The organism is Mycolicibacterium sphagni, from assembly GCF_002250655.1.
GTDB classification, from domain to species: domain Bacteria; phylum Actinomycetota; class Actinomycetes; order Mycobacteriales; family Mycobacteriaceae; genus Mycobacterium; species Mycobacterium sphagni.
Map to the genome: position 1 here is coordinate 55,771 of NZ_NOZR01000022.1, position 57,671 is coordinate 113,441.

Here is a 57,671-nt window from a genome sequence, read left to right on the forward strand (position 1 = left end):
TCGAATCCCGCTTTGACCGTCCAACACCCGCTTCCAGGTGCCTTCGGCGTCGGATGCCAGGGCGGTCGTCATCGCAACTCCGGTGACGACCACGTTGGGGAAGCCATTCCCCGTTGACAATTGTGTCAACCCTGCCATTGCTTCCTGCCAGTCCTTTCCCCCCGGAACGGTCAGTAGCGCCCGAACGCAAGCGCTACGTTGTGTCCTCCGAACCCGAATGAGTTGTTGATCGCGTACTGGTAGTCGCCATAGCGCGGTTCGCCCGCGACGACGTCCAGATCGATCTCGGGGTCGGGTGTCTCGTAATTCAGTGTGGGCGGGATGACGCCGTCACGCAGGGTGAGCACCGTGAGGATCGACTCCAGCGCACCGACCGCACCGATCGAGTGGCCGAGCGCACCCTTGGGGGCATACACCGCGGCCTCCCCGACACCGGCGACCCGAAGCGCGTTGGCTTCGGCGGTGTCACCGATGGGCGTGGCTGTTGCGTGGGCGTTGACGTGGCTGATGTCCTTGGCGGACAGGCCCGCCGTCTCCATCGCACGCTTCATGGCCGCTCCGGCCCGGAGGCCGTCCGGCGCCGGCGCCACCATGTGGAAACCGTCCGACGAGATGCCCGCGCCAAGCAACCGGGCCAGCGGCTTGGCGCCGCGGGCCTTGGCGTGCTCCTCGAGCTCGATAACCATCATGGCGCCGGCTTCGCCGAACACGAATCCGTCCCGGTTCTTGTCGAACGGGCGGGACGCGCCTTCGGGATCGTCGTTGTTGGTCGACATGGCGCGCATCATCGAGAACGCCGCGATTGGCAGCGCCTCGATGACACCTTCCACACCACCACAAACGGCGAAATCGGCGTCACCCATGACGATCTGACGCCACGCGTGAGCGATGGCCTCCGACCCTGACGAGCATGCGGACACCGGGGTGATGACCCCGGCGCGGGCGCCCAGCTCAAGGCCGACGACCGCGGCGGCACCGTTGGGCATGACCATCTGAACGGCAAGTGGGGATACCTTGCGGGGCCCACCCTCGTTCATGGCGTCGTACATTTCGACGATTTTCTCGCCACCGCCGATACCGGTGCCGATCACGACCGAGAACCTGTCCGGATCCACGTCGGGCGTGCCCGCAGCTTCCCAGATTCGCTTGCTCAGGTACTTGCCCATCCGTTGGACATACGACATGCGTCGCAGGTCCAACCTGGTCATCTCGTCATCGATGGGCTCCTTGAGGTGTCCACCGATTTTCGCGGCCAGGTCCCACTTGTGAACGAATTCGTCATCGAGTGCGCGGATACCGCTTTCGCCCGCGAGCAGACCCTTCCACGTGCTCTCGATATCCGACGCGATGGAAGTCGTCGCCGTAACGGCCGTGACTACGACGCTGGGGAAATTGCCGTTAGCCGTGGAAGGCCTGCTCATTCGCCCGCGAACTTCTCACGAAGGGCGGCAGCAGCCTCCGGGTTCTCTTCTTCCAGCTTCTGGATGTAGGAGACGACGTCACCGACGGTGCGCAGGCCGGCGAGATCCTCGTCGGGGATCTTCACGCCGTACTTGTCCTCGGTCTGCACGGCGATTTCCACCATCGACAGCGAGTCGATGTCCAGGTCGTCGACGAACGACTTGTCCGGGGTCACCTCGGAAGGCTCGATACCGGTGACTTCTTCGATGATCTCGGCGAGGCCGGCAATGATTTCATCCTGTGAGGCGGGCACTGTGGCTCCTTCATAATTGGTTGTGATACTTCGTACGTAATTGGTTGTGTTACTTCGTACGTGGTTGGTTGTGTTACTTCGTACGTAATTGGTTGTGTTACTTCGTAACGTGCGTTTTATGCGGTTGTACCGGGCGGACGCCGGCTCGGTCAGAGCTCGGTGAGTCCGTCCAGATCTGCGGGTGTTTTGACGGCATGCGTCGCGACCCCCCGAAGTTCCCGTTTCGCGATGCCGGCCAGAGTGCCCGCGGGCGGGAACTCCACGATCGCCGAGCCCTCTGCGTTTTCAAAGAGCTGCCGCATGCTTTCGGTGCACAGATCCCAGCGCACCGGGCGGGTCAATTGCGCGACGAGCTTCTCCATCGCGTCTTGAGCTGAAGCTACCGGTTGGCCGTCGGCGTTGCTCAGCAGTGTGGTGGTCGGCTCAGCGATGGCGACCTCGGCGGCTGCGGCCGCGTAGCCGTCGAGAGCGGAGGCCATGTAGTGCGTGTGGAAGGCGCCTGCGGTGGCCAGCTGGCGCACCCGGGCCTTGGCCGGCGGGTCCTCGGCCAGCTTCTCCAGGGCCGCGACCGCTCCGGCGGCCACGATCTGGCCTGCGGCGTTGCGGTTGGCGGGGATCAAGTCAAGAGCATCGAGGCGGGCCAGTACCTCGGCCTCGTCGCCGCCCAGGATCGCTGACATGCCGGTCGGCTCGATGGCGCAGGCCTTGGCCATCTCGGCGCCGCGGACGGCGGCCAGCTTCACCGCGTCGTCGGGGGAGATGACACCGGCGATCGCGTAGGCCGCGATCTCACCGACGGAGTGGCCTGCGACGACGGTCTTCCTGCCGGCCCAGATGCTCCCCGAGTCGCTGCGCTCCTGCCCGCCGGAAAGGCCGCGCTTCACCAGCTCGGCGTTGGCGAGCAGGGTGGCCGCCACGACGAGGGGCTGGGTGACCGCGGTGTCGGTGATCTCGTCAGCGGTCGCGGTGGTGCCCAACCGGGCCAGGTCCAAGCCGGCGATGTCGGACCAGATGGAGATCTGGTCGGCAGCGCCGGGCAGCTCGAGCCAATCGGTGAGCATGCCTGGAGTCTGGGATCCCTGGCCGGGAGCCAGCACAGCGATCACGGGTTCATGAGGCACTCTTTAAGAGAACATTGTGAAACCGGATTTGCACGGTGTAAGAGATTATGAACCTGGTCTTATGTTTTTGTGGGGTCTCCACAAAAGTGCATGTGATGCGACTCCGCTGATATCTCGCCGCGATCTACCTGCGGGCTCAATTGTTCCCCGTGGTACCGACCAGTGGGGGTGTGAGCTGAGCAACAGAACTATTTGCCGTGGTGTGAGTAGTTGCTGGATAACCCAGACGGCCCACGGTAGATGCCACTCGCAGGACGTAGGCATCACGCGGCAGCATGGGATCACGCCCGGTGAAGTCGGCGATCCGGCGCAGGCGGTAGCGGACCGTATTTGGATGAACGAACAGTTTTCTGGCACAGGCTTCGATCGCGCCGCCGCTGTCGAGGAAGGCGTCCAAGGTCTCGGTGAGCGCCGGCCCGGCATCGGCAAGCGGTCGCATGATCTCGGTGTGCAGCGCGGTGACCGCCGAGGGGTCGCCCAGAAGTGCTCGCTCGGGCAACAACTCTCGAGCCAGAACGGGTCGCGGTGCGCCGGTCCAGCCGGCGACGGCGTTCATCCCCGATATCGCCTCACTGGCGCTGTGGTGGGCCGCGCTGAGCATGGGCGCGGTCGGTCCGATCACCACGGGGCTGTCGGCGAAAGCATTGATCAGGTCGTTGAAGAACCGGTCGGTGGGCCCGAGCGGACCGGAGATGATGCCGATGAGCCAGGTGCCGTGGACATCGGCCAAGGCGCCGCGGCCGTGCCGCGCGGCGATCTCGCGGACGTCCTCGCTGGCCAATTCCGCCCGTCCCGGGGGCGGTGTGCCCACCACGACCGTCGCCGGGGCGGTGGTGTCCCAGTTGAGCGCGGCGGCCCGGGACAGGAGCTCCTGCCCGGTGTCGCCGCGGACGACGGCGTCGACGACGCTGGCCTCCATCCGGCTGTCCCAGGCGCCGCGGGCCTCGGCGGCGTCGGCGTAGGACGAAGCCGCGGCGAAGGCCAGGTCGCGGCTGTAGCGCAGGATGCCGACGGACAGGGCGACGCGCTGCTCCTCGTTGCGGCCCAGGGCGGGCACGGCGGCCTCGAAGTACTCCATGCTCACGCGCACCATGTCGACGGTCTGGGCCAGCGCGATGCGGCGGGTGAGCTCCTGCGGGACCAGCGCGAACGCCTCGGCGGTGTAGCCGACGTTGCTCAGCGGGTCACGCACCCACTCGGCGAAGTTGACCACTGCGGTCTGCAGCACCAGCTGGACGCTGGCGCGTTGGGAGGCTTCCAGTTCGCCGAAGAACGGGAGGTGCTCGGTCATGGCCTGCACCGCCTGGGTGGCCAGCCGGCCGGAATGCTGCTTCAGCCGGCGCAGCGTCGACTCCGGGACGGTCTCGAGCAGCACCAGGGGGGAGCGCACCTCAAGCGACTCGTTGTCAGTCACCCCTAAAAGCTACGCCGATTTTCTGGTTGTTCCCACCAAACGTGCTGACCTATGCGCTGCCAGTGTCAACGTAGGAGACCTTGGCGGCCATCACGTCGTCGATCTGGTACTCCCGGGCCGCGGCGATCGCCACCGACGGGTCGATCTCCCCGTCGCGGGCCAGCGCCTCCAGCACGGCCACCACCACCGACTCGGCGTCGGTGTTGTAGTAGCGGCGTGCCGCGGGTCGGGTGTCGGAGAAGCCGAACCCGTCGGTGCCGAGCGTGACGTAGGTGTTGGGCACCCACGGCCGGATCTGCTCGGGCACCGCGCGCATCCAGTCCGACACCGCGATGGCCGGGCCTGCGGTGTCGGCGAGGGCCTGCGTCACGTAGGGCACCCTGGCCGGGTGGTCGGGGTGACGCAGCAGTTCCTTCTCCACGGACACCCCGTCGCGGTTGAGCTCACCCCAGCTGGTCACCGACCAGACGTCGGCGGCGACGTCCCAGCGTTCGGCCAGCAGGTCCGCGGCCCGCAGCGCTTCGGGCATCGACACCCCGGAGGCCAGGATCTGCGCGACGCTGGAGCGCTTCTGGCCGGCCGCGCGGTAGCGGTAGATGCCTCGCAGTAGCCCTTCTGGGTCGAAGTTCTCGGGCTCGGCCGGCTGGGCGTAGGGCTCGTTGTAGATCGTCATATAGAAGTAGATGTTCTCGGGGTCCTCCCCGTACATCCGCGCCAGACCACTTTCGATGATGTAGGCGATCTCGTAGGCGAACGCCGGGTCGTAGGCCACCACAGCGGGATTCGTCGACGCCAGCAGTAGTGAGTGGCCGTCGGCGTGTTGCAACCCCTCCCCGGTCAGCGTGGTGCGGCCCGCCGTCGCGCCGAGGACGAAACCACGCGCCATCTGGTCGGCCGCGGCCCAGAGCCCGTCGCCGGTGCGCTGGAACCCGAACATCGAATAGAAGATGTAGATCGGGATCATCGGCTCGTTGTGGGTGGAATACGAGGTGCCGACAGCGGTGAACGACGCCGTCGAGCCCGCTTCGTTGATGCCCTCGTGCAGGATCTGGCCGATTTCACTTTCCTTGTAGGCCAGCATCAGTTCGGCGTCGACGGCGGTGTAGAGCTGGCCGTTGCGGTTGTAGATCTTCAGGCTCGGGAACCACGAGTCCATGCCGAACGTGCGTGCCTCGTCGGGGATGATCGGGACGATCCGGTGTCCGATCTCCTTGTCTCGCAACAGTTCCTTGAACGTGCGCACCGTGGCCATGGTGGTCGCGACCTGCTGCTGGCCGGACCCCTTCTTGAGTGCCTTGTACACATCGCGCGGCGGAAGGGTCAGCACCTTGGACTTGGTGCGCCGCTCGGGCAGGAAGCCGCCGAGCGCCCGGCGCCGGTCGATCAGGTAGCGGATCTCGGGTGCCTCCGGGCCGGGGTGGTAGTACGGCGGCAGGTAGGGGTTCTCCTCGAGCTGGGCGTCGCTGACCGGGATCCGAATGGCGTCACGGAAATCCTGGAGATCTTGCAGCGCAAGCTTTTTCATCTGGTGGGTGGCGTTGCGGCCCTGGAAGTGGGCGCCCAGCGAGTAGCCCTTGATGGTCTTGGCCAGGATCACCGTCGGCTGGCCTTTGTGCTCCATCGCGGCCCGGTAGGCCGCATACACCTTGCGGTAGTCGTGGCCGCCTCGCTTGAGGTTCCAGATCTCGCTGTCGGTCATGGGCTCGACGAGCGCCTTGGTGCGTGGGTCGCGGCCGAAGAAATGGTCGCGCACGTAAGCGCCGTCGTTGGCCTTGTAGGTCTGGTAGTCCCCGTCGGGCGTGGTGTTCATCAGGTTCACCAGCGCGCCGTCCTTGTCGGCGTGCAGCAGGGCGTCCCATTCGCGGCCCCAGACCACCTTGATGACGTTCCAGCCGGCACCGCGGAAGAAGGACTCCAGCTCCTGGATGATCTTGCCGTTGCCGCGCACCGGCCCGTCGAGGCGTTGCAGGTTGCAGTTGACGACGAACGTCAGGTTGTCCAGGCCCTCGTTGGCCCCCACCTGGATCAGGCCGCGGCTTTCCGGCTCGTCCATCTCGCCGTCGCCGAGGAACGCCCACACGTGCTGATCGGAGGTGTCCTTGATGCCGCGGTCGTGCAGGTAGTGGTTGAACCGTGCCTGATAGATCGCGTTCATCGGGCCCAGGCCCATCGACACCGTGGGGAATTCCCAGAAGTCGGGCATCAGTCGCGGGTGCGGGTAGGAGGGCAGGCCCCCGCCGGGGTGGCTGTGCTCCTGGCGGAAGCCGTCGAGCTGATCGGCGGTGAGCCGGCCCTCGAGGAAGGCGCGAGCATAGATGCCGGGGGAGGCGTGACCCTGGATGAAGATCTGGTCGCCGCCGCCGGGGTGGGCCTTGCCGCGGAAGAAGTGGTTGAAGCCGACCTCGTAGAGTGCGGCCGAGGACGCGTAGGTGGAGATGTGGCCGCCCACGCCGACGCCAGGGCGCTGGGCGCGGTGCACCATGATCGCGGCGTTCCACCGGATCCAGGCACGATAGCGGCGCTCGACGTCCTCATCGCCGGGGAACCAGGGCTCCAGCTCGGTGGGAATGGTGTTGACGTAGTCGGTGGACGTCAGTGCGGGGATAGCGACGCGCTGTTCACCGGCACGCTCCAGCAGTCGCAGCATCAGGTAGCGCGCCCGGGCCGGGCCGGATCGGGCCAAAAGGTCGTCGAACGACTCAAGCCACTCCGAGGTCTCCTCGGCGTCGATGTCGGGCAGATACGACGCGACACCCTCGCGGATCACCCGTACTCGATCGGATTCATTTGGGCTGCTTGAGTTTTGGGCCAGATCGTGGCGCGCGAACTCGGTGGTCAACTTCAGCTCCTTAGTAGCTGGTGCAGGTTTTGCACCCTCTGCCCCCTATCGTGCCGCACTTGGGCCCGTACCGACGAGTAGTCAAAGTCGGGGGGTCGGTGAATTTCTCGCAGTGCGCCGAGCAGGGGCGTTAGCCGGTAACCTGCGGCTGTGCTGATCAGAAGTGCCCGCGGGCTGCGGATCGGCGGTCTGCTGGTCGGCAGCGCCGCCGCGGTGCTGGCCGCCGTGGTCGGCTGCACCAGCGTCACCGAGGGCCACGGGGGGGTCAACGCTGAGGACGCGCCGGCGTATCGGACGTCGATGTCGGTGTCGGTCTCGGAGTCGGCCGCCTCCTCCAGCGCCCGCGAGTCCGAACACCAGGCGTCGTTGACCACACAGGCCGTGCACGACACCTGCGAGACGCTGTCCACGTCGAGCGCCGACGCGATCGACGCGGTGAATGCCTACGTCAGTGCTTTCAATTCGGGCGCGACCGACGTCTCGGGTACCGAGGACCCAGCGGTGAATGCCCTCAACAAGAGCGCCGACGCCGTCGCAGGCAGCGTCACCGATGCGATCCCGGACCAGCTGAAGACCGCCTTCCAGGACTGGGTCGACGGCGCCCACCGCACAGCACAGGCGATCACCGCGCACGCGGCGCCCGGAGACTTCAACCAGACCATCCAAGACCTCAACGACACCAGGTCGAATGCGCTGAGCTTGTGCGACGCGACGTATTGATTCCGACCGCAGGGCGAGTAATCGCCGGTGTCGTGCGACGATAGGCCTAGACAGCCGACCCTGATTTGAAGGAGGTTCCGACGGTGGTCCCGGAGGGTGGCCCCTCGAGCTACGGACAAAAGCTGGGCATCCAAAAAGATCATGTCGTGCAGGAGCTGGGCTGGGATGAGGACAGTGACGACGACATCCGTGCCGACGTCGAGGACGCCAGCGGCGGGGAACTGCTCGACGAGGATGCCGACGAAGTCGTCGATGTGGTGCTGCTGTGGTGGCGCGACGGTGACGGTGACCTGGTAGATCGGCTGATGGACGCGATCGCGCCGCTGGCCGACGACGGCATCATCTGGGTACTCACGCCCAAGACCGGAAAGCCTGGCCATGTACTTCCCGCCGAGATCGCCGAATCGGCGCCGACCGCGGGTTTGATGCAGACTTCCTCGGCGAATCTGGGTGACTGGAGCGCCAGCCGGTTGGTGCAGCCGAAATCGAAGGCGGCCGGGAGGCACTCGTGAGCGTTGGGGTCGGATCGCCCGCCCCTGACTTCACGCTGAAAGACCAGAACGGTCAGCCCGTCACGCTCAGTGACTTCCGCGGTCGCAAGAACGTGTTGCTGGTGTTTTTCCCACTGGCGTTCACCGGCATCTGCCAGGGCGAACTCGACGAGATTCGCGATCACCCGGCGGTCTACTCCAATGACGGCACCGCGACGCTGACGATCTCGGTCGGCCCGCCCCCGACACACAAGGTGTGGGCGACCCAGAGCAATTTCGCATTCCCGGTGCTTTCCGATTTCTGGCCGCACGGTGCGGTCGCGCAGGCGTACGGGGTGTTCAACGACGCCGCCGGCATTGCCAACCGCGGCACCTTCGTGATCGACCGGGACGGGATCGTCCGCTTCGCGGAGTGCAAGGAGCCTGGCGAGGCGCGCGATCAGGCGGTCTGGACTCAGGCGCTGGCCGCGCTGGCGGTCTGAGCAGGATTTCCCTGCACCGGCGCCCGCCGTGTAACCTGCCCGGGCACGGGCGCGTAGCTCAGTGGTAGAGCTCTGGTTTTACACACCAGCGGTCGGCGGTTCGATACCGTCCGCGCCCACCAAGAAGGTCATCGCCGCGGCGAGTGACTACACCGCGATGAGCGGGCGAGTGATCGTGTCCTCGTCGACTGGCTGGTACGGACCTGGCTTGGGAGCAGGCCTGCCGCCAGGAAAGGCCAGCCGCACGATGGTGCGCTGAACCGAGCCGAGCTGCCGGCCGAACCTGCCGCTGTTGTAGGGCAGTCCGTAGCGTTCGCAGAGGTCTTTGACCTTGGGTGCGATCTGGGCGTAGCGGCTCGACGGCATGTCCGGGAAGAGGTGGTGTTCGACCTGGTAACCAAGATTCCCGGACAGCACGTGAAACAGCGGCGAGCCTTCGATGTTGGCGGCACCGAGCAGTTGTCGCAGGTAGAAGTGGCCGCTGGTCTCGTCTTCGACCTCGTCCTTGCTGAAGGTGTAGGTCTGGTCGGGAAAGTGGCCGCAGAAGATGATCGAGTACGACCACACGTTGCGGATGATGTTGGCGGTGAAATTCGCTTTCAGGGTCGACTTGAAACCCCTACGGCCGGACAGCGCAGGAAAGGCGATGTAGTCCTTGACGATCTGGCGCCACGCCTTGTGCCCCATACCGCGGAGTTCGCGGCGGACCTGTTCCTTGCTCTTGTCGCCGGCCCTGATGGCCTTGTAGTCCAGGTCGTGGGCGGCGACGCCCCACTCGAAGAACGCGGCGAGAATCAGGTTGTATATCGGCTGGAAAAGATAGACAGGATGCCACTTTTGATGCGGGTCGATCCGCATGATCTCGTAGCCGAGATCCTTGTCCTTGCCGCGAATATTGGTGAAGGTGTGGTGGACGTAGTTGTGCGAGTGCTTCCACGCCTCTGGGGTCGACGCGCTGTCCCAGTCCCACGACGCGGAGTTGATGTTGGGGTCTTGCATCCAGTCCCACTGGCCGTGCATCACGTTGTGTCCGATCTCCATGTTCTCCAAGATCTTCGCGATGGAGAGCACGGCAGTGCCCAGCAGCCAGGCGGGCCGATAACGGGAGCCGAGCAGGATCCCGCGCGAGAGCAGTGCCAGTTGGCGGTGCAACGCGATGATGGTGCGGATGTAGTGCGCGTCGCGGTCGCCGAGGCTGTTGAAGACCTCGTCGTGGATTGCGTCGAACTCCTTGCCGATCGCCTCGATCTGTTCCTCGCTGAGGTGTGCGATCGGGCTGTCAATCATCGATTCGGGCATTCGAGGCTCCTAGAGGTCGAGGGTGATGTCGCCGTCGGGGGAATTCACGCAGGTTCGAATCTCGGTACCCGCGCGGGTGACGTCCCCGGTCCGCAGGTCGCGTACCGAGCCGTTAGTGAGCATGCCCGTACAGGTGTGGCAGATCCCCATCCGGCAGCCGTAGGGCAGAACGGCGCCCGCGTTCTCGCCTGCGACGAGAATTGCTGTTGCGCCGTCACATTCGGCGCTGATGTCACTGCCGGCGAAGGTGATGGTGCCGCCCTGGCCGATCGCCCCGGTCAGCAGCATGTGCTCGAAAGACTCCATGTGAAGCCGTTCCGGCACGCCTGCGGCATTGAAGTGCTCTTGGAGCGCGTCCAGCATCCCGCCAGGACCGCACGCGTAGGTTTCGCGCTCTCGCCAGTCCGGACACACCTCGTCGAGGGATGCGGGCAGCAAGCGGCCCTCTTCGCTGGTCGCTCGCTGGATGACCCGGTAGCCGTCGTGCCGCTCGGCGAGTGCGGCCAGGTCGGCGGCGAAGATCGCCTCGGAATGTGTTCGCGCAGAGTGAATGTGCAGCGCGTCCGGAAAGTCGCCACGGCGGCTGAGCGAACGCAGCATCGCCATGACCGGCGTGACACCGCTACCGGCGGTGAGAAACAGCAGCTTCGCCGGCGCGGCCGGCAGCGTGAACTCGCCTTCGACGCTGCCGAGCGTCACGATCGACCCGGCGGCCTGCGAGCTGCTGAGAAACCTCGAGACGACCCCGTTTTCGGTGCGTTTGACGGTGATCGTGATCTGTCCGTCCGGGCGCGCGGCATCGCTGCTCAACGAGTAGGCGCGCCACTGCCGCTTACCCTCGACATCGAAGCCGATCCGCACGTACTGCCCAGCCTTGTGGCCCACCCACCGGAACCCCGGGGTGATGAACACCGTCACGGCATCCTCGGTCTCCCGGTGGACGCGTTCGATGCGGCCGCGCCGTTCCACGACCGACCACAGGGGGGTGATGAGCTCGAGATAGTCATCGATCTTGAGCGGCCACGTGAAGTACCCGAGTCCGCGGACGGCAAGTCGGGCCAGTCTTGGCAACACAACTTCGGATCCGCGCTCCGGCATGGTGGAGCCTTTCGTGATCGGGTGTCTGTTAGCGAGCGTCCCTGAGCAAGAAAGTGCGCTGCGTCACACTTCTACCCGACGAGATGGAAGGCCAAACACGCGACACGGGTATGCGTGGGATGAGCCGAACGACCGCGGCCTCGACATTTGGGAAAGCGCTGATCGCACCCATCACTGTGGTGCATCGTGGAGTGATGGTTAATCGGCGATGGAATGGGTCCGACGAGGCCAAGAGCGGCTACGTCAACGAGCTGTTCTCGGCACTCGCTCCGCGTTATGACGCAATGACCGATGTGTGGACGTTCGGGCTCCATCGGTTGTGGAAGCGCCAAGCCATGGAGCTGTGCCCGCCGAAACCTGGCGAACGAGTGTTGGACGTCGCGAGCGGGACGGGAGATCTGGCGTTCGCGGAGGCCGCGGCGGTCGGCCCGGGAGGTCAGGTCGTCGGCGTGGATGCGTGCGCCGCGATGTTGGATGTCGCCCGACGGCGAGGGCGAGGTCCGGTGGAGTTCCAGGAGGGCGATGCCACGGATCTTCAGTTCCCGGATGAAACATTCGACGTTGTCACGATCGGCTACGGGCTGCGCAACGTCGCCGACCGGCCGAAGGCGCTGCGTGAATTCCATCGCGTCCTGCGGCCGGGTGGCCGGCTGATGGTGCTCGATTTCAGCACGCCGACCTCCAAGCCGCTGAAGGGACTCCACGACTTTTTCTACTTCGGCGCGATGCCGAAGGTCGGCCGCGTCGTCGCGTGGCATCGCGACGCACACCACTACACCGCCGACTCGATCCGAACCTGGCTGTCACGAGACGAGCTGCGCGCGATGATGCGCGAAGCGGGCTTCGCCGACGCCCGCTATGTCTCGCTGACCACCGGGTTTTCCACCGTCCATCTGGGCTCGCGCGCCGATTAATTCGGTTGCGGCAGTTCGCCAATCAGCTCGTCGAGGAAATTCCCGGCTTCGTGGCCGGCTCGGTCGACGTCTTGGTCAATGATGGCCTCGATCAGTTCTGTGTGGTCGACATGTCTGTGTGAAACCGCAACACTGTCGGCCACTGCCTCGGTTAGCCCGCGGTACAGCTCGATGAGCACCTCGTTGTGCGATGCCCGCACCACCGCGAAGTGCAACCGCGCATCTTCGCGGGAGAACTCGGCCCGGTCTGCTTTGACATGCTGGGCGTTGCGGCGCGCGAGCAGGTCATGAAGCTCAGTGAGGTCGTCGTCGGTGCGGGCGACGGCCGCAAGGCGCGCCGCTTCGACCTCCAGGCAGCGGCGGACCTGAAGCACCTCACGGAGCCGCGAGCCACACATCCGGTTGAGCGCCCCCGAGATCTCGCTGGTGGCCCGGACGTACGTCCCGTCGCCACGCCGGACCTCGAGGATCCCGCTGTGTGCCAGCGCGCGCACCGCTTCCCGCACGGTATTGCGGCCGACCCCCAGCGCCGTAGCCAAGCCGGGCTCGGTCGGGATACGCGAGCCCACCGGCCATTCGCCCGAGGCAATCGTCTGTCGTAGCTGGTCGATGGCGTGGTCGACCAGCCCGGTGTGGCGCGCGGCGGCTAGCGGCATCCAAACATCCTTTTCATCCGATCATAGGATGTATGGCAGGATAGCGCGGTGAGCCGCTACGAGCACGACCTGACCCTGGAATTGGACGGCGCCGTCGAGTTGCCCGTCGGTGGGCGGGTCGCTGCCGGCGCGGTGCTGATCGTCGCGGTGGTGCTCACCGCACTCAACCTGCGGCCCGCGGTCACCAGCGTCGGGCCGGTGCTCGGCGACATGCAGCGCGCGCTGGGCGCCTCTGCCATCTGGGCCGGCGTGCTGACCACCCTGCCCGGATTGTGCTTTGCGGGTGCGGGTTTGGCGGCGGCCAAGCTGTCGCGCCGGTTCGGCTTGGGTCGATCCATCACCTTCGCACTGATCACGTTGATCGTCGGGCTGCTGGTGCGTGTGCTCGACGGCCCCTATGTGGTCATCGGTGGAACCTTGGTGGCGACCGCGGGTATTGCCGTCATCAACGTCCTGATCCCAGTGGTGATCAAGCAGTCGTTCCCTGCCCAACTCGGTGTGATGACCGGCATTTACACGGCGGCGCTGCAGGGCGGTGGCGCCTTGGGGTCGGCTGTCACCCCACCGCTGGAGAATGTCTTCGGCGGTTGGCGGCCGGCGTTGGTCAGCTGGACGGTCCTGGCAGCGGTGGCGCTACTGGCCTGGCTCTTCGCCGCCCGCGGGGTCGACGGCCGCGCCAACGACTCAACGGGATCAGTCGAACACCGGTCACTGTTGCGAAATCCGTTGGCGTGGATCATCACACTGTTCTTCGGGACGCAGTCGATGCTGGCCTACATCATGATGGGCTGGCTGCCCGAAGTATTCATCGACCACGGGGTGAGCAAGACCTCCGCCGGCCTGCTCGTCGGACTGCTGTCGGTGATCGCCGTGCCCGTCAGCCTCGTCCTCGCACCGATGGCGGCGCGTTCGACTCACCAGAGTGGCTGGATCGCCGCCCTCGGCGTGACGGGATTCGCCGGCGTGGTGGGTCTGCTGGTCGCTCCGGATGCCAGCCCGCTACTGTGGAGTGTGCTCGTCGGCTTCGGCATGAGCGTGTTTTCGTTGGCCGTCACCGTCATCGCCTTGCGGGCGCGCACCGCCGAGGACACCGTCCAGCTGTCCGCCATGGCGCAGGGATTCGGTTACCTTCTGGCCGGCATCGGTCCGTTTTTGTTCGGAACGCTGCACGATGTGACCGGCGGCTGGACAGCGCCGTTCATCATGGTGCTGGCGGTTTACGTCGTGCAAATCGCGCTCGGTGTGTTCGCCGGCCGGAATCGCTACGTCTGAGCGCTGGCGACCGTACGCTACAGCGATGCCCGGATCGCGGAACGCTGTGTGTTCGTATGCCCGGTGGGTAGCCAGAGCCAAGCCAGGTGACTACGTGATCGCCCTGGGTGCGGCGTCCGCGTCGCTGCCACTGGTCGGGCGTCACCTTGAGGTACTCGGTGGCTTCGCGGCGCTCGGTATCGGAGGGCGGCGTTACGTCTCGAGCATCGGCGCCCGGATGGCGCGGGGGTTGGTACGAAATGCCAAGGAAGCGTTCACACCTGACGTCTTGACCGAGGCGTTGGGCGGTGTGGTTGCCGCCGAGCAGCTCGCCCAGCCGTGGCCGACACACCGGGATCGCGCGCCATTTCTGAAGGCCGCCGGTCAGCGGCGGTATGTGTACCGCTCGTCGGTGCGTTATGGCGACCGCCCCGGTCAGCTGCTCGACGTCTGGCGAAGTCCGGAGACAATCCAGGAACCGGCGCCGGTGCTCGTCTTCGTCCCCGGCGGCGCCTGGGTATTCGGCCGCCGAGAGCTCCAGGGCCACGCGCTGATGGCGCACTTGGCGCGGCGAGGCTGGGTGTGCCTGTCAGTTCAGTACGGGTCCAGCCCTCGCCATCGCTGGCCGCGCCAGATAACCGATGTCAAAGCTGCGATCGCCTGGGCACGGGCCAATGCCGCGAAGTTCGGGGGCGATCCGAATTTCGTTGCCGTCGCCGGGTGTTCGGCAGGTGGTCACCTGGCCACCCTGGCCGGACTGACGAACGGCGACCCGCAGTGGCAAACCGATCTTCCTGCGGACGCCGATACGTCGGTCGATGCTGTGGTCAGCGTGTACGGCCTTTACGACTGGCACGACCGCAGCACGCCCGAGCGCGACCGCTTCCTGGAGTTCCTCGAACGTGTGGTGGTGCAGCGTTCGCAGGCTCGTCGTCCAGAGGTCTTTCGTGCGGCGTCGCCGATGGAGCGAGTGCACTCGTCAGCGCCACCCTTCTTGGCGATCCACGGGAGTGATGACGGCTTGATCCCCGTCGACGAGGCTCGCAGTTTCGTGGAACGCCTGCGGTCGGTGTCCGAGTCACCCGTGTGCTACATCGAATTGCCAGGCGTGGGACACGGTTTCGACCTCGTCGACGGCACGCGCACGGCGCCGGTGGTGGCCGCGATCGGCCGCTTCCTTCACCACGTTCACCAGGACCAACTCCATGGCAGGACCACGTCGGCGGTCTGAACAGACGTGTTGTCTTCCGAGTGGACCCGGTCGATCGGTATCGACGCGCCGATCGTCAACGCCCCGATGGGTGGTGTTGCCGTGGGAGCCCTGGCCGCGGCGGTGTCGCGGGCTGGCGGTCTCGGCATGATCGGCATGGGAAGCTCGGCTACTGCCGAGCGGCTCCGAGCGGAGCTCCCACACGTTTCAAACCTGCCTTATCCCTTTGGCATTGGTCTCGTGGACTGGGTGGCCGCGTGCACACGACTCCGGCGTGATCGCCGCGACATAGGTGAGTGATCTGGCGAGCGCCGAACGAGCTGTCGCCGCAGGCATCGACGTGGTGGTCGCCGCGGGGCCGAGGGCGGCGGTCATGGGGAGCCGCTCATCGGCACGCTACCGCTGTTGACCGCGCTGCTCTGGCGGCCGACGGCACCCATACCGTCACGACTCGGGTGTTCGACATCGCGCAGGGCTATCCGTGGCCAGCCCAGCTACCAGAACGCTTGCTGCGCAACAGTTTCAGCGATCGCTGGGACGGCGAGGAAGACGCGCTGAGCGTCGATCCCGGCGCGGCTGCGGAATTGGCCCAGGCCATCGCCGTCGAGGACTATACCTACGCGCCGATCAACGCGGGCCAGGGTGTCGGGGAGCTCACGGAGGTTCGGTCAGTTGGTGAGGTGATCAGTCAGCTGAGTTCGGATGCCGATGAGTACCGCGTCGGCCACCTTTCGGGTCACCGGGAACTGGTATCGTCCAAGCCGTGTCAATGGGTTCGGCGGTGGTCCTGACTCTGTTCCTGCGTCCGGTTCGAGTCAGCCGCACGACAGTCGGTACCGCAGCGTGAGCTCCCATCTCAGCTATCTCGAGGCGTTCGTCGTCGGCGCATTCCAAGGGGTCACCGAACTCTTCCCGGTATCCAGCCTCGGTCATTCGATCCTGGTGCCGGCGCTGATCGGCGGCAGTTGGGCACGCGACCTCGACGTATCGGCTCCAGAATCGCCCTATCTGGCCTTCATCGTCGGCCTGCATGTCGCGACCGCACTGGCCCTGCTGGTGTTCTTCTGGCGGGATTGGGTGGCGATCATCGGTGGCTTCGCAACGTCGCTACGGCACCGGCGGATCACGACGCCGGCCGAGCGGCTGGCCTGGCTGATCATCGTCGGGACAATCCCGGTTGGCATCTGCGGATTGGCGTTGGAGCACCTGTTTCGAACCACTCTTGGCCGGCCGATACCGGCCGCGAGCTTCCTGATCGCCAACGGCGTCGTTCTCTTTGTGGGAGAACGGCTTCGAAGACGTGCCGACGCCGTCGCACAGGCGGGTCAGGCCGCCGACGCCGTCGACGCCCGGATCGCTGACATGCCTCTGGTTGGGGGATTGGTTGTGGGGTCAGCCCAGGTGCTGGCACTCTTGCCGGGCATCAGCCGCTCCGGCGTGACGATGGTTGCCGGCTTGTTGCGGGGCCTCTCGCATGAAGACGCCGCGCGGTTCTCATTCCTTCTTGCGACGCCCGTGATTTTTCTCGCGGGCATCCTGAAGATCCCAGACCTGTTCGGTCCGCTCGGCGACGGGATTCACGGTCAAATACTTGTGGGCAGCCTGGCCTCGTTCGGTGCGGCCTATCTCGCGGTGCGGTTTCTCACCCGCTACTTCGAAACCCGAACGCTCACACCCTTTGCCGTCTACTGCACACTGGCAGGACTCGGCAGCCTGCTATGGCTGACATTGCGCTGAGCGCTCGCACGTCGACGCAACCTAATAGTTGATCCGCGACGTAACAGTTGCCGAATGCGGTGGTGAAGGCCGCCGCGATCGCATGCCGTTACCTGGAGCGGGTCGGCTTCGTTGACGCGGTATCGGGGACTGGGTATGGTCCGAACAAACGTTAGGTTCTAACGACGACGGGCGCGGAGCGAATTGGTGACTGATTTCGACACGGTGGACTTCTTCACCGAGGCGACGCTCGTACCCGACCCGTATCCCTACTTCGATCACCTGCGGTCGAAGTGCCCGGTGACGAATGCGACCCCGTTCAACGTGCTGGCCGTCACCGGATACGACGCGGCGCTGAGCGTCTACAAGAATCCGGCGTTCTCGTCGTGCGTATCGGTGGCCGGACCGTTCGCGGGCATGCCGATCACCCCCGGCGACAGCGATGACGTCAGCGAGCTGATCGCGCAACACAGCGCGAACGTTCCAATGGCCGAACACATCACGTCCCAAGACCCGCCACTGCACACCCGTACTCGCAGCCTGATGAACACGCTCATCACGCCCAAGCGGCTGAAGGAAAACGAAGACTTCATGTGGCGGCTGGCCGACCAGCAGCTGGACACCTTCGTCACTACGGGGCAGTGCGAGTTCCTCGCCGATTACGCCAAACCCTTCTCACTGCTGGTGATCGCCGACCTGCTGGGGGTGCCTGCCGAGGACCATGAAGAGTTCACCGCGGTCTTCGCGGGCCAGACGGTCGGTGAACTCGGTGCGGACGCGCCCACCTCCCACAACCCGCTGGAATGGCTCAACGAGCGGTTCTACCGCTACCTCGATGATCGTCGTCGCGCACCGCGCGACGACGTGCTCACCGGGCTCGCGCTGGCCAAGTACGACGACGGATCGACGCCGGACCTGGCCGACGTGGTGAACCTGTCGACGTTCCTGTTCGCCGCCGGCAGCGAGACCACCACCAAACTGGTGAGCTCGGCGGTGCGGTTCATCGGCGACAACCCGAAACTCGAAGGCGAACTGCGCGATGACCGCAGCAAGATCCCCGCCTTCCTCGAGGAAACATTGCGCATGGAGAGTCCGGTCAAGTCGCATTTCCGGATGGCGCGCACGACCACCACGATTGGGGATGTGACGGTGCCGGCCGGCACCACGGTGATGCTCCTGCCCGGCGCATGCAATCGTGACGCCCAGAAGTTCGAGCAGCCCAACGAGTTTCGCGCGGACCGACCGAACGTGCGCGAGCACATCGCGTTCATCCGCGGCGCCCACTCATGCCCGGGCGCGCCGTTGGCCAGGGCCGAGGGCCGGATATCGCTGAACCGGATCCTGGACCGGATGACCGACATCACGATCTCCGAATCTGATCACGGTCCGGCCGGCGACCGCCACTATGAGTACGAGCCGACGTTCATCATGCGCGGGCTCAGCGAGCTGCACATCACGTTCACGCCGGTCGGCTGACCAGGCCCGAGAGAAGGAGTCGCATGACCGGAAAGCTCGAAGGCAAGGTGGCTTTCATCACGGGCGCCGCCCGCGGGCAGGGCCGGGCGCACGCTATCGCGATGGCCAAAGAAGGTGCCGACATCATCGCCGTCGACATCTGCCGCGACATTCCGTCGAATCCTTACCCGCTGGCCACGCCCGAGGATCTTGCTGAAACCGAGCGCTCCATCAAGGAGCTCGACCGTCAGGTCCTGGCTCGGGTCGCCGATGTCCGTGAGCGCCACGAACTGCGGGACGCGGTCGAAGCCGGCGTGGCCAACTTCGGCAAGATCGACATCGTCGTCGCCAATGCGGGGATCCTGCCGATGGCCATGGGCCGGGCGCACGACGCGATGTCGTTCGTCGACGCCAGCGATGTGGACCTGCTCGGTGTGATGAACACCGTCGCCGTCACCGTTCCGCACCTGCCCAACGGGTCATCGGTCATCGTCACCGGTTCGACGGCCGGCATGATCCGGGGGACCACCGACAACCCGAACATGGGGCCCGGCGGTCGCGGGTACGGCTGGAGCAAGCGGGTGATCATCGAGTACGTCGAGGAGATGTCGCTGGCGCTGGCCGATCGCATGATCCGCGTCAACGCGATCCACCCGACCAACTGCAACACGCATCTGCTGCAGAACGACGGCATGTACAGCATGTTCCGGCCCGACCTGACCCAGCAGGGCAAGCAGGCCAGCCGTGAAGACGCAGAGCCGTTGTTCACCCTGTTCCAGGCGATGCCGATCCCGTACATCGAGCCCGAGGATATGGCCAATCTCGGCGTGTTCCTGGCCAGCGACGACAGCCGCTACATCACCGGGCAGCAGATTCGGGTGGACGGCGGCTCGCTGCTCAAATGGCCGAACGGCCCCGGGGGATAACGGGATTCACTTCGGGCGGTGCAGGAACCCGTGCAGGGTGGCCTGCACCAGCTCGTCGATGATCGCCTCTCGCGACGGCGGCCGGTTGCCGAAGAAGGTCGACCGCAAGGCGACCATGCCGACGATCATCGCCACGGTCGAATGCGCGGGCAGATCCGGCTGGTCCGACTGCATTCCGCGCAGGCTCATGCCCTCGGCGCTGATCTGGCCGAGCACGGACAGCGCTCGCCGGATGTCGGCGATCCCGGCAGCCTCGATCTCGTCCTCACTGAGCCCGTCCGACGCGACCAACGTGAGCAGGAGACCCTGATGGCGGACCAGGACGTCGTAGAGGGGGCCGATGAATTGCCGCGACAGCTCTTCCTCGTCGGTGTCCTCGGGAACGACGGACTGCCAGGTCTGGCGGAATTCGTCGAGGGTGCTCGTGAACGGGACGACGAGTGCCTCCCGGAACAGGCCGGCCTTGGAGCCGAAGTGGCGGAAGAGCAGGTACTCGGTGACGCCGGCGGCCTCGGCGATCTCCCGCGTGGTGGTCGCGCGATAGTCCCTGCGCGCGAACAGATCCCGTGCCGCATCCAGCAGAAGTCGACGTGCTTCACCGGGCGCCCGGCGGACGGCCGGGGCCCGCGCGGTGCGCTCTTTCGGGGAGATCTTCTGCTGGGGCACTGGTTTTCACCATAGCCGGGTCTCGACGGTCCTCGGAGTAATAGTATCCACTATTACTAGCTGTGGAATGGAGCTGAGGTGGGAGCAGTAATCATGCTCGGCACGCTTTTCGGGCTGATCGTGTTGATCTTCGGCCTGGTCGTCTACTTCGATCCGGAGGCGCGGAAGAAATGAACACCGGTCTGACGCCGGTGATGATCGCCGGCCTGTCGTTCGCCTACATCGGCGGCGTCGTGCTGCTGGCGGTCGGTGTGTACCTCAGCGTTCGCCGCGGACGCATTCATCCGCTGCTGCTGGTCTCGATCTCGGCGATCTCCTTCTCGTGGATCGAGGCGCCCTACGACTGGGCGATGTATGCGCAGTTCCCGCCGGCGCTTCCGCGCATGCCGTCGTGGTGGCCGATGAACGTGACCTGGGGCGGCGGGCTGCCCTCCGCGGTTCCGATCGGTTACATCTCGTACTTCGTATTCCCTGCGCTGATCGGCGCCGCCATCGGCCGGTGGCTGGTGAGGCGGCTCGGCTGGCGGCGACCGCAGACTCTGCTGATCGCCGGCTTCGGCGTCGGGTTCTGCTGGGCGCTGTTCTTCAACGCGGTCGTCGGCGCCCAGCTCGGAGTCTTCTACTACGGCTACGTGATTCCCGGGCTGGCGATCTTCGAAGGCACCAGACATCAATATCCGATCTACGACTCCGTCGCGATGGGCATCCAGATGATGGTGTTCGCGTACCTGCTCGGCCGGGTGGATGATCAGGGGCGCAACGTCATCGAGGTGTGGGCCGACAGGCGGTCGTCGAGCAAGGTGGGCGCCGGGGTGCTGTCCATCGTGGCGGTCGTCATCGTGGGGCATCTGTTGTACGGCGCGGTCTTCGCGCCGCACCTCGCGACGAAGCTGGGCGGCTACGTGACCGTCGGCCCTACCGAGCAACTGTTCCCCGGCGTGCCGAACCAACCGAGATAGGCCCTGATGAACACCGTCGAGTTGTACTACGACCCTTACGATTACGCGATCGATGACGATCCGTACCCGGTGTGGCGGCGGATGCGCGAAGAGGCCCCGCTCTATGTCAACGACAAGTACGGCTTCTACGCGTTGAGCCGCTACGACGACGTGGCCCGTGCGCTGCCGGACTGGGAGACCTACCGCTCCGGCCGGGGCACGACGCTGGACATCTTGTCCAGCGGGATCGAGGTGCCGCCGGGGGTGATCCTGTTCGAAGACCCGCCGGCCCACGACCTGCACCGCCGCCTGTTGTCGCGGGTCTTCACCCCGCGCCGCATGCTCGCCGTCGAAGACATGGTGCGTGATTTCTGTGCGGGCGCACTCGATCCGCTGAGGGACGGCGACGGTTTCGACTTCGTCGCTGACCTCGGTGCGTTCATGCCGATGCGGACGATCGGTTATCTCCTAGGCATTCCCGAAGACGCTCAGCAGGCCATTCGCGACCGCAACGACAGCCTCATCACTGTGGACTCGGAGCTGGGAGATGTCAGCCCGACCGTCTTCCAGGACGCGATCGCGATGTTCGCCGAGTACATCGAGTGGCGCGCGACCCATCCCTCGGATGATCTGATGACCGACCTGCTCAACGCCGAGGTCGAGGAGCCCGATGGGACACGGCGCCGGCTGGAGCGCGGCGAGGTGCTCGGGTACACCGCCACGATCGCCGGTGCGGGCAATGAAACCACTGCCCGGCTGATCGGGGCTTTGGGTCAACTTCTCGGCGAACATCCCGACCAGCGCCACGAACTCGTGGCGGACCCGTCGCTGATCCCGTCGGCGATCGAAGAGGCGCTGCGCTTCGAGCCTCCGTCGCCGGTGCAGGCGCGCTATGTGGCGCGAGACGTCGAACTGCACGGGCAGACGGTGGCCGAAGGGTCGCACATGCTGCTGCTCAACGCGTCGGCGAACCGGGACGACTCGCGATTCACCGACCCGGACCGCTTCGACATCCACCGCACAGGCGGGCATCTGAGCTTCGGGCAGGGGCTGCACTTCTGCCTGGGCTCGGCGCTGGCGCGGCTCGAAGCGCGGGTCGCGATCGAGGAGGTCCTCAAGAGGTGGACAGACTGGGACGTGGATTACGAGAATGCCAGCCGGGGAAGGACATCCAGTGTGCGCGGCTGGGCACGGTTGCCGGTCAAGACGCGCTAGCCGGGTGATAGATCGACTTGGGCTCCAGGTACACGGCCAGCCTCTCGGGCCCGAGTTCGCGCCCCAACCCGCTGCCCTTCACGCCTCTCCCCGGACATGAACCCGCCCGGGCTGTGTGGCCCGGGCGGGTTGCGTATGACGTTGTGCGGTGGTGTTAGGGGACGTAGCAGCGCTCGTCGCCGTTGATGTTGATCCAGCAGTTCGGGCTGATGAAGTGCGCGTCGGGCCCAGGTACGTTCAGCACGCAGGTGGGGCCTTCGAGGTGATAGCCGATTCCGCAGCCGTCGGCTGCGCTTGCGGTGGGGGCGAAGCTCAGGCCCAAGGTCAGCGCGCCGGCGGCGGCGACGCTGGCGAAAAGTCCTGCGGCACGCTTCGAGATTGGTGCAGTCATGATGTCCTCCAAATTTTTGGGCCCGCCCTGGTTGAGCGAGGCACGTAAGGAATGGTGCGCCTGGCCGAACCGGCCGTCTGTCCGCTAAGCGGAGGTTGTGCGGGACGAATTGTGGTTCCACCGTTTGGGGGACAGTCGCTCGAAAAGGATGGTGTGGCAGGTAAAAATCCCGCCCGGGCCGTGTGGCTCGGGCGGGATTGGGGGAGTCGGGTTGGCGCTGGCTGCTTTAACAGCAGCGCTGATCGCCGTTGTCGTTGATCCAGCAGTTCGGGTGGCCGGGGTCGACCTGGGCGCCGGGGCCGGGCAGGTTGACGACGCAGCTGCCACCCGCCAGGTGGTAGCCGTAGCCGCAGTCCTGTGCGGCGCTTGCGACGGGGGCGAAGCTCAGGCCCAGGGTCAGTGCGCCGGCGGCGACCGCACTGGCGAAGAGTCCTGCGGCACGCTTGGTGATCTGTGCAGTCATGGTGTCCTCCGAGTTTTTGGGCCTGTCCTGGTTGGGCGAGGCACGAAATGAATAGTGCGCTCGCTCACGTGGCGTGTCTGTCCGCCAAGCGGACCGTGTGCCGGGCGAATTGCGCATCCACCGATTAGGGGACGCCGTAACATATTCGACGGGCAACAGACGGGGGCGGCCATGCGTACAGCGGCGTATATCGGGGGATTCGCGGTGTCACTGGGTGTGGGGGCCGCGATCTCTTCGGCCTGCGCGGTGGCCTCGGCTGACTCCGCGTCGTCGGCTGCGCACTCGAGCACGCACTCGACTTCTGGTCATTCGGCGCGGCCCAAGTCAACGACAGCAAAAGCACTACCCGCCAACAAAACCCCAGCGCCACAGACCGTTGCCGCGGCGGTCGCCTCCTCACCCGTCACCACCAAGGTCGGCTGGGTCACCGGACCGAACACCCTGACGCCCAGCCGGTTCGGTATCGACGGCACCGACGTCGGCGTCATGTGGGACAACGGCATGACTGGAGTCAACCGGCAGGTGCTGATGATCTTCGGCGACACCTTCAGCGGGCCGAACATGACCGGAGCGTGGCGCTCCAACGTGCTGCTGCGCACAACCGATCCGATCGCCGGCGTGTTCGCCCCCGGTTCGACCACCAACCCGTTCGCCGGATCGCCGCTGAGTTCGCCGGGGATGTCCAAGCAGGTGATCGCGGGCAGCGCACGCAATCTCGGCGTGTTCGGCTCTCAGGTGACGGTCATCCCCACCGCGGCGATCTCGGTGCCCTACGACAACCAGTACGGCGCAAGGCAATACGTGAACTTCATGTCGGTGCGGTCGTGGGACTTCAGTGGCGCGTGGACCACCAACTACTCCGCGATCGCGTATTCCGACGACAACGGGCAGACCTGGACCGTCGCGCCGCAGACCATCCGGGCGGCCAGTTGGCTGCGGTCGAGCACTCCTTTCGTCTACGGAAACCAGAACTTTCAGCAGGGCGCGTTCGTCAAACCGCCAGACGATTCCCCTGATGCCGGATACGTCTACTCCTACGGCACCCCGTCGGGCCGGCTCGGATCGGCGTATGTCTCCCGGGTGAAAGAGGCAGACATCCTCGATCTGTCGAAATACGAGTACTGGAATGGCGACACGTGGGTGGCCGGTAAGCCGGGTGCCGCGGTTCCCATCCTGCCGGCGACCAAGTCCAACCAGTACGCGGGCGGATTCCTCGGCCAGCTGGGCCTGGTCTTCGGCAGCTTTGTGGCCGGGCTGTTCGGGGTGGGCGGCCCCAGCGGGCACGTCAGTGAGATGTCGGTGCAGTACAACACGTATCTGAACAAATACGTCGCGATGTACACCAGCAGCACCGGCAGCGTCATCCTGCGCACCGCCGACTCCCCGGAGGGCACCTGGTCGGCGGCGACCACCCTGGTGACATCCGTGCAATATCCGGGCCTGTACGCGCCGATGATGGATCCGTGGTCGACCGGCCAGGACATCTACTGGAATCTGTCGATCTGGGGCAACTACAACGTCCAGTTGATGAAGACCACGCTGGCTCAAGCCGGGGCGGCTGGTATTCGATAAAGATGACGGTTGCCTTGAACGGGTAGACGAACGAGCTCTTGGCCCTGATGTCGCCGCATTGGAGCACATTGGAGATCGTTGCGAACTTCTCATCGCGGATGGCGTGGTGACGGTTGTCCTCGGCGTCGCATCGTGGGGCGAGCTAGCAGAAGAGCCGCTTGACCAACTCCTCAGGCGAGCTTGGTGAGGTCCATCGTTACGCCTGCCTTGGGAAGGCGAGCGAGAAGGGCGTCGCCCATGGCTGCAGCAGGTGTCAGTACACCACGCTGATCGGAGAGCTTGTCGCGGTCCAGCGCCAGCGCGAGGGTGCTTTCGGCGAGAAGCAGCGAAGTCGAGTCATAGCCTGGGTCGCCGTCCTGGGACATCGAGGCCCGGTAGCGGGCACCGCCCGTCGTGGTCGTGTAGGTCTCCACGTGGTAACTGCCCTCCGCGCGCTCCTCGGCGCTCGGGCCGCTGCCAGACTTGGGAATGAACTTGTCGATCAGCTCTCGCGGCACCCGGTACAGAAAGCGGTCCCCGAGCGCGGTCATCGCCGACATCGCCCCGGTTATCGCCGCGGCCCTCACCGCGGCGATCGGCGAAGACCCCATGTCCATGCATTCCGAGTAACGGAACGTGCGGCCGTAGGCCCAGTCCTGTAAGGCATTGCTGCGGCGCACGATCCGAGTGTTTCCAACCGCCATCACGAACGCCCCGGCCCAGATGCCGTCGAGTTCCGGAGCGATGTGTCCACCACGGCGAAAGATCATGTCCGGTTGCCGACCAAGGTCGGGTTCGGCGGCTCGATCAGTGGAGGACGTGTACGGGTCGTTGACCGCTCGCCGCAACTCTCGATTGCGGGATGTCTCGCGCATGACTTCCACGACGGTGTTGGCACTTCCTCCGGACATCGTGAGGGTGAAGGTGCGCGCCACCTGCACGGTGTCGGTCAGTGTGCCGACGTCGTCGGACTGGGCTTGGCGATGCAGCGCAAAGACGTTCATATCGGAGGGAATTGAATCGGCACCGCAAGCATGAACGATGCGCGCTCCCGTCTCTGCCGCCAGATTGTGATACTGCGCCGCGCTGCGGTGCACGAAGATGGCCTCGCCGCACAGGTCCGTGTAATCGGTACCGGCCGCGGCACACGACGCCACCAACGGCATGCCCGACTTCACGTAGGGCCCTACGGTCGTGGCTACCACCCGCGCGCGTGCCGCAACGTCGGCCAGGGTCGGGGGTTCCTCCGCGTCGGCACGCATCAGGCTCCACGATTGCGCGCTCTCGCCGATGCCGTCCCGCACCGCCTCGAGGCGATCCATCGAGCGGCCGGCGAGCGCGATCCGCGCCCCGCCATTGCCGGCGGCAAGACGCGCAGCCGTCAACTGCCCCACGAAGCCGGTCGCCCCGTACAGGACGATGTCGAACTCGCGCTCGTCACTCATGATCGCCGGCTCTCGCTCTCGTGCACAGCAAAGGTGGGGCGGGAGTACGCGACGGCGATGTTGTGCGGAAGTCGGTCACTGGGACTGAGGAATTCGGCGACCATCGCCGGGTCCGCCGCCGTTCCGAGCGAGGTGAAGGCCGCCCGGTTGTAGGAGCGCAACCAGCTGATGCGGCCGTCGTGGATGAAGGCGCGCGCCTTTGATCGTGGTGACGTGAGCGCCCCGATCAGTAGTGCTCCGGCCGAAATCAGAGCCAAGGGGATCGCGGACGGTCTCTTGATGTCGATCACCAGGAACTTCCGGCCCACGCGGGTCGCCTCGGCGATCGCGCGAGAGGCGACCTTTGGAGGGAGATGGTGGAAGGACGAAGCGAAGACTACCAGGTCATAGCTATCGTCGGGCTCCGAGATCGCGCTTGCATCAATAACTTTCGTTCGGACGCGCGTGTTCGCCCCCAACACGCCGCCGGCGATGTTGTGCACCGAGGTCGGGTCCAGGTCGGAGACCGTCACCTGTGCGGAGCGGTGCATCTGGACGATCTGCTCCGACAGTCGTCCGTGGCCGGCGCCGAGTTCGAGGATTCTCGGTGCATCGATACCGGACACGAGACTCAGTGCCATGTGCGCGTTCTTCTCGTGCAGACCCCGTACGGAGCCCAGGTGGTCCAGTGAGTCGATGACCCGCTGCTTGAGCTCATCCGGTACGTCGTAGCGATCGGTGTACTCCAACACGTCTGTTTGCAGGTGGCGGTTGAGCCACGACGCGTTGTAGCCGCCGCGCGGCATGTGCTCGATTCCGCTAGTTCCGGGGGTCGATTGCTCCATGAGTGTCTCCTTGCTGCGAGCTATGAGAATAAATTGCACAAAGGTGTGCAATAATGAGCAAGTATGCACGCAACAGTCATGGGGTGCAAGCAAGAGCCAGGGCCGCAATGAAAGTGGAAGGTGGAGCTGATGGGACAGGTGGATCACCAAGTCGCACAGACCGCGTCACCGACGCGTGAGCGAAACCGCGCGCGGATCGTCGATGCGGCGCGCCGGCTGTGGACCTACGACCCCGACACCAGCATGGACGACGTCGCGCGCGAAGCCGGCGTGGTGCGCCGAACGCTGTATGGGCACTTCAGCCATCGCGATGAGCTGATCATGGCCGTGTTGGCCCAGACGGCCGATGTGCTCGCCGAGGTCGCGGGTCGATCGTCCCGTCCGGGTATGAACGCGTCGGAGGAGCTCGCCAGGCTGACGTTGGAGGTGTGGTCGTTCGCCCACGATTGGCACCTGCTGACGACGTTGATCCAACAGATTGACGCCGCTTCGATGGAGCGAGCTGCCGCCCCGATCGATGCCGTGTTCGAGGCCATCGTTCGCAAAGGTCAACGCAGTGGGCAGTTTTCACGCCACCTGCCGGCCGAGGTGATGGTCCAGATCCTCCGTGTACAAGCGATCAAACTTCACGAGGCGTCGAATGATCGCAGCTGGAGCGGCGGGGCCGAGGACGCGGCCCTGGCTGCCCTCATCACCGTCGGGGTCGACCGCTTCGCCGCTGAGAGCATCGTTGAAACCGCGAAGGTCTCCGCAGTAGCGCAATGAGCTACCGCCTCACCGCCGGCAGATTCATTCGATCACTGCCGAAGCACGGCAACGGATTCGAATCACTAAGGAGCTAGGCAATGACCGAAATGATCTCCGGCATCCAGGCGTTACGCCGACCTGCGACCCGGCCCGATGCACCGGGTGGGACGTATCCGGGGCTGCGTCCCGGACGGGAGGTGCATGCCCGCGGTTCGGTCATCGATGGCGGGCGCGCGTTGGGTTGTGACGTCGTCGTCGACCGTGACGTGGCGATCCCGTTGCGTGACGGGGTGATCGTCTACACCGACATCGTGCGTCCGGCGGACCGCGACGCTGATCTGCCGGTCCTGGTGGCGTGGAGTCCTTACGGCAAGCAAGATACCGGCTCACTGTTGGACATGATTCCGGGCCGAGCCGGCATCGCCACGGACGCGTTGTCGAATCTGCAGAAGTGGGAGGGTCCAGATCCTGGCTACTGGTGTGCCTATGGCTACGCGGTGGCCAATGTCGATCCGCGTGGAGTGAACTCTTCCGGTGGGGACGCGCAGTTCTGGAGTGAGTCTGAGGGCCGGGATGCGTTCGACGTGATCGAATGGCTGGCCATCCAATCGTGGAGCAACGGAAAAGTCGCGATGGCAGGCAACTCGTGGCTGGCGGTGTCGCAGTGGTTCACTGCTGCCGAACGGCCGCCGCATCTGGCGGCGATCGCGCCCTGGGAAGGGATGAGCGACTACTACCGCGACATGGCTATTCGTGGCGGGATCCCGACCGGTGACGCATTCTGCAATTTCGTTCTCACCAACTCCGTGCGTGGCAACGGCACGGTGGAAGATATCCCGGCGATGATCACCGAACACCCGCTGTTCGACGATTACTGGGCGACCAAGCGGGCTGCGGTCGAAAAGATTGTGGTGCCGGCGTATGTGGTGGCCAGCTGGACGCAGCTGCACTCATCCCGGACCCTTGATGCCTTCCGCCGCCTCTCGGGGGATAAGTGGCTGCGGGTACACAACACCCATGAATGGCCTGACTTCTACAGCGACGTCTACACCGAGGACCTGCGGCGGTTCTTCGACCACTACCTGCTCGGTGTCGACAATGGTTGGGAGACAACACCAGCGGTTCGTCTGTCGATCCTCGACCCCGGTGGCACCGATGTGGTCGACCTTCCGGAACCCCAATGGCCCATCGCCACGGCGCTGCATCAGCCGCTGTATCTCGACTTCTCGGCCGGCGAGCTGACCGCCGCGCCGCCGCAGCAGGAGAGCGAGCACAGCTACGCCGCCGTGGACGGTCAGGTGGTGCTCAGCTACCGCTTCGATCACGACACCGATCTGATCGGATACTCCAAACTGCGGCTCTGGGTGCAGGCCGACGGCAATGACGACATGGACCTGTTCGTGCGACTGGACAAGCTGGGCATTGACGGCGCAGTACTCTCGCCAGTGGTGCTCGACCAGCCTGTGCAGGCCACCTCAGGACAGCTGCGCGTCTCGCACCGTCGGTGCGACCCGCAAGTGTCAACCCCGTCCGAACCGTTTCTGACCCACACCCACGAGGAGCTGCTTCACCCGGGTGACATCGTTCCCGTCGATATCGGCTTGTGGGCCACCGCAATTCGGTTCCACGCCGGGGAAAGCCTCGCCGTCACCATATCGGGCGCGCGCCTGATCCCCGCCGAGCTAAACCAGATCAGCAAGGCTCCACTCCGCAACCACGGGGCTCACATCCTCCGTGCCGGCGGACGCTACGACTCCCACGTCCTACTTCCGCTCATGTCCGGACCGAACGACGCGTAACGGCGGGGCAAGCTGACCATGCCCGCGTCGACGCCATCGGCAAACCCCCGATCGGGCGGTGCCGACGATTGCCTGGCCGAGGTGGTCGGCAAAAGTGGCATATGTGAAGGTTCACGTGAGGGGCAGGGGTATCCGGCCGATTTGGGGCCCGATGGCAGCAACGCGCCGCGGATCTTGTATCAATTCGGCAGTTCCTACCCCGCGGGCTCGTCGTGGCCGCATAACGCCTGGCGCTGCCGACGATTAGCGCCTCGCGTCAACAGCAGGTGTGCCTGGGTTGCTCGGCCAGCTGCTGATGCTCGTTGGGATCGGTGCCGCCGATCGCGCCGACGAACGCGGTCAGGTCGATGCGCTCGCCGCCCAGCCATGTGCCGCTCACTTGCGCCTTTTCCGCGAGCTGAGCGGGATCCACCGCGTATGGGTCGGCGGTCAGCTCGGTGAAATCGGCCAGCTTGCCGACTTCCAATGATCCGATCAGCTTGTCCCGGTGCAAGGTTCGGGCGGCGTTGATGGTGTGTGCCCGCAGAGCCTGATCGAGGGTGATGCATTGATCGGCGCCGTGCACATTGCCGGCCCGCGTCCGTCGCGTCACCGCCGTCTGGATGTTGAGCACCGGCGTCGGCGGTGACACCGATCCGTCGTTGTGCAACGACACCACCGCTCCGGAGGCCTGCGCGTCGGCGAAGCGCCCCCATTGGCTGCCGTGCTCGTGGTCGAAGATCTCACCATCCAGCAGCTCACCCCAGTAGTAGTACTGGAAGGGCGCCATCGACGCGTGTACACCGAGCCGCGCGGCCCGGTCGAAGAGCCTGCGGGTACCGGCCCCGAGATGTTCCAGGCGCCAACGATGGTCGGTGCCTATTAGGTTGTACCGCTGCAGCGCCGCCTCGTAGGCGTCCAGGGCCAACTCGATGGCCAGGTCACCGTTGGCGTGAAACGCCATCTGCCAGCCCGCGGGAGCCGCGACGTCGAGGATCGCGTCGAGCTGCTCGCGGCTGTAGTTCATCGACTGCGGTCCGCCGGCAACTGCCGGGTCGATACCGGCGGTCCTGGTGGTCTCCGTGCTCAGATACGGGAACGACACCGCAATGTTGCCAATCCACGGGGAGCCGTCGGTCCAGAGTTTGACGCCCTGCTTGACCAGGAAAGCCTCTGCAGCGCTGAAGGTTTCAGGGTTATTGTAGGTGTCGCTGGTCGACATCTCCCACATGCTCACGCGCAGCGGGCACGATGGCGCGGCGGCCAGCGCTTCGTAGGCGCCCTTCAGGCTCGGGTCGTAAGCCATGTCCGAGGTCGACGTGTAGCCCCCGCGAGACATCCACGCGTAGTACTCGGCGGCACTGACCAAGGGGTTTCCGAGCTCGGCCAGGATCGGCGCGGCGACGCTGATCAGGACCGGGGTTTCGAATCCCTGTCCGTCCAGGCTGCCGTCGGCATTGCGGCCGAAGTGACCGCCGACCGGCTCGACAGGCGGGTTGACGTCCCAGCCGTTGCGTTTCATCACCGCGGTGTTGAAATACACTCCGTGGCCGGAGTTGTCGGTGACCACCGCGACCCGGTTGCCGAAGATCCGATCGAGTTCGGGCGCTTTCGGTGACGGTCGCTTGTGCAACAGCGCGTCGAACCCGGCGAACAACAGTGGAGTATTTGGGTCGGTGTGTGCGAGTGCGTCGGCGAAGATCGCCTCGACATCCGACCAGGACGGGGCGTCCCACGGTGCGATGGAACGGGCGGGTGGCTGGGTGGCTACCCCGCTCATCACCGGATGGCTATGCGGTTCAACAAATCCCGGTAAAAGGGCGGCGGCGCCGGTAGCGATCACCTCCGCGTCGGGATAAGCGGCCCGGCACTCCGCGACCGAGCCCACGGTGGCAATCCGGCCCTCCGACACCGCGACGGCTTCCGCTCGCGGCTGGGCCGGATCCATCGTGATGACAGTTCCGGCCGTGAGAATATTCGTCGACATATTGCCCCTCGCAAACGATTTCAGACGATCCGGTGTCCACGGCGGGCCCTTGCCCGCATGTCCCATAGATAGAGTTGATAGCCAAGGATCCAGGCCCGGTGCGGGATCAGCTTGTCCGCCAGCCGCAACGAAGCCAGCAGCCATTCGAAGCGACGCTGCTGGCTGGCACCCCACGGCAGTCGCATCATCGAGCGGAACTCCGGCGGCAGGAAACCGGTGGTGGCGAACAGGTTGAACCGACCGAGCGTCTCACGCACCGGCCAGGGCATGAAAGCCATGGCCGCAACGCCTTTGAGATGCTCACGCACCGGCGGGTCGATGCTCAGGTCCTCAAGCGATCGCTTCCAGTACTCGTCGAAGGCCGCACGGTCGGCCGGCCACATACTCTGACGCACTTGCAGCGTGGTGCCCAGCCGGCTGGCGTCGGCGTAGACCGCATCCGCCGCGGCGTCATCGAGCGGCCCGTAGAGGAATTCGTGCTGGTCGACGTAGTAGCGATACAGGCAGGCTGCCACCCACAGTTGCAGCTGCGGATCGAACGCGCGGTACGACACCGGACTGCTTCGCCCTGAGCGGACCTGCGCGTGCGCGGTGTCGACCGCGGCGCGAATCAGGGCGCGGTCGGAGTCGGTTCCAATGGTGGCGGCCGCCAGATACGTGCCGGTGGTGCGGGCCCGCTTGATCGGATGCTTGTAGACATTGCCGCTGTCGACCGGGCTCTCGAGAACGCCGTAGCCGACACCGGGATGGGCCAGCTGCATGATCACATTGGCCGCCGGCGCCAACACCGCGGCCGGGTTGAGCAGGTCGCTGACCCTTCTCGGATGTCGCGTCATCGCGGCCTCATGGGGGCAGTACACCACGTGTGAGAGAGTGCCGGGGTGTTTGCGCGCAGACGGTGGCGGGGTGTCGGCATCCTTGCGGCCCAGCTGGCTGATGTTGTTTTCGGTGATCCGGCACGTGGGCATCCGGTGGCGGGGTTCGGTTGGTGTGCAGCCGCACTGGAAAAGCTGACCTACCGTGACAGCCGGGGCGCCGGCGTGCTCCATACCGGCGTGCTGCTGGGCGGGCTGGCGGTCGCCGGTGTCCTGACGCAACGCAGCACCCGCGGTCCGGCCCGTGCCGCGGTGACGGCCGCCGCCACGTGGGCGTCGCTGGGCGGAACCACGTTGGGGCGGACCGGTTCCGCCGTCGCCGACCTGCTGGCCGCCGGCGACATCGACGGCGCCAGGGATCTGTTGCCCTCGCTGTGCGGCCGTGACCCGTCGGCGCTGGACGTCGACGGGCTGGTCAGGGCGGCCCTGGAATCGGTGGCCGAGAACACCTCAGATGCCCACGTCGCACCCCTGTTGTGGGCGGCCGCCGGGGGAGTGCCCGGTGTGCTGGTTTACCGCGGCCTCAACACACTGGACGCGATGATCGGGTACCGCTCGCCGCGCTACGCCCGATTCGGCTGGGCGGCAGCACGTTTGGACGACGCGGCTAACTATCTGGCGGCCCGGGTAGGTGGCGCATTGGTGGTGGTGTGCGCGCCGCTGGTCGGCGGTTCCCCGGTCGGTGCACTGCGGGCGTGGCGCCGTGACGCTGCGCGGCACCCCAGTCCCAACGCCGGGGTGGTGGAGGCGGCCTTCGCCGGAGCGCTGGGTGTGCGCCTCGGAGGCCCGACCCAGTACCGCCATCAGCTGGAGATCCGGCCCACCCTCGGCGACGGCCACATCCCCGGCGTCGCCGACCTTCGCCGGGCGGTCGAACTATCGCGCGCCGTTCAGTTCGCCGCGGCTTTCCTGGCGATTGGCTTGGCTAGCGCCGGCCGTAGCGGTCGGCGAGCTTGTCCTCGACGGTGACCGGGGCCGACGGCGCGCCGGTGGCGGCCGCGTTCTCGCGGCGGCGGGCCTTGATCTCCGAATACACGAAGTAGCCCAGGCCGATCGGCGCCACGATGCCGAACGCGATCCACTGGATGCCGTACGACAGGAACGGCCCGGCATCCAGATGCGGCAGTTCGGCGACTCCGAGCACGCCGGGCTGATTCTCCACCAACTGCAGGTATGAGCCGGCCACCGTCACCCCGGTGGTCGCAGAGAACTCTGCGGTGTCGATGGCATAGAGCTGGGTGATGCCGCCCTGGCGAAGGGGTGGCTTGTCGGCCGGTGCGGTCTCCGAATCGCGCAGGCGCGCGGTAATCGTCACCGTTCCGGACGGCACCGGCGCGAACTCGGGCACCGTGGATCCCTGGATGGGAAGTACATACCCGCGGTCGACGAGCACCACCGGTCCGCCGTCGACGGTGAACGGCACCAGTACCTCGAAGGCGGGAGTTCCACCTACCACCCGTAGCCGGGCCAGTACCTGAGCGGTGGGCACGTAGTGCCCGGTGGCCGTCACGCGTCGCCACTGCGCGTCGGGTGCGGACGAATCCTGCTGCGGCAGAAGCGTTGTCACCGCCACCGGCTCGGCATTGAGCGACGCGGCGATCTGGTTGTTCTCCCGGTTGGTCCTGCTGTTCTTGCCCAGCTGCCACGGCGCCAGCACGGTGAAGCAGAGGTAGGCGAAGGCGACGACCACCAACGCCAGGGCTATCCAGCCCGGGCGCAGCAGGAACGGCAAGCGCTTCATCAGCCGGCCCGGTCGTCGGCTGCCAGCCGCTCGTCGACCCAGGCGTGCAGACCGGGCAGGGCCGCCTCGATCACGCTGAAGGTCTCCTCGAAATCGGTGTGGCTGCCGTAGTAGGGGTCCTCGACGTCGTCGGCGTGCTTGCCCGATCGCGGGTCGAAAGACCGCAATAGCCGCACCCGCTCGGGCTCCACCCCGAGATGGGTGAGCATCCGCGCATGGTTCCGGCCCAGCGCGATCACCAGATCGGCCGCGAGGTGGTCGTCGTCCACCTGGGCCGCGGAGTGCTCAGTCGGATACCCGTGCTGCCGCAGGACGGTGTTGGCGCGCTCGTCGGCCCCGTCCCCGACGTGCCAGTTGCCGGTGCCGGCGCTACTCACCCGCACCATGTCCGACAGACCGCGCTGGTCGATCTGGTGGGCGAACATCTTCTCCGCCATTGGCGAGCGGCAGATATTGCCGGAGCACACGAACGTCACGTGCAAAAGCTGATCCCCGGGTCGCTGCGCTCCTGCCCACTGGTCAGACACCGAGCACCTCCCGCAGCGCAGCGACCGTCGGGACATGAGCGGCCGCCGCCTGGGCGGTGTGCGGCTCGAGGAAATCGGTCGCGCCGTAGCCCCAACCCACCACGACCGTGTCGATGCCGTGCTCGGCGGCGCCCTCGACGTCGTGGGCGCGGTCACCGACCATCAGCACCCGCTCGGGCAGCGGATGCAGCTGGCTCAATGCGTGCGCCACCACGTCGGCCTTACTGGACCGGGAACCGTCGACACTGGCGCCGGCGATCACGTCGAAGTGGCCGGCTAATTCGAAGTGCTCCAGGATCCGCCGGGCGGTGGGCTCGGCCTTGGAGGTCGCCACCGCCAGCCGCACCCCGGCCGCCCGCAGGTCGTCCAGCAGCTGCGGAATGCCGTCGAAAAGGCTGTTCATCGCCCAGCCCCGGCTGGTGTAGTCGGCGCGATAGGCCGCGATCGCCTCGTCGGCGCGCTCGCCCAGGCCCAGCCCGGAAAGGGTCACGTGCATGGGCGGGCCGACGATGCGGCCGGTCAGATCACCCTCGGGCGCCTCGGCGCCGATCGCGGCCAGCGCGTGCCGGAAGCTGGCCACGATGCCGTCAGCCGAGTCGGTGAGGGTGCCGTCGAGATCGAAGATCACCAACTGGGGGCGGGTGTCAGAGGCCGTGCTGGTCACCGCTCCATTGTTGCTGATCGCCGCGCACTACTGTTCTTGGCGTGGTGGATGGTGGTGCGGCGATGAGCGCTTGCGCGGAGTGCAGAGGGCGATGAGCGTGAAACTGGCTGACGTCATCGCCGTGCTCGATGCCGCCTACCCGCCCGGTCTGGCGCAGAGCTGGGACTCGGTCGGCCTGGTGTGCGGCGATCCGGACGAGGCGGTCGAATCGGTGACCGTGGCCGTCGACGCCACCGCCGACGTCGCCGCTACTGTCGGCCCGCGCGGGCTGCTGCTGGCGCACCACCCGCTGCTGTTGCGCGGGGTGGACACCGTGGCGGTCAGCACCCCGAAGGGCGGGTTGATCCACCAGCTCATTCGGGCCGGTGCGGCGCTGTTCACCGCCCACACCAACGCCGACTCGGCCAACCCCGGCGTATCCGACGCCCTGGCCGAGGTGCTGGGCCTGACGGTCGAGGCCGTGCTCGACCCGATCGCCGCCCGCCAGGACACCGACAAATGGGTGATCTTCGTCCCGGCCGCCGACGCCGAGGCCGTCCGCGCGGCGGTGTTCGCCGCCGGCGCGGGCCACATCGGCGATTACTCGCACTGCAGCTGGAGCGTCGCGGGCACTGGACAGTTCCTGCCACTCGACGGCGCGTCACCGGCGATCGGGACGGTCGGGGCGATCGAGCGGGTCAGCGAGGACCGCGTCGAGGTGGTGGCGCCGGCCCGGCTGCGCGGCCAGGTGCTCGCGGCCATTCGCGCCGCCCATCCCTACGAGGAACCGGCGTTCGATGTGGTGTCGCTGGCATCACCGCCCGACGGCGTGGGGATCGGACGGATCGGATCATTGCCCGAACCGCTGCCGTTCGTCGACTTCGTGGCCCGGGTCAACGCAGTGCTGCCGCAGACCACCTGGGGTGTGCGCGCGGCGGGCGACCCGGACGCTCCGGTGTCGCGAGTCGCGGTGTGCGGCGGCGCGGGCGATTCGCTGCTCGGCGCGGCTGCCGCTGCGGGTGTGGATGCCTACCTGACCGCCGACCTGCGTCACCACCCTGCCGACGAGCACCGGCGGGCCAGCGGCGTCGCCCTGATCGACGTCGCACACTGGGCCAGCGAGTATCCGTGGTGCACCCAAGCCGCCACGCTGCTACGGAATCACTTCGGCGGGGCGCTGCCGGTCACCGTGTGTGAGCGGCGCACCGACCCGTGGAATATCGAACTTTCGAAAGGTATGCCGTGAAAGCTGAACTGGCACAGCAACGTTCGCTCCTGGAGCTGGCCGAGCTGGACGCCGAGCTGGCCCGGCTGGCCCATCGCGCGGCCAACCTGCCCGAGCAACAGAGTCTTATCGCGGCGCAGGCCGACCATCGCGAGGCGGGCGACCGCCTGGCTGCGTTGGCCATCGCACTCGAGGATGTCGACGCGCAGGTGGCGCGGTTCGAGAGCGAGATCGACGGTGTGCGTCAACGCGAGGACCGGGACCGCAAACTGCTCGACTCCGGCACCGTCAACCCCAAACAGCTCGAGGAGCTTCAGCACGAACTGGAGACCCTGGAGCGCAGGCAGTCCAGCCTGGAGGACTCGCTGCTCGAAGTGATGGAACGTCTTGAACAACTGAGCAGCGACCAGTCTGCAGAACGTACGAAACTTGAAGGGCTACATGCCGATCTGACGACGGCGGGGCACAATCGCGATGCGGCGCAGGAGGAGATCGAGAAGTTGCGCGGCCAACACGCCGCCCGGCGAGAGGCGATCGTGGCCGGGCTGGATTCCGTGTTGGTGCAGCTTTACGAGCGGCAGCGCGCCTCGTCGGGCGTAGGCGCGGCGCGACTGCTGGGCCGGCGCTGCGGTGCCTGCCGCATCGAGCTCGATCGCGGTGAGCTGGCCCGGATTTCGGCCGCACCCGAGGACGAGGTGGTTCGCTGCCCCGAGTGCCAGGCGATCCTGTTGCGCCTCGGCGGGGCGTAGTCGTGAAAGTACTCGTCGAGGCTGACGGGGGATCGCGGGGCAACCCGGGCCCGGCTGGCTACGGCTGTGTGGTCTGGTCGGCCGATCACCAGACGGTGCTGGCCGAGCAGGGCCAGGCTATCGGGGTTGCCACCAATAATGTCGCCGAATACCGGGGACTGATCGCGGGGCTGGAGCAGGCCCGCCGCGTCGGTGCCAATGAGGTTGGCGTGTCGATGGATTCGAAGCTCGTGGTGGAACAGATGGCCGGCCGTTGGAAGGTCAAGCATCCCGCGATGGCCGAGCTGCAACAGCAGGCGCGTGCGCTGGCATCGACGTTCGACTCGGTGACCTATGAGTGGATTCCGCGCGAGCGGAACGCATATGCCGACCGGCTGGCCAACGAGGCCATGGATGCCGCCGCGAAGCCGGGTGAGGCGGTTGCGGTTCCGCCCGCGGTCTGGACCGGCAACCAGGGCGCACCGACCCGCCTGCTGCTGCTGCGTCACGGACAGACCGAATTCTCCCGCCAGCGCCGCTATTCCGGCCGTGGCAACCCCGAACTGACCGACACCGGCCGCAGCCAGGCCGACGCTGCCGCGCGCTACCTGGCCCAGCTGGGTGGCATCGACGCGGTGATCACCTCGCCACTGCGGCGGGCACATGACACCGCGTCGGCCGCGGCCAAGGCGCTCGGCCTGGATGTGACAGTCGACGACGAGCTGATCGAAACGGATTTCGGTGCCTGGGAAGGGTTGACCTTCGCCGAGGCCCGCGAGCGCGATCCGGAGCTGCACGGCAACTGGCTGCGGGACACCAGCCTGCGCCCACCGGGCGGGGAGAGTTTCGACGACGTCCAAGACAGGGTGCAGCGGCTGCGGGCGCGGATCATCGCCGAGCATCCGGGCAACACCGTGCTGGTGGTCTCGCACGTCACGCCTATCAAGACGCTGCTGCGGCTCGCGCTGGACGCTGGCACCAGCATCCTGCACCGGCTGCACCTGGATTTGGCGTCGCTGAGCATCGCCGAGTTCTATCCCGACGGCAATGCCTCGGTGCGGCTGGTGAATCAGACGTCGTATCTCGGGTAGCGCTACGGCTTCAGGTGCACGCGCTCGCCGTGCGGGCCGAACAGGGTGATGGCTTCGACCGGGCCGTCGACGGCGCCGAACCAGTGCGGTGTCCAGGTGCTGAACTCCACGGCTTCACCGGGTTCGATGACGTAGTGCTGGTCCGCCAAAATCAGTTGCAGGCGGCCGGAGAGCACGTACAGCCACTCCTGACCTTCGTGGGTCGGCAATTCGTCGGGTGGGGTGCGCCGCCGCGCACTGATCCGGATCTTGAAGGCCTGCAGCCCGCCCGCGCCGCCTTGGCGGGTCAGCGGCCAGAACGTGATCAGGTGCTTGGTGTGCGAGGCGGCATGCACCCGTGGGTCGATGGTCGGGGTTGCGCCGAGCAGCTCGTCGGTGCTGACCGACAGTGCCGCGGCCAGTCTGGGCAGGTGGTCCAGGGCAAGACGACGCTTGCCCGATTCCAGCCTGCTCAGCGTGGAGACGTCGATGCCGGCCCGGGTCGCGACGTCCTCGAGCGTCAGCCCGAGTCGCCCGCGCAGCTCGCGCAATCGCCGTCGCACCCGCAGATCGACATCCTCATTTGCCTGCATGGCAAAAAATGTTGCCAGTATGGCCGGGCGTCGGCAAGCTCGAGGGATGGAAACCGATCACCACGCCCACTGGGAAGCGCGCTACGCGGAGAAGGCTCGAATCTGGAGTGGTCGCCCCAACGCCAGGCTCGCCGAGATCGTCGGCGGGCTGACCGGCTCGCGCGCTCTGGACTTGGGCTGCGGTGAGGGCGGCGACGCCATGTGGCTCGCCGAGCACGGCTGGCAGGTCGTTGCCGTCGATGTGTCGACCACCGCGCTGGCGCGCGCTGCCGAAGACGCCGAAGCGCGAGGAGTGTTGGCGCACATCGACTTCCAGCAACACGACCTGACCAAGACGCTGCCCGACGGGCCGTTCGATCTGGTGTCGGCGCACTTCTTTCACACCACTGTCGAGATGGACCGACTCGCGATCCTGCGCCGGGCCGCCGCCACCGTGACACCTGGCGGGACACTGCTGATCGTCGACCACGGCAGCGCCCCGGCCTGGGCGCCCGAAGAGGTTCACCACCATGAGTTCCCGCCCGCCGACGAGGTGCTGGCCGACCTGGCTCTCGACGACACCCAATGGGAGACGGTGCGGCTCGGCCCTGTCGAGCGCGACGCCGTCGGTCCCGATGGCCAACAGGCCACCATCGCCGACAACGTCATCCAGCTGCGACGCAAATAAGCTACTTTGTTCAGGCGAACGAGTTGGCCGGGCGGCTGCGGCTCCTTTGAGTCGAGGAAAGTCCGGACTTCACAGAGCAGGGTGATTGCTAACGGCAATCCGAGGTGACTCGCGGGACAGTGCCACAGAAAACAGACCGCCGCCCGCAAGGGCGGTAAGGGTGAAACGGTGCGGTAAGAGCGCACCAGCATTCCGGGTGACCGGAATGGCTTGGTAAACCCCACCCGAAGCAAGGCCAAGAGGCCGCACCTGGTGCGGCTGCGCAGGCGTCCGAGGGCTGCTCGCCCGAGCCTGCGGGTAGGCCGCTCGAGGCACCCGGCGACGGTGTGCCCAGATGGATGGTCGCCGCCGCCCTGCCACGGTCAACCGGGGCAGGGCGGGACAGAATCCGGCTTACAGGCCAACTCGTTCGCGCTGACCTGACCACCACAGCAAATCTGAATCCAGCATCAAGATCATTATTGGGCTGCGTAAAGAGTTACACCTGTGGGTCTCCTGCTAATTTTCGTGCGGTCCTATGCAAACCGGTCTTTTATCGTGTGCGATTTGACGCAGCCGCAAATTTGGCCCCAGGGGGTACGACATGGCTCGTCGGGATCGCAGCGTCGCAGCGTCACGAGGCAAGACGACGAGCCGTCGCCGGCGGCGCGAGCCGTATGCCTGGTTGGGGGCAGGCGCTATCACACTTGGCGTTGGTGCAGCTTTGGCTAGCGGAGCAGCGACGGCCCAAGCTGATGTAGGCCATTCCCCTTCTTCGTCAACATTCGGCCATAAGAACTCCTCGCCATCCGCTGAGTCAGCAGCCAATGAGTCAGGCAAGCAGCCGGGAGCGCCGAAATTATCGAATTTGAGTCTCGCCACGGCGCCGACCGCGACCGCGATTCGAAGCACTTCGGCGCCCAATTCTCAGCAGGGCGCGCTGGCGGCGGTCGTGGCATCCCTCGTCCTCACAGGCCCAAAGGCGGCCGCCACTACTGACCCCGGCACGGCTCAGTATCGAGAGGCGGTTACTTCAGCTGGTCAAAAGCTGGCGTCCGCCCTCGGCACAGCGGGCGAAATCATCCACGCCTATGACGAGTACGTCCCCGAGGACGTGCAGAACGTCGTCGGCGGCTGGGCCAACGGCATTGGGACCGGCCTCAATGAAATCCGCGCCGGGATCACCAACGCAAACGTCCTAAAAGTGTGGGACGGCGCCGGCACTCTTGCCAGTGACTCGTTCAAGGCAGTCGGGGCACTGGGCAGCGTGTTCTCGTTGGCCGCGGTGCCAGGCGAGATCGACGAATTGAAGACAGAGACAACGGAACTCGGCCAGTTCCAAGACGAATTAGAGATCGCCGGGGGCCTGGCTCCGGCCGTCTGGGGCTACTCGGGCGCCAAGGCCATGTACGACCTCGCCGACTACGACACCTCTCAACTCGTTAAAGTCGGCTACCTGAGTCCTGGCGTGGCTACCTTTATCGACGACGCATACGGCACAGTCGGCGGCCTCGCAGGCTGGTCTTTCGGTGCTGCGGTCAGTACGAACCTGTTTTTCATCAACGTTGGCAGCCACATCGGAGATGCGCTCGTGACGGGGGTGGCGCATCTGGTAGATCCTGGATCGTTCGGGTTAGCGCCCGATACACCTGGGGTAGGCATTCCAGACGCCAATGGGGTGGTGACGGGCTACGTGGTGTTCTCCGAACCCACCAAGGACCTCTTCTTCGTCGTATCAGATGCCCCCACCCAAGGAACCGCGACAGTCAATGATGCCGGCGTATTCACCTACACCCCGACGCCGGCCGCCCAACAGGCCGCCGAAGTAGAGGGCGAAGACGGCACTGACACCTTCACCGTGACCGCCACCAACCTCAAAACCGGGGAAACCGCCGACGAGACCGTCGATGTCCCTGTGGACCCGGGAACCCCCCGGGCCGGCACCCCGGCTGTTGGTACCCCCGACCCGACCACTGGGGCGGTGACCGGAACCGCGGTGTTCACCGACCCCTCCGGCGGCCAGCTGACTTACAGCGTGACCACCAATCCCACCCAGGGATCAATCACCCAATTCGACACCGCCACGGGCGCGTTCACCTATACACCCCCTGCAGGTACCGCAGGCACGCCGGTGCCCGGCACCCCGACCGTCGGCATCGCCGACCCAGTCACCGGGGTAGTGACCGGTACCGCGGTGTTTACCACCAACGCCGCCCAGACCACCACCGATACCTTCACCGTCACTGCCGACAACAACGTGCATCAGGCTGGCGAAGTCGTGACCGTCCCGGTGGCCCCGAACGCGACCGGCGCACTCACCTACAGCCTCACAACCGCCCCGACCCAGGGCACCGTCACAGTTGACAGCACCACTGGCGCGTTCACCTACACCCCTAACGAGGCCGCCCGCGTCACCGCCGTCACCACCCCCACCACCGATACGTTCACCGTGACCGCCGACAGCGGCCTGAACAGCGGCACCGAAACGATCACCGTCCCGGTCAGCCCGGACCCGATTATCGGGAATTGGAACGTGACCTACGGCTCGCCGGGGACGGTCACGATGACCCTGGCGGGCGGTTCCTACACTGAAACAGTGTTGGCCGCAGGATCGGTCATAGGCGGTTCCTGCGTTGTGCCGGTCGGCACCAATGTGGCGACCTTCACGCAAACCGGGCCCGGTACCTATGGCGGGCAGCACAGCCTATTTGACACCAGCACCTGCGCGCTCGCCTCCCAGACCAGCCTGACGCTGAGCCTCAGCAGCGACGCACAAACGTTGACCGGGAACATTGGTAACACCTGGACGGTGACCTTCACTAAAATCCCGAGCAGCGCGGCGGCCCGAACAGGCTCCTCAGCCGCGGCCGCACGCGTCTGAGGTGATCGCATTCTGCTAGCACTTGAAACCGGGTGGGCGTCAAGGCGCGATTAGCCATCCGGAGATGCGTCATTCTGTCGGCCGACGCCGCTACTATCCGCACCCTCCGCCATCTCACGCCCCGGCCGCCAGCGACCCCGAATCCACGTCGACGCGACAATCGACTCCGTTGCCTTAACCATCTATCTGACGTGCACCTTTGTTTGCCAGCCGACGCAGCTCGCACATCCAAACGCCAGATAACAATCTCCGGCTTACCGGCCAACTCGTTCGCCCCGCCACGCTAGTGCGCCTGTTTGAACGCCTTCCGCAGCGCGCTCAGCGCATCGTCGAGTTGGTCGCGACACCGGTTGGCCAGGTCGTCCTCTTGCTGATAGAGCAGGCCGTAGGTGAACGTGTCCTCGCCGGCGGCGTACGCAACCAGAGACTGCTGAGCAAGGTGCGTGCGGCTGACCACACTGTCCTGGTGGTCGCCGAGCACGGTCTGGATGATCTTGGCCCGATCTGACACCTTGGGCTCACCGGTGGCGGCCGCCACATAGCGAAGGCGCTTGGCGCCCTTGCGGATTCGGTGCAGCGCTTCGTCGCGGTCCTCGGTGGCCTCCGCGGCGTTCTTGGCAGCCTTGGCCACCCGCTTATAGGCCGAGTCGATGCTCACAGGCTTCGGCTCTTCACCAGGGGCGGCCTCCGGTGGCTGCGCGGCCACCAATCCCTCCAGCGCGTCCAGTAGACGGAAGTAGCGGGGCGAGCGCATTGCGAGCAGCGATCGCCGCAGGCCCGACTGGTAATTGCGCTGCGCCCCCTCGACCAGCCGCTCGTAGACCGGACCGCGGATCAGCTCGGGCGGCAAGGATTTCAGGGCGGCCTCGTAACGTTCGGCGAGCACCTCGGCATCGCGCGCCACGCCCAGCACACCGGCCAGCTGACGCAACTCGTCGAGGATCCACGCGTCGTCGGTCAGCCCGAACGAATCCTCGGAGGCTTGCAGCAGGCTGCGGATCTTGCGTGTAGTCACCCGCATCTGGTGGACCGAGTCATAGGCGTCGGCCCGCACGGCGCGGTCCCAGACCAGCAGCTCGTCGACCTGCTCGGCGACCGCCCGGTGCACCGGGTCCGACGACTCGGGCTCGTCGGGTGCCTCGGGAATCGAGCCCGCGGTGTCGAGGACCTTCGCCAGCTTGGATCCGTGGCCGGCGGGCACCGCACCGGCGTCCAGAAGCCGGTTGCCGAGCCGCTTGAGCAGGTCCCTGCCGCCGTCGAGCTCGCCGTCGGCCAGTTCCAGCTCCCACTCGTGCCAGCGCTGTTCCTCGCCGGCCTCGCCGTCGCCGGCCCCGAGAGCCCACGCGGTGACCTCGTCGTCGCAGAACTCGGCGAGCGGCGCTCCGTCGCTGCCGTAGATCATCACCACATTGCGGGTCGTCGCGATCCGCGCCACGGGCGCCAGCGGGCGGTCCCGCACGATCGCCAGCACGATGTCGAGCAGCTCCTCGGGCACCGCCGCGTCGGTGGCGTCGGCGGAGGTATCCAGGGGCGCGTGGACTTCGGTCCGCGCGTCAGGCCCCGCGGGCAGCTTCAGATGCCAGCCCGCGTCAGGCCCACCCGTGCGACGGCGAAGCGTGATCCGGTTCAAGGCCAGGTCGCGTCCAGGTGTGTCGAAGTACACCGCGTCCAGCGACTGTGCAGGTTGCCGCTCGGACCGGGCCACCGTGGTCAGTCCGTCGAAGGACGGGAACACCGTGCCCCCGGGAACGTCGAACTTCTTCTCCACCTCGACGTGGCGGTTGCCAGAACCCATTTTCACCTTCGCTCGCGACGATCATCAGCTGTATGCGGTGCCAAACAGGGTGTCATATCCAAGTGAACACGACGCTCCACCTGGGTGGAGCGTCGTGGCAGAACTGATCGGGCAGGATCGGAGAAACGCGACCCCGGTGGCCGCTCGTACGGCGATGACATGACGGTCACGGTCGCCACCATGTTCGGTCAGGATCTCGACGTCGTGCTGTCCCAGCCGCACGGCGGTGCTCAAGGTCGGGACCCGGCCGCGCCGTCAACCGGCCAACTGAGCGGCGAACGGGCCCGTTGGAAATCATTCGCCGCCAACGGCTTTGCCGCTGAGCCTGTGAGCTGCCTGTTATTTCCGGCGCGGGCACGTGGCCGTTGGGTACTATTCGGGCGTCGTTCTGACCGCGCTGTGACTCTGGGAGGTGATCACCGATGCTTGGTGAACCTCCAAGTACCAACCGTCGCTGACCACGGGCCCTGTGCCCAGCTGTCCACGTATTCCGGTGTGTCTTTCTTGAAGTTCGCCGTTGCCATGCACGAGCGTCCATGGCTGCCGTCGAGGCTCGTCTTCCGGTAGCCGGGCTGACCGTGCCGGCTCGGCGCTCTGTCAGCAGGAGGTCGAGATGTCCGATGCGGTAGGGGCTTTGAACGGCCCGGTAAACGGGTTGCGCAGGCGGGGGGCTGTGCGCGCAGAACGGTTGTCGAAACGCCGGGGCGTGCAGCAGTCCTTGGTGTCGGTCGCCGGTTTGATGAGGGCGCGGGTGTCCAACCAGTCCGGGCAGCGGGTCGGCGCCGTTGTCGACCTGATCGCGCGCATGCAGCCCGAGGACGACTATCCGCCGCTGACGGGTTTGTTGATCCGGGTGGGGTCGCGGCGCAGTTTCCTGCCCGCGGATGCGATAGGTGAGATCACCCCGCGCGCCGTGCGGTTGCGCACCGCGCGGATGGATCTGCGTGACTTTTCCCGGCGCCCCGGTGAGGTGCTGTTGGCCGAAGACGTTCTCGATCATCAGCTCATCGATTTGGAGGGCCGTCAGGTCCTGCGCGCAGCCGATCTGTATCTCGCTCGGATGGGCGACCAGTTCCGGCTGGTGGGCTTGGACGTCAGCTTCGCGTCCCTGGTGCGTCGCCTGGGGCCGCGGGTCTGGCGGGGCCTGCCGACGCCGGAGCGAGTCATCGACTGGGCGGCGGTGGCGCCGTTCGGCGAGGTGACCGCTTCGCCGGCAGCGGTGCATCTGCGCACCACGGACGAACAACTGCGCCGCCTTGCCCCGGCAGACCTGGCCGATCTGCTCGAGGACCTTGCCCGGCCGGCGCGGCAGCAGCTGCTGGATCGTCTGGGTCCCGACGCTGCCGCTGATGCACTGGAAGAGATGGACCCCGAGGAACTGGAAGCGCTACTGCGAGAAGCCCCGCGCGAGCAGGCTGCCGTTCTGGTGGCCGCGATGGAGCCCGACGAAGCCGTCGATGCGTTGCGAGATCTGTCCAGCGGTGAGCGTGAAGAGATCCTGGACCGCATGCCCGAGGAGGCGGCGCAGGAATTGACCGCGCTGCTGACGTACCCGGAGGACACCGCGGGCGGATTCATGACAAGCGTCCTGGCGCGCGCGTCGGTCAGCAACACCATCGGCGAGGTGGAACGAATCGTCGCCGGGCACCGTGAGCACCGTGCCGAGATCGACGGAGTCCTGATCTACGACACCGATGGCTTCCTGGTCGCTGACCTTCCGCTGTTCGATTTGATCGCCTATCCCGACGACAAAACGATTGCCCAGGTCCTAGACGCCGAAGGTCACCCGCCGCCGCTGACGGTCTCCGCGGACGCGAACGTCGGCGAAGTCGCCCAGCAATTGGTGAAAACCCGACGCGCATCGCTGTTGGTCGTCGATGACGATGAGCGCCCGATCGGACGGATCCTGGCCGACGACGTACTGGACGCGCTGCTACCCGAACGCGGCCGGTTCCACTTCCCGCGGTTGTTGTCATGACTGCCAAGGACACCGAGGCGGTCGCCGTGCCCCTGCCACCGGCCACCGGCGCCGAAGGTGGTTGGCGACAGCGCGGCACGAGCCTCATCTCCCGTCTGCCCGGGGGAGCCAGGACGCTGGGCTACCTGGCGATCGCGGGGCCCGGTCTGATTGCGGCGAATGCCGGAAACGACGCCGCCGGGATCGCGACGTACTCCAGTGCAGGCTCGCAATACGTCTATCGCACATTGTTTTTCATGGTCCTGGTGACGGTGGCCTTGGTGTTGGTGCAGGAAATGTCGGTGCGACTGGGCACGTTCACCGGCAAGGGCATCGCGGCGCTGATCCGCGAACAGTTCTCGTTGCGGCTGACCGCGGTAGCGCTCTTCTGCATCCTGCTGGCCAACACCGGCCTTGTGGTCAGTGAATTCGCCGGAATCGGTGCGGCCTTCGAACTCGTGGGCGTGAGCCGCTATTGGGTCGTTCCGGTTGCCGCGGTGCTCATCTGGGGACTGGTGCTCTTCGGTTCGTACCGATATGCCGAGCGGATCTTCCTTGTCCTTTCCCTGGCGTTCTTCGCCTATCCGGTGGCAGCTATTCTTGCGCACCCGAATTGGAGCGATGTCGCGACGAGCCTCGTCGTTCCACATTTCGAGATGTCCAGCGACTTCCTGCTGTTGGGGGTCGCTCTGATCGGCACCACTGTCTCGCCGTACATGCAGTTCTACGCCGCTGCAGGTGTGGTGGACCGCGGTATCGGACCGGACAACTTCCGCTCCGCACGCGTTGATGCGGTCTCCGGCGCGGTGTTCGCCTGCATCATCTCCATCACGATCATCATCGCCACCGGTGCCACCATCGGTGGACGCGGACCGCTGGATTCGGCCCAGGAAGCCGCCGAAGCGTTGCGCCCGGTGGCGGGCAACGGCGCAGTGGCTCTGTTCGCCATCGGCCTTCTGGGCGCCAGTGCGCTGGCCGGGGCAGTGGTGCCGTTGTCGAGTAGCTACGCCATCAGTGAAGCCGTCGGAGTCGAACGCTCGGTGTCGCGGCGTTTCACCGAAGCGCCACTGTTCCTGGGACTGTTCACCTTTCAGATTTTGTTGGGTGCGGCGATCGCGCTGACGCCGGTGAACCTGATCAGCCTGCTCATCGGGACCCAGGTGCTGCAGGGAATCATCACCCCAGTCGTGCTGGTCTATATCCTGGTGCTGACCAATCGGCGCTCGGTGCTCGGTGACGCGGTCAACAAGCCGGTATTCCGGGTCGTTGCCACGGTTGCGGTGGTCGCCGTCAGCGCCATGTCCCTGCTGCTGCTCGTCTGGACCGTGCTGGGCTGGTTCGGCCTGCCCTGATCTCGCTCAGCTGGCCAACTGACCGGCGAACTCGCCGGCCTGGTCCCATGCGCGGCGCTCGGCGGCGAACGCCGCGGCCTGCTGGGCACGGAATTCGGCGATGCCGTCGGCATTCTGGACCAGGAACTGTTCGTAGCCGGCCATCGAGAAGTCGCCGTCGGTGATGTCGACGTCGCCGCGACCGGCGGCCATGTCGGCACGCAGATCCAGCAGTTCCTCGGCGCTCACCGGATAGAAGCCGATCCGGTCGAAGTAGCGCAGCAGCCACGGGGTTCCAGGCTCGAAAGAGCGGGAGTCGCAGGGGTGCCGGTGGTTCCACACCTGTGTGGTGCGCCCGACGAACTGGTAGCCGCCCGGCCCCTCCATACCGTAGATGCACAGATAGGCGCCGCCGATCCCGACGGCGTTCTCCGGTGTCCACGTGCGCGCCGGGTTGTACTTGGTGGTCACCAGCCGGTGGCGAGGGTCGAGGGGAGTGGCCACCGGTGCGCCGAGGTACACGTCGCCGAGCCCCAACACCAGGTATTGCGCGTCGAAGACAATGTTCTGCACCTGCTCGACATCGGTCAAACCGTTGATCCGCCGGATGAATTCGATGTTCCACGGGCACCACGGGGCGTCGGCGCGAACCCCGTGGATGTAGCGCTGGATCGCTTCGTGGGTGGCCGGATCGTCCCAGGACAGCGGCAGGCGCACGGTGCGGCTGGGCACCACGAGTTGATCGGTGGCCGGTAGCGACTCCTCGGTGCGGGCCAGCATGTCCACCAACTCGGCTGTGGTCACGACGGCGGGATCAAACTGCACCTGCAGTGAGCGCACGCCGGGGGTCAGTTCGGTCACGCCGGGAACCGCGCTGGCCGAGAGAGATTCGTAGAGGACATGGACCCGGGCGCGCATCGCCAGGTCCAGCACCATGGGGCCGTATTCGACGAGGACGCCACCGTCGCCGGCGCGGCGCACCGTCACGTCGGTGCCCTCGGCACCCACGAATCGGGTCAGCACACCGTCGTCGGCATCACTGGAGGTCGAGATCACCAACGGCATCGAGGCCCGCCGGGTGGCGTCGATGCTGCCGAGTGACGGGGCGCGGTCGGCGCGTACCGGCACGAATCGCACGGTGTCGCCGGGCGCCATCTGCCCGAGCTTCCAGCGGTCGCCGCGCACCACGGTGACCGGGCAGACGAATCCGCCCAGGCTCGGTCCGTCGGGACCCAGCAGGATCGGGGTGTCGCCGGTGAAGTCCAAAGTTCCTACGCAGTAAGCGTTGTCGTGAATGTTCGACGGATGCAGGCCGGCCTCGCCGCCGTCGGTGCGGGCCCATTGCGGCTTGGGGCCCATCAGTCGCACGCCGGTGCGATCGGAGTTGAAGTGCACGATGTAGTCCGTGCCGATGATGGTCTCGATGTCGGCGCGGGTGAAGAATTCCGGTGCGGCGTGCGGGCCCTCGGTGACCGCGACCTGCCAGCGGTGGCCGATCGCCGGCTGTTCCTCGATGGTGGCGCGGGCCGGCCGGGCCGAGGCCGGGCCAGGATCCACGCCCACGGCGAGGACATCACCGTCACGCAGCGGGCGCCCGTCGTGACCGCCGAAGCAGCCCAGGGTGAACGTCGCTGCGCTCCCTAGATATTCGAGCTCTTGCAGACCGCCCGCGATCAGCACGTAGCAGCGCATACCCGGTCCGGGGACCATGCCGACGTCCAGCACGCCACCGGCGGGGACCGTGACTGACTGCCACATCGGCACCGGTGTGCCGTCCAGGGTGACCGGGGCGGCCGCGCCGGCGACGCAGACCCGAGCACTGTCGGGAAAGCGCAGTGCCGGACCGGCTTTCGTGCATTCCAGACCGGCAGCTCCCTCGGAGTTGCCCAGCACCCGGTTACCGATGCGGAAGGACAGGTCGTCCATCGGGCCCGATGGCGGCACGCCGACATGCCAGTAGCCGACACGGCCGGGCCAGTCCTGAACGGTGGTCAGCATCCCCGGCCGTATCACCTCGATGGTTGTCACGGAGCGTCCGGGCTCGCGACATCAGACGGAGGTGCGGTGATCACCATCCGTACCGGGGTGGGGTCGAATCCGTTGCACGGGTTGTTGATCTGCGGGCAGTTGGATACCAGCACCAGGGTGTCGGTGTCGGCGCGCACGGTCAGCGATTTACCGGGCGCCGAGAGCCCGTCGACAATGCCCAGCGTGCCGTCGGCCTCGACCGGCACGTTCATGAAGAAGTTGATGTTGGAGACGATGTCGCGCTTGCTCATTCCCCACTTGGCGGCTTCGGCGAGGAAGTTCTCCGCGCACGCGTGCTGATGAACGGTGTGGTGGCCGTAGCGCAGCGTGTTGGATTCCTTGGAGCAGGCGCCTGCCAGCGTGTCGTGGTTGCCGACGTCGTCGGCGACGATCGTGACCAGCGCCCTGCCGTCGGCGGCACGCAACACCGATCCCGTCGTCAGGAAGATGTTGCGCTGCGCGGCAACCGTAACCTGTGCGCTGTAGCGCCCGGCCGGATCAACCCTGTCGCCGGTGACGGCATAGAACAGGGTGTCCACCGCCTGGTTGCCGTGCAGGTCAATGATCTGCAGTGACTGACCGGCACGCAGGATGGCCGACCACGGCGCGCGTGCCTCGACGATGTCGTCGGAAATCATTGTGCCGCCGCCCATGTCGCCTCGGTGTTGAACAGGGCGCGGGAGTATTCCGGATCGGTGTTGATCGGTGTGCTCAATTCTTCGTCGGCGCGCCAGGCCAGGATGTCCAGCCCGGTTGTGGCGGGTTCGGGGTCCAGCGGGTGTGCGGCGTTGACCACCGCGACGACCACCGGCAGGTGGATCAGCAGGTCGACGAACGCGCCCGGCCCCGCCGAGCCGGTGAAGGTCAGCGCGCCGGAGTGCTCGACGCGCACACCCTTGAACAGGGTCGCAGACGGCGCGACATCGCGAATATCCATGCCGTGCTTGCCAACTGCCAGCAGCATCGTGCTCTGGGCGGCAGGCGGCAAACCGCATAGCAGGTCGTGCCTGCCGGAGCTGTCGGCGACGACGGTCGCCAGCAGGCGCCCCTGATCGGACAGCAGCGGATGACCCACCCCGAGGTAGGCCTGCCACGGCACCTTCATGGTGTCGGCGACATTGAGGCGTTCCCAGGACGCATCGGCCCGGAACAGCAGCAGGTGCGCGCAGGCGCCGCCGTCGGGATCGGCCAGGCGCAGGCGGGTGCCCCGCCCGAGTACCCGGGAGACGTAGGACTCGGCCGGGACGGCCTCGGCCCAGACCAGCCGTGAGTCGTCCACGCCCTCGGGCAGTATGGGCACGCGCAAGGCCGCGCTGCTCGCCTGGGATCGCGCGTGCGAGCGGGCGCCGTCGGTCGACGCGGTGGTCATGTGTCACTCCTTGTCCGGGCTTCGACGCCCGATTAACTGTCAAGTGAAAGTTTTCCCAGGTGCCGTTCCCATGGGGTGTCGCCGGTGTAACGACTGGGTTGACTGTATTTCTATCAAATGACAGGTATTTGCGCTGGCCGTGAATGCGACAATGGCCTATGCGCAGCGCGGGCCATGAGGGGCGTGGCCGTCCTCGGCTCGAACAATCCCGTCGACCGGGCAACACCGCGCGCGAGGAGATCCTGGATGCCGCCGCCGAGCTGTTCACCACGATCGGGTACGCCGGAACCTCGACCCGCCGGATCGCCGACGCGGTCGGCATGCGTCAGGCCTCGCTGTACCACCACTTCGCCACCAAGGACGACATCCTCGACGCGTTGTTGGCCGGAACCGTCGACGAAGCCCTTCAGTTCGCCGGGGAGCTGCTCGCCCAGCCGGGCCCGGCCACGAGCAGGCTGCACGCCCTGGTGGTCGCGGACTGCTCGCAGTTGTGCGGCAGTCGCTGGAACCTCGGCGCGCTGTATCTACTTCCGGAGCTGCGCACCGACCGGTTCGCGCAGTTCCGGGCCAATCGCGAGGAGCTGCGCCGCCGCTACCGCCAGCTGGCGGCTCAGGTGATCGCGGAGTGCGACGGGATCCCCGACGCCGACGACCTTCCGTTCCGCCTCGTGGAGTCGGTGATCAACCGCCGCTCCGACAACGAGGAGTGCACACCCGAGACGCCGACGGTGATCGCCGATGCCGCCCTGCGGATCCTGGGCTGCCATTGCTAACGTTCCGGCCGTGAGCGACTACCAGACTTTGACCTTCGAGCAGGCCGGCCCGATCGCACGGATCGTGCTGGACCGACCCGACGCCGCCAACGGTATGAACGACGTGATGACGCGCGAGCTCGCGCAGGTCGCGGCCCGCTGCGATGTCGCAGAGGTCAAGGCCGTCGTGCTCACCGGAGCCGGCCGGTTCTTCTGCGCCGGGGGAGACCTCAAGGCGATGGCGGCGTCGCCGCTGGGCCCGGGCCGCTTCGTCAAAGGCATCGCCGACGATCTGCACCGGGCGATCTCGACGCTGGCCCGGATGGATGCCGTGCTGATCACCGCGGTCAACGGGGTGGCCGCCGGCGCCGGCTTCAGCCTGGCCGTCGCGGGTGATCTGGTGCTGGCCGCCGACACCGCGTCGTTCACCATGGCCTACACCAAGGCCGGGCTGAGTCCGGACGGGAGCTCGTCGTACTTCCTTCCGCGGATCATCGGCGTGCGCCGCACCCAGGAACTGATGCTGACCAACCGCACCCTGAAGGCGGCCGAGGCCGCCGACTGGGGACTGGTCAACGAGGTGCTGCCCGCCGCGGAGCTGGAGACCAAAGCGCAGCAGCTGGCCGAACAGATCGCTTCTGCGGCAAAGGGTTCCAGCGGTGCGGTGAAGAAGCTGATGCTGGCCACGTTCGGCAGCGGGCTCGAAGAGCAGATGGAACTGGAAGCCCGGCTCATCGCGGCGTGCGCTGACAGCGCCGACGGACGCGAAGGGATCGATGCGTTCCTGGGTAAGCGCACGCCCAAGTTCGCCTAGAAGCTGTGCTCCTCGGCCGGGAACGCGCCGGTCGCCACCTCTTCAGCGTATTGCATTGCCGCACGGCGTAATTCGCCGCCGACGTCACCGAATCGCTTGACGAACTTGGCGGTCTTGCCACTGGTGAGCCCGGCCATGTCCTGCCAGACCAGCACCTGGGCATCGCAATTGGGCCCGGCGCCGATACCGACGGTCGGAATCGTCAGCTTGCCGGTGATCTGGGTGGCCAACTCGGCGGGCACCATCTCCATCACTACGGCGATGGCGCCGGCCTCTTGGACCGCGATTGCGTCGTGAATGGTCTGCTCGGCAGCATCACCGCGGCCCTGGACGCGGAACCCGCCAAGGCCGTTGACGCTCTGCGGGGTGAAGCCGATGTGAGCCACCACCGGGATGCCCGCGGAGCTCAGTGTCGCGATCTGCTCGGCGACCCGCTCGCCGCCCTCGAGTTTGACGGCGTGCGCGCCGGTTTCCTTCATGAAGCGGGTGGCCGTCTGCAGGGCTTGGCGGGGGCTTTCTTCATAGCTGCCGAACGGGAGGTCGGCCACGACCAGCGCATGCTCGGCGCCGCGGACCACTCCGCGGACCAGCGGGATCAGCTCGTCGACCGAGATCGGCACGGTGGTGTCGTAGCCGTAGACGACGTTGGCGGCGGAATCGCCGACCAGAAGAACCGGAATCCCGGCCTCGTCGAAGGCCCGGGCGGTGGAGTAGTCGTAGACCGTCAGCATGGCCCACTTGTGGCCTTCGGACTTCCACTTCAGCAGATGGTGGGTACGAACCTTGGTGCGCGAAACAGCGGGCGTGGTACAGCCGCCATAGACAGTCTGCTCAGACATCTTTGTCCCTAGATTTCGTCTCTGTCGATCCTCGTGGCCCATCCGGGTCCCCGGGTTCGTCTGACGTGTACAAGTGTGCCACCGCGGCTGGCAAAGGTGAACGAACAGTGAAGTGGACTTTCTCACACCGGCTGACATGCCGCCGACATACCATCGGCGGCATGGTGCAACACCTGCAGCGACTCAGTGGACTCGACGCCAGCTTTCTCTATCTCGAAACACCTTCGCAGCCACTGCATGTGTGTTCGGTCCTGGAGCTCGACGCCTCCACGATCCCGGGCGGCTACACCTTCGAGCGACTTCGTGACGCACTGGCCTTGCGGGTCAAGGCAATGCCGAGCTTCCGCGAACGACTCGCCAACAGCTTCCTGAACCTCGACCATCCGGTGTGGGTGGAAGACGAGCACTTCGACATCGACCGCCATCTGCACCGCATCGGGCTACCCGCGCCGGGCGGGCGCGCGGAGCTCGGCGAGATCTGCGGTCACCTGGCCTCGCTGCCACTGGATCGTCGCTACCCGCTGTGGGAGACCTGGGTCATCGAAGGCGTCGGCGGCACCGATGCCCGCAACGGCGGACAGCTGGCCGTGCTCACCAAGGTCCACCACGCCGCCGTCGACGGGGTGACCGGCGCCAACCTGATGTCGCAGCTGTGCAGCACCGAACCCGACTCGCCGCCACCGGACCCGGTCGACGACGAGTTCGGCGCCACCAATCAGCTGCGCATCGCGCTGGGCGGACTGGGCCGGTTCGCCACCCGGCCGTTGCACCTGGCCACCAAGGTGATTCCCTCGACGGTGACCACCGTCGTCGACACCGTGCAGCGCGCGATCGGCGGGCGGGCGATGGCCGCGCCGTTCGCGGCGCCGCAGACCAAGTTCAACGCCAGCATCACCGCCCACCGCAATGTCGCGTTCGCCCAGCTGGACCTCGAGGACATCAAGACGGTCAAGAACCACTTCGGGGTCAAGGTCAACGACGTGGTGATGGCCCTCGTCGCCGGGGTGTTGCGGCATTACCTGCTGGACCGCGACGAGCTGCCCGAGTCGTCGTTGGTGGCCATGGTCCCGGTCTCGGTGCATGACCGCTCCGACCGTCCCGGCCGCAACCAGGTCTCGGGCATGTTCTCCAAGCTGGAGACCCAGATCGAGGATCCGGGCGAACGGCTCAAGGCCATCGCCGCGGCGAATACCACCGCCAAGGAACACAGTTCAGCCATCGGGGCGACCCTGCTGCAGGACTGGAGTCAATTCGCCGGCCCGGCCATCTTCGGTGTGGCCATGCGCGTGTACGCCCGAAGCCGGCTGACCGAGGCGCGGCCGGTGCACAACCTGGTGATCTCCAATGTGCCCGGACCGCAGATCCCGCTGTACTTCCTGGGCGCCGAGGTGACCGCGATGTATCCGCTGGGCCCGATCTTCCACGGCTCGGGTCTCAACATCACCGTGATGTCACTGAACGGCAAACTCGACGTGGGCCTGATCGCGTGCCCGGAACTGTTGCCGGACCTCTGGGATCTTGCCGACGACTTCGCGGTGGGGATGAAGGAACTGCTCGACGCCACCAAATGACCGGCCCCGGCGGGTCGGTGCGCGAGGCACCCCCGCCGAACATGGCAGCATGTTTGCCATGAGGCTCCTCCACCGACCACGCGCTATCCGCACTGCAGTGGTGCTCCCCGCCGTGGCCGCACTCGTCGTGAGCGCCGGCTGCAGCACCACGGTGGGAGGAATGGCCGTGATCTCCGGACCCCAGATCGGGCAACCGGTGCAGTGGGGTCCCTGCCGGGTCGCCGGCGGCGGCGGTGGTAATTCGCTGCCGATTCCGGCAGGCGCAGAGTGCGGCAAGATCGCAGTGCCGGTCGACTATTCGAAGCCGGATGGCGGTGTCGCCGTGCTGGCGCTGATTCGCTTCCCGGCGACCGGCCAGAAGATCGGCTCGCTGATCATCAACCCCGGCGGCCCCGGCGAGTCGGGGATCGAAGCGGCCACCAGCGTCGTCGAGAACTTGCCCGCAACGGTGCGGCAGAGCTTCGATATGGTCGGTTTCGACCCGCGCGGGGTTGGTTCTTCCACTCCGGCCCTGTGGTGCAACTCCGATGCCGACAACGACCGGATCCGGGCCGACCCGCAGGTGGACTACAGCCCGGAGGGCGTTGCCCACATCGAGGGTGAGACCAAGGCCTTCGTCCAGCGCTGTGTGGACAAGATGGGTAAGGACTTCCTGGCCAACGTGGGCACCGTCAACGTCGCCAAGGACTTGGATGCGCTGCGGGCAGGGGTCGGCGACGACAAGCTGACCTACCTCGGCTACTCCTACGGCACCCGGATCGGTTCGGCCTACGCCGAGGCCTATCCGGACAAGGTGCGGGCGATGATCCTTGACGGCGCCGTTGATCCGAACGCCGATCCGATCCAGGCGGACATCGACCAAGCCGCCGCCTTCCAGCAGGCCTTCAACGATTACGCAGCCGACTGCGCCAAGGACCCGAGCTGCCCGCTGGGCACCGACCCCGCCAAGGCCGTCGACGTGTACCGCAGTCTGGTCGACCCGTTGGTCGACAAGCCGCTGCCGACCCAGGACCCGCGCGGCCTCGGTTACAGCGACTCGATCATCGGCACGATCATGGCGCTGTACTCGCCGAACCTGTGGCGGCATCTGACGCAGGGCCTGACCGAAATGAGCAACGGCCGGGGCGACACCATGCTGGCGCTGGCCGATATGTACATGCGCCGCGACTCGCAGGGCCACTACACCAACGCCACCGATGCGCGGATCGCAGTCAACTGCGTAGACCAGCCGCCGATCACCGACCGTGACAAGGTGATCGCGGAAGACAAGAAAATGCGAGAGGTCGCGCCGTTCATGAGCTACGGCGACTTCACCGGCCACGCCCCGTTGAGCACGTGCGCGTTCTGGCCGGTGCCCGCGACCAGCACCCCGCACTCGATCTCCGCGACGGGGCTGCCGCCGGTGCTCGTGGTGTCGACGACCAACGATCCGGCCACTCCTTACCAGGCGGGTGTGGATCTGGCCAAACAGCTCGGCGGAGCGCTGCTGACGTTCAAGGGAACGCAGCACACTGTCGTGTTCCAAGGCAACACGTGTGTCGACAATTACGCGGCCGCCTACCTCGTCGATCTGAAGCTGCCCCCGGCCGGCGCCACCTGCTGACACGAAATGCCCAGCGCCACAACACTTCTACGCTGGCGTCAACATCTGTTACCGAGGCGGTCTGCATCCGAGATCGGAGTGTGACCGCCTCGCCGCCGCGTCGGCCCTGCGGCCATGCGACCATTGCAGCCATGGGACGCGCGAGTCGAACCGGCTCCGCCGTGTCAATTTGGTCCATCTGCCTTTCCCTTGCCATCGGTGTCACGGCCCCGCCCGCCGTTGCCACGCCCAGCCTTGGGCCCGGGCAGACATCGGCGCCGCAGGTCACGTGGGGGAGTTGCCAACGCTTCCTCGGTGACGGCGCCCACGACATTCCCACCGCGCAGTGCGCGACCGTGCCCGTCCCGATCAGCGACGCGGATCCCACTGGGCCACAAGCACAGTTGGCCGTCATCAAGATCCCGGCTAGCGGCCAGCGCATCGGCGCCCTGTTCGTCAATCCCGGCGGCCCGGGCGCATCGGCGGTGGACGCCGCTGCGGGCATGGGCTATGCACTGACCGGGAGTCCGATTGCCGAACACTTCGACATCGTCGCGTTCGACCCGCGTGGCGTGGGCTACTCGACGCCGGCGGTCCGCTGCCGCACCGACGCCGAGTTCGACGCATGGCGGCGCAACCCGATGGTTGACTACAGTCCTGCCGGGGTGGCCGCGATCGAACAGATCAACCGCGACTACGCCAAGGAATGCGCGGACAAGATGGGCACTGCCTTTCTCGCCAGCGTCGGAACCGATTCGGCCGCAAGGGATATGGACACCGTCCGCCAGGTGCTCGGCGACGACAAGATCAACTACCTCGGGTTCAGCTACGGCACCGAACTGGGCACCACGTATCTGGAGAAGTTCCCGGACCGGGTTCGCGCGATGGTGCTCGACGGGGCGATCGACCCCGCGCAGAACACGGTGGACTCGGTGATCCAGCAGATGACCGGCTTCCAGGTGGTGTTCAACGACTACGCCGCGGACTGCGCGAAATCGGCAGGCTGCCCACTGGGCACCGACCCTGCGCACTGGGTGGACCGCTTCCATCAGTTGGTGGATCCGCTGGTGACCAAGCCCGGCCCGACGTCCGATCCGCGCGGTCTCGGCTATTCAGATGCCCTCACCGGCACGTTCAACGCGCTGTACACGCCCCAGTATTGGAAGTTCCTCACCAGCGGCCTGCTCGGCTTGGCGCGCCAGACTGACGCCGGCGACCTGCTGATGCTGGCCGACGAGTACGACGGCCGCAATCCCTACGGGCACTACAGCAACGGGCAGGACGCGTTCAACGCCGTCCGCTGCGTCGACTCGCCGTCGCCCACCGACCCGGCGGTGTGGGCCGACATCGACAAGCGCACCCGCGAACTGGCGCCGTTCCAGGCCTACGGGCA

General features: G+C 66.3%; 52 protein-coding genes, 1 tRNA gene, 1 other RNA gene and 1 pseudogene (2 of these 55 only partly in view). 30 read left to right on the top strand and 25 right to left on the bottom strand.

Features of this window, described 5'->3' with window-relative positions; all coding sequences use genetic code 11:
- The 6 genes from kasB to aceE form a co-directional block, all read right to left on the bottom strand.
- Positions 1-138, bottom strand: partial view of a 3-oxoacyl-ACP synthase KasB gene (gene kasB, locus CG716_RS22355; protein ID WP_165774249.1) — the beginning only. It extends 1,125 nt beyond the left edge of the window; 138 of the gene's 1,263 nt are visible here — the first part of the coding sequence; the start codon lies at positions 136-138; the stop codon falls past the left edge of the window.
- A gap of 32 nt (positions 139-170) precedes the next feature.
- Positions 171-1,421 carry a 3-oxoacyl-ACP synthase KasA gene (gene kasA / locus CG716_RS22360; protein ID WP_094483307.1) on the bottom strand — a complete coding sequence of 417 codons (1,251 nt, stop codon included), beginning with the start codon at positions 1,419-1,421 and terminating at the stop codon, positions 171-173.
- Positions 1,418-1,714 (bottom strand): meromycolate extension acyl carrier protein AcpM, encoded by a 297-nt coding sequence (gene acpM / locus CG716_RS22365; RefSeq protein ID WP_094483308.1) that lies wholly within the window; start codon positions 1,712-1,714, stop codon positions 1,418-1,420. The genes kasA and acpM overlap by 4 nt, the downstream gene beginning before the upstream one ends.
- Positions 1,715-1,863: 149 nt before the next feature.
- Positions 1,864-2,820, bottom strand: coding sequence for an ACP S-malonyltransferase (locus CG716_RS22370; RefSeq protein WP_094483309.1), 957 nt, complete (start codon positions 2,818-2,820; stop codon positions 1,864-1,866).
- Positions 2,821-2,971: 151 nt separating this feature from the next.
- The gene (locus CG716_RS22375; protein ID WP_094483310.1) at positions 2,972-4,249 is read right to left on the bottom strand and encodes a PucR family transcriptional regulator; all 1,278 of its coding nucleotides are present in this window, start codon (positions 4,247-4,249) and stop codon (positions 2,972-2,974) included.
- A gap of 49 nt (positions 4,250-4,298) precedes the next feature.
- Complete coding sequence (aceE, locus tag CG716_RS22380; RefSeq protein WP_094483311.1) at positions 4,299-7,088, bottom strand: pyruvate dehydrogenase (acetyl-transferring), homodimeric type; 2,790 nt, start codon at positions 7,086-7,088, stop codon at positions 4,299-4,301.
- Positions 7,089-7,238: 150 nt separating this feature from the next.
- Between aceE and CG716_RS22385 the strand changes: the two genes are divergently transcribed.
- The 4 genes from CG716_RS22385 (at position 7,239) to CG716_RS22400 (ending at position 8,903) form a co-directional block, all read left to right on the top strand.
- Positions 7,239-7,808, top strand: coding sequence for an Rv2240c family protein (locus tag CG716_RS22385; RefSeq protein WP_234817959.1), 570 nt, complete (start codon positions 7,239-7,241; stop codon positions 7,806-7,808).
- Between the two features lie 83 nt (positions 7,809-7,891).
- A complete protein-coding gene (locus tag CG716_RS22390) occupies positions 7,892-8,320 on the top strand; it encodes a DUF3052 domain-containing protein (RefSeq protein ID WP_094483312.1) in 429 nt (142 codons plus the stop codon).
- A complete protein-coding gene (locus CG716_RS22395) occupies positions 8,317-8,781 on the top strand; it encodes a peroxiredoxin (protein ID WP_094483313.1) in 465 nt (154 codons plus the stop codon). Before CG716_RS22390 ends, CG716_RS22395 begins: the two co-directional genes overlap by 4 nt.
- Positions 8,782-8,828: 47 nt before the next feature.
- A tRNA-Val gene (locus CG716_RS22400) sits at positions 8,829-8,903 on the top strand.
- 25 nt (positions 8,904-8,928) lie between these two features.
- On the opposite strand, the gene CG716_RS22405 is transcribed toward CG716_RS22400, so the two are convergent.
- Positions 8,929-10,080 (bottom strand): fatty acid desaturase family protein, encoded by a 1,152-nt coding sequence (locus CG716_RS22405; RefSeq protein WP_165774250.1) that lies wholly within the window; start codon positions 10,078-10,080, stop codon positions 8,929-8,931.
- Between the two features lie 9 nt (positions 10,081-10,089).
- A complete protein-coding gene (locus tag CG716_RS22410) occupies positions 10,090-11,178 on the bottom strand; it encodes a ferredoxin reductase (protein WP_094483314.1) in 1,089 nt (362 codons plus the stop codon).
- A gap of 194 nt (positions 11,179-11,372) precedes the next feature.
- Between CG716_RS22410 and ubiE the strand changes: the two genes are divergently transcribed.
- Positions 11,373-12,092: a bifunctional demethylmenaquinone methyltransferase/2-methoxy-6-polyprenyl-1,4-benzoquinol methylase UbiE gene (gene ubiE, locus CG716_RS22415; RefSeq protein WP_165774251.1), complete on the top strand. Its 720-nt coding sequence runs from the start codon at positions 11,373-11,375 to the stop codon at positions 12,090-12,092.
- Here ubiE and CG716_RS22420 read toward each other — a convergent pair.
- A complete protein-coding gene (locus tag CG716_RS22420) occupies positions 12,089-12,748 on the bottom strand; it encodes a FadR/GntR family transcriptional regulator (protein WP_094483316.1) in 660 nt (219 codons plus the stop codon). The two genes, ubiE and CG716_RS22420, sit on opposite strands and share 4 nt — an antisense overlap.
- Positions 12,749-12,796: 48 nt before the next feature.
- Between CG716_RS22420 and CG716_RS22425 the strand changes: the two genes are divergently transcribed.
- The 6 genes and pseudogenes from CG716_RS22425 (at position 12,797) to CG716_RS22450 (ending at position 19,306) form a co-directional block, all read left to right on the top strand.
- Positions 12,797-14,020 carry a CynX/NimT family MFS transporter gene (locus CG716_RS22425; protein ID WP_094483317.1) on the top strand — a complete coding sequence of 408 codons (1,224 nt, stop codon included), beginning with the start codon at positions 12,797-12,799 and terminating at the stop codon, positions 14,018-14,020.
- Positions 14,021-14,045: 25 nt separating this feature from the next.
- Entirely contained in the window at positions 14,046-15,230 is a 1,185-nt protein-coding gene (locus CG716_RS22430; RefSeq protein ID WP_094483318.1) for an alpha/beta hydrolase, read from the top strand.
- A 66-nt stretch (positions 15,231-15,296) separates the two neighbouring features.
- Positions 15,297-16,000, top strand: a pseudogene (locus tag CG716_RS22435) (nitronate monooxygenase family protein).
- 52 nt (positions 16,001-16,052) lie between these two features.
- Positions 16,053-16,946, top strand: a complete 894-nt coding sequence (locus CG716_RS22440) for an undecaprenyl-diphosphate phosphatase (protein WP_165774252.1) — start codon at positions 16,053-16,055, stop codon at positions 16,944-16,946.
- A gap of 186 nt (positions 16,947-17,132) precedes the next feature.
- A complete protein-coding gene (locus CG716_RS22445; RefSeq protein WP_094483320.1) occupies positions 17,133-18,401 on the top strand; it encodes a cytochrome P450 in 1,269 nt (422 codons plus the stop codon).
- 23 nt (positions 18,402-18,424) lie between these two features.
- On the top strand, positions 18,425-19,306 hold the full coding sequence (locus CG716_RS22450; RefSeq protein ID WP_094483321.1) for a mycofactocin-coupled SDR family oxidoreductase: 882 nt from the start codon (positions 18,425-18,427) through the stop codon (positions 19,304-19,306).
- A gap of 6 nt (positions 19,307-19,312) precedes the next feature.
- On the opposite strand, the gene CG716_RS22455 is transcribed toward CG716_RS22450, so the two are convergent.
- A complete protein-coding gene (locus CG716_RS22455; protein ID WP_094483322.1) occupies positions 19,313-19,972 on the bottom strand; it encodes a TetR/AcrR family transcriptional regulator in 660 nt (219 codons plus the stop codon).
- A gap of 170 nt (positions 19,973-20,142) precedes the next feature.
- Between CG716_RS22455 and CG716_RS22460 the strand changes: the two genes are divergently transcribed.
- Positions 20,143-20,931, top strand: a complete 789-nt coding sequence (locus CG716_RS22460; RefSeq protein WP_094483323.1) for a spirocyclase AveC family protein — start codon at positions 20,143-20,145, stop codon at positions 20,929-20,931.
- 6 nt (positions 20,932-20,937) lie between these two features.
- Positions 20,938-22,125, top strand: a complete 1,188-nt coding sequence (locus CG716_RS22465) for a cytochrome P450 (protein ID WP_094483324.1) — start codon at positions 20,938-20,940, stop codon at positions 22,123-22,125.
- Between the two features lie 154 nt (positions 22,126-22,279).
- Here the strand turns inward: CG716_RS22465 and CG716_RS22470 are convergent, their stop codons facing one another.
- Both CG716_RS22470 and CG716_RS22475 read right to left on the bottom strand, forming a co-directional pair.
- Positions 22,280-22,516 (bottom strand): hypothetical protein, encoded by a 237-nt coding sequence (locus tag CG716_RS22470; protein WP_207760745.1) that lies wholly within the window; start codon positions 22,514-22,516, stop codon positions 22,280-22,282.
- Positions 22,517-22,742: 226 nt separating this feature from the next.
- Positions 22,743-22,979, bottom strand: a complete 237-nt coding sequence (locus CG716_RS22475) for a hypothetical protein (protein ID WP_094483325.1) — start codon at positions 22,977-22,979, stop codon at positions 22,743-22,745.
- Between the two features lie 171 nt (positions 22,980-23,150).
- On the opposite strand from CG716_RS22475, the gene CG716_RS22480 reads away from it, so the two are divergent.
- Positions 23,151-24,551, top strand: a complete 1,401-nt coding sequence (locus CG716_RS22480; protein ID WP_094483326.1) for a glycoside hydrolase family 183 protein — start codon at positions 23,151-23,153, stop codon at positions 24,549-24,551.
- A gap of 170 nt (positions 24,552-24,721) precedes the next feature.
- Here CG716_RS22480 and CG716_RS22485 read toward each other — a convergent pair whose 3' ends face one another.
- On the bottom strand, positions 24,722-25,975 hold the full coding sequence (locus tag CG716_RS22485; protein ID WP_094483327.1) for a saccharopine dehydrogenase family protein: 1,254 nt from the start codon (positions 25,973-25,975) through the stop codon (positions 24,722-24,724).
- On the bottom strand, positions 25,972-26,799 hold the full coding sequence (locus CG716_RS22490; RefSeq protein WP_094483328.1) for a class I SAM-dependent methyltransferase: 828 nt from the start codon (positions 26,797-26,799) through the stop codon (positions 25,972-25,974). The genes CG716_RS22485 and CG716_RS22490 overlap by 4 nt, the downstream gene beginning before the upstream one ends.
- A 129-nt stretch (positions 26,800-26,928) precedes the next feature.
- Here CG716_RS22490 and CG716_RS22495 point away from each other — a divergent pair, with 129 nt between their 5' ends.
- Both CG716_RS22495 and CG716_RS22500 read left to right on the top strand, forming a co-directional pair.
- Positions 26,929-27,564: a TetR/AcrR family transcriptional regulator gene (locus CG716_RS22495; RefSeq protein ID WP_133067000.1), complete on the top strand. Its 636-nt coding sequence runs from the start codon at positions 26,929-26,931 to the stop codon at positions 27,562-27,564.
- A gap of 80 nt (positions 27,565-27,644) precedes the next feature.
- On the top strand, positions 27,645-29,345 hold the full coding sequence (locus tag CG716_RS22500) for a CocE/NonD family hydrolase (RefSeq protein WP_207760746.1): 1,701 nt from the start codon (positions 27,645-27,647) through the stop codon (positions 29,343-29,345).
- A gap of 256 nt (positions 29,346-29,601) precedes the next feature.
- Here the strand turns inward: CG716_RS22500 and CG716_RS22505 are convergent, their stop codons facing one another.
- Both CG716_RS22505 and CG716_RS22510 read right to left on the bottom strand, forming a co-directional pair.
- Positions 29,602-31,311, bottom strand: coding sequence for an amidohydrolase (locus CG716_RS22505; protein WP_094483330.1), 1,710 nt, complete (start codon positions 31,309-31,311; stop codon positions 29,602-29,604).
- A 20-nt stretch (positions 31,312-31,331) separates the two neighbouring features.
- Complete coding sequence (locus CG716_RS22510) at positions 31,332-32,147, bottom strand: oxygenase MpaB family protein (RefSeq protein ID WP_207760747.1); 816 nt, start codon at positions 32,145-32,147, stop codon at positions 31,332-31,334.
- A gap of 45 nt (positions 32,148-32,192) precedes the next feature.
- On the opposite strand from CG716_RS22510, the gene CG716_RS22515 reads away from it, so the two are divergent.
- Positions 32,193-33,155 (top strand): cobalamin biosynthesis protein, encoded by a 963-nt coding sequence (locus tag CG716_RS22515; protein WP_094483331.1) that lies wholly within the window; start codon positions 32,193-32,195, stop codon positions 33,153-33,155.
- On the opposite strand, the gene CG716_RS22520 is transcribed toward CG716_RS22515, so the two are convergent.
- Genes CG716_RS22520 through CG716_RS22530 form a run of 3 tightly spaced genes read right to left on the bottom strand, consistent with a single transcriptional unit; the run spans position 33,112 to position 35,118 of the window.
- A complete protein-coding gene (locus tag CG716_RS22520; protein WP_094483332.1) occupies positions 33,112-33,927 on the bottom strand; it encodes an SURF1 family cytochrome oxidase biogenesis protein in 816 nt (271 codons plus the stop codon). The genes CG716_RS22515 and CG716_RS22520 overlap by 44 nt on opposite strands.
- Positions 33,927-34,403 (bottom strand): low molecular weight protein-tyrosine-phosphatase, encoded by a 477-nt coding sequence (locus CG716_RS22525; RefSeq protein ID WP_264005209.1) that lies wholly within the window; start codon positions 34,401-34,403, stop codon positions 33,927-33,929. The genes CG716_RS22520 and CG716_RS22525 overlap by 1 nt, the downstream gene beginning before the upstream one ends.
- Before the next feature lie 43 nt (positions 34,404-34,446).
- A complete protein-coding gene (locus CG716_RS22530) occupies positions 34,447-35,118 on the bottom strand; it encodes an HAD-IA family hydrolase (RefSeq protein WP_207760748.1) in 672 nt (223 codons plus the stop codon).
- A 91-nt stretch (positions 35,119-35,209) separates the two neighbouring features.
- On the opposite strand from CG716_RS22530, the gene CG716_RS22535 reads away from it, so the two are divergent.
- From CG716_RS22535 to CG716_RS22545, 3 genes are read left to right on the top strand one after another with little or no spacing between them, the layout of a single operon-like run.
- Entirely contained in the window at positions 35,210-36,343 is a 1,134-nt protein-coding gene (locus CG716_RS22535; RefSeq protein ID WP_094483335.1) for a Nif3-like dinuclear metal center hexameric protein, read from the top strand.
- The gene (locus tag CG716_RS22540) at positions 36,340-37,071 is read left to right on the top strand and encodes a zinc ribbon domain-containing protein (protein WP_094483336.1); all 732 of its coding nucleotides are present in this window, start codon (positions 36,340-36,342) and stop codon (positions 37,069-37,071) included. The genes CG716_RS22535 and CG716_RS22540 overlap by 4 nt, the downstream gene beginning before the upstream one ends.
- Positions 37,072-37,073: 2 nt before the next feature.
- Positions 37,074-38,141: a bifunctional RNase H/acid phosphatase gene (locus tag CG716_RS22545; RefSeq protein WP_094483337.1), complete on the top strand. Its 1,068-nt coding sequence runs from the start codon at positions 37,074-37,076 to the stop codon at positions 38,139-38,141.
- A gap of 2 nt (positions 38,142-38,143) precedes the next feature.
- Here the strand turns inward: CG716_RS22545 and CG716_RS22550 are convergent, their stop codons facing one another.
- On the bottom strand, positions 38,144-38,713 hold the full coding sequence (locus tag CG716_RS22550) for a type II toxin-antitoxin system RelB family anti-toxin (RefSeq protein WP_094483338.1): 570 nt from the start codon (positions 38,711-38,713) through the stop codon (positions 38,144-38,146).
- 46 nt (positions 38,714-38,759) lie between these two features.
- Between CG716_RS22550 and CG716_RS22555 the strand changes: the two genes are divergently transcribed.
- The 3 genes from CG716_RS22555 to CG716_RS22565 all read left to right on the top strand — a co-directional run bounded on the left by CG716_RS22555 (position 38,760) and on the right by CG716_RS22565 (position 42,240).
- Complete coding sequence (locus tag CG716_RS22555) at positions 38,760-39,380, top strand: class I SAM-dependent methyltransferase (protein ID WP_094483339.1); 621 nt, start codon at positions 38,760-38,762, stop codon at positions 39,378-39,380.
- Positions 39,381-39,399: 19 nt separating this feature from the next.
- An RNA gene (gene rnpB, locus CG716_RS22560) (RNase P RNA component class A) lies at positions 39,400-39,792 on the top strand.
- A 435-nt stretch (positions 39,793-40,227) separates the two neighbouring features.
- Complete coding sequence (locus tag CG716_RS22565) at positions 40,228-42,240, top strand: Ig-like domain-containing protein (RefSeq protein ID WP_094483340.1); 2,013 nt, start codon at positions 40,228-40,230, stop codon at positions 42,238-42,240.
- A 283-nt stretch (positions 42,241-42,523) separates the two neighbouring features.
- On the opposite strand, the gene CG716_RS22570 is transcribed toward CG716_RS22565, so the two are convergent.
- Positions 42,524-44,035: a CYTH and CHAD domain-containing protein gene (locus tag CG716_RS22570; protein ID WP_094483341.1), complete on the bottom strand. Its 1,512-nt coding sequence runs from the start codon at positions 44,033-44,035 to the stop codon at positions 42,524-42,526.
- 613 nt (positions 44,036-44,648) lie between these two features.
- Between CG716_RS22570 and CG716_RS22575 the strand changes: the two genes are divergently transcribed.
- Together CG716_RS22575 and CG716_RS22580 are read left to right on the top strand one after the other, a co-directional pair.
- A complete protein-coding gene (locus tag CG716_RS22575) occupies positions 44,649-46,013 on the top strand; it encodes a magnesium transporter MgtE N-terminal domain-containing protein (RefSeq protein WP_094483342.1) in 1,365 nt (454 codons plus the stop codon).
- Positions 46,010-47,344: an NRAMP family divalent metal transporter gene (locus tag CG716_RS22580; RefSeq protein ID WP_094483343.1), complete on the top strand. Its 1,335-nt coding sequence runs from the start codon at positions 46,010-46,012 to the stop codon at positions 47,342-47,344. The genes CG716_RS22575 and CG716_RS22580 overlap by 4 nt, the downstream gene beginning before the upstream one ends.
- 6 nt (positions 47,345-47,350) lie before the next feature.
- Here the strand turns inward: CG716_RS22580 and CG716_RS22585 are convergent, their stop codons facing one another.
- Genes CG716_RS22585 through CG716_RS22595 form a run of 3 tightly spaced genes read right to left on the bottom strand, consistent with a single transcriptional unit; the run spans position 47,351 to position 50,720 of the window.
- Positions 47,351-49,351: a 5-oxoprolinase/urea amidolyase family protein gene (locus CG716_RS22585; protein WP_094483344.1), complete on the bottom strand. Its 2,001-nt coding sequence runs from the start codon at positions 49,349-49,351 to the stop codon at positions 47,351-47,353.
- A complete protein-coding gene (locus tag CG716_RS22590; RefSeq protein ID WP_094483345.1) occupies positions 49,348-50,004 on the bottom strand; it encodes an urea amidolyase associated protein UAAP2 in 657 nt (218 codons plus the stop codon). The genes CG716_RS22585 and CG716_RS22590 overlap by 4 nt, the downstream gene beginning before the upstream one ends.
- On the bottom strand, positions 49,986-50,720 hold the full coding sequence (locus CG716_RS22595) for a DUF1989 domain-containing protein (RefSeq protein ID WP_094483346.1): 735 nt from the start codon (positions 50,718-50,720) through the stop codon (positions 49,986-49,988). Before CG716_RS22595 ends, CG716_RS22590 begins: the two co-directional genes overlap by 19 nt.
- 143 nt (positions 50,721-50,863) lie before the next feature.
- Here CG716_RS22595 and CG716_RS22600 point away from each other — a divergent pair, with 143 nt between their 5' ends.
- Positions 50,864-51,493: a TetR/AcrR family transcriptional regulator gene (locus CG716_RS22600; protein ID WP_272938285.1), complete on the top strand. Its 630-nt coding sequence runs from the start codon at positions 50,864-50,866 to the stop codon at positions 51,491-51,493.
- Between the two features lie 10 nt (positions 51,494-51,503).
- Complete coding sequence (locus CG716_RS22605; RefSeq protein WP_165774253.1) at positions 51,504-52,286, top strand: enoyl-CoA hydratase/isomerase family protein; 783 nt, start codon at positions 51,504-51,506, stop codon at positions 52,284-52,286.
- Here CG716_RS22605 and panB read toward each other — a convergent pair.
- Complete coding sequence (gene panB, locus CG716_RS22610; RefSeq protein ID WP_094483349.1) at positions 52,283-53,125, bottom strand: 3-methyl-2-oxobutanoate hydroxymethyltransferase; 843 nt, start codon at positions 53,123-53,125, stop codon at positions 52,283-52,285. The two genes, CG716_RS22605 and panB, sit on opposite strands and share 4 nt — an antisense overlap.
- A gap of 173 nt (positions 53,126-53,298) precedes the next feature.
- Between panB and CG716_RS22615 the strand changes: the two genes are divergently transcribed.
- The 3 genes from CG716_RS22615 to CG716_RS22625 all read left to right on the top strand — a co-directional run.
- The gene (locus CG716_RS22615; protein WP_094483364.1) at positions 53,299-54,696 is read left to right on the top strand and encodes a WS/DGAT/MGAT family O-acyltransferase; all 1,398 of its coding nucleotides are present in this window, start codon (positions 53,299-53,301) and stop codon (positions 54,694-54,696) included.
- 58 nt (positions 54,697-54,754) lie between these two features.
- Positions 54,755-56,299 (top strand): alpha/beta hydrolase, encoded by a 1,545-nt coding sequence (locus CG716_RS22620; RefSeq protein ID WP_094483365.1) that lies wholly within the window; start codon positions 54,755-54,757, stop codon positions 56,297-56,299.
- Between the two features lie 122 nt (positions 56,300-56,421).
- Positions 56,422-57,671, top strand: part of the annotated coding region (locus CG716_RS22625; RefSeq protein WP_420093217.1) for an alpha/beta hydrolase (this coding region is incomplete at its 3' end). Its footprint extends 83 nt past the window's final position; 1,250 of its 1,333 annotated nt are in view.

Bases quoted from the DNA above. Each gene is read 5' to 3' on its own strand.
- kasA (WP_094483307.1), bottom strand. From the start codon at position 1,421: ATGAGCAGGCCTTCCACGGCTAACGGCAATTTCCCCAGCGTCGTAGTC.
- CG716_RS22405 (WP_165774250.1), bottom strand. From the start codon at position 10,080: ATGCCCGAATCGATGATTGACAGCCCGATCGCACACCTCAGCGAGGAA.
- CG716_RS22410 (WP_094483314.1), bottom strand. From the start codon at position 11,178: ATGCCGGAGCGCGGATCCGAAGTTGTGTTGCCAAGACTGGCCCGACTT.
- ubiE (WP_165774251.1), top strand. From the start codon at position 11,373: ATGGTTAATCGGCGATGGAATGGGTCCGACGAGGCCAAGAGCGGCTAC.
- CG716_RS22420 (WP_094483316.1), bottom strand. From the start codon at position 12,748: ATGCCGCTAGCCGCCGCGCGCCACACCGGGCTGGTCGACCACGCCATC.
- CG716_RS22430 (WP_094483318.1), top strand. From the start codon at position 14,046: ATGCCCGGATCGCGGAACGCTGTGTGTTCGTATGCCCGGTGGGTAGCC.
- CG716_RS22450 (WP_094483321.1), top strand. From the start codon at position 18,425: ATGACCGGAAAGCTCGAAGGCAAGGTGGCTTTCATCACGGGCGCCGCC.
- CG716_RS22460 (WP_094483323.1), top strand. From the start codon at position 20,143: ATGAACACCGGTCTGACGCCGGTGATGATCGCCGGCCTGTCGTTCGCC.
- CG716_RS22465 (WP_094483324.1), top strand. From the start codon at position 20,938: ATGAACACCGTCGAGTTGTACTACGACCCTTACGATTACGCGATCGAT.
- CG716_RS22470 (WP_207760745.1), bottom strand. From the start codon at position 22,516: ATGACTGCACCAATCTCGAAGCGTGCCGCAGGACTTTTCGCCAGCGTC.
- CG716_RS22475 (WP_094483325.1), bottom strand. From the start codon at position 22,979: ATGACTGCACAGATCACCAAGCGTGCCGCAGGACTCTTCGCCAGTGCG.
- CG716_RS22480 (WP_094483326.1), top strand. From the start codon at position 23,151: ATGCGTACAGCGGCGTATATCGGGGGATTCGCGGTGTCACTGGGTGTG.
- CG716_RS22485 (WP_094483327.1), bottom strand. From the start codon at position 25,975: ATGAGTGACGAGCGCGAGTTCGACATCGTCCTGTACGGGGCGACCGGC.
- CG716_RS22490 (WP_094483328.1), bottom strand. From the start codon at position 26,799: ATGGAGCAATCGACCCCCGGAACTAGCGGAATCGAGCACATGCCGCGC.
- CG716_RS22495 (WP_133067000.1), top strand. From the start codon at position 26,929: ATGGGACAGGTGGATCACCAAGTCGCACAGACCGCGTCACCGACGCGT.
- CG716_RS22500 (WP_207760746.1), top strand. From the start codon at position 27,645: ATGACCGAAATGATCTCCGGCATCCAGGCGTTACGCCGACCTGCGACC.
- CG716_RS22505 (WP_094483330.1), bottom strand. From the start codon at position 31,311: ATGTCGACGAATATTCTCACGGCCGGAACTGTCATCACGATGGATCCG.
- CG716_RS22510 (WP_207760747.1), bottom strand. From the start codon at position 32,147: ATGACGCGACATCCGAGAAGGGTCAGCGACCTGCTCAACCCGGCCGCG.
- CG716_RS22520 (WP_094483332.1), bottom strand. From the start codon at position 33,927: ATGAAGCGCTTGCCGTTCCTGCTGCGCCCGGGCTGGATAGCCCTGGCG.
- CG716_RS22535 (WP_094483335.1), top strand. From the start codon at position 35,210: ATGAGCGTGAAACTGGCTGACGTCATCGCCGTGCTCGATGCCGCCTAC.
- CG716_RS22550 (WP_094483338.1), bottom strand. From the start codon at position 38,713: ATGCAGGCAAATGAGGATGTCGATCTGCGGGTGCGACGGCGATTGCGC.
- CG716_RS22555 (WP_094483339.1), top strand. From the start codon at position 38,760: ATGGAAACCGATCACCACGCCCACTGGGAAGCGCGCTACGCGGAGAAG.
- CG716_RS22570 (WP_094483341.1), bottom strand. From the start codon at position 44,035: ATGGGTTCTGGCAACCGCCACGTCGAGGTGGAGAAGAAGTTCGACGTT.
- CG716_RS22575 (WP_094483342.1), top strand. From the start codon at position 44,649: ATGTCCGATGCGGTAGGGGCTTTGAACGGCCCGGTAAACGGGTTGCGC.
- CG716_RS22580 (WP_094483343.1), top strand. From the start codon at position 46,010: ATGACTGCCAAGGACACCGAGGCGGTCGCCGTGCCCCTGCCACCGGCC.
- CG716_RS22590 (WP_094483345.1), bottom strand. From the start codon at position 50,004: ATGGGCGGCGGCACAATGATTTCCGACGACATCGTCGAGGCACGCGCG.
- CG716_RS22595 (WP_094483346.1), bottom strand. From the start codon at position 50,720: ATGACCACCGCGTCGACCGACGGCGCCCGCTCGCACGCGCGATCCCAG.
- CG716_RS22600 (WP_272938285.1), top strand. From the start codon at position 50,864: ATGCGACAATGGCCTATGCGCAGCGCGGGCCATGAGGGGCGTGGCCGT.
- panB (WP_094483349.1), bottom strand. From the start codon at position 53,125: ATGTCTGAGCAGACTGTCTATGGCGGCTGTACCACGCCCGCTGTTTCG.
- CG716_RS22620 (WP_094483365.1), top strand. From the start codon at position 54,755: ATGAGGCTCCTCCACCGACCACGCGCTATCCGCACTGCAGTGGTGCTC.